Source organism: Pigmentiphaga sp. MLSB6-MA01 (genome assembly GCF_058793475.1).
The window spans coordinates 1-54,179 of record NZ_JBXAFV010000007.1 but is presented as its reverse complement, the minus strand read 5'-3'; the positions used below and the strand labels follow the sequence as shown (position 1 = coordinate 54,179).

Annotated in this window: 54 protein-coding genes (1 of these 54 running past the window's edge); 21 read left to right on the top strand and 33 right to left on the bottom strand. The window is 67.5% G+C overall.

Going from position 1 to position 54,179, the window contains the following annotated elements; translation table 11 throughout:
• On the bottom strand, positions 1-1,390 hold the 5' portion of the coding sequence (locus tag AC1Q6E_RS13335) for a thiamine pyrophosphate-binding protein (protein ID WP_492572911.1). It extends 347 nt beyond the left edge of the window; only the first 1,390 of its 1,737 coding nucleotides appear in the window; the start codon lies at positions 1,388-1,390; the stop codon falls past the left edge of the window.
• A gap of 180 nt (positions 1,391-1,570) precedes the next feature.
• Here AC1Q6E_RS13335 and AC1Q6E_RS13330 point away from each other — a divergent pair, with 180 nt between their 5' ends.
• From AC1Q6E_RS13330 to AC1Q6E_RS13295, 8 genes are all read left to right on the top strand, one after another.
• Positions 1,571-2,266 (top strand): Crp/Fnr family transcriptional regulator, encoded by a 696-nt coding sequence (locus AC1Q6E_RS13330; protein WP_152792992.1) that lies wholly within the window; start codon positions 1,571-1,573, stop codon positions 2,264-2,266.
• A 126-nt stretch (positions 2,267-2,392) separates the two neighbouring features.
• Entirely contained in the window at positions 2,393-3,934 is a 1,542-nt protein-coding gene (locus AC1Q6E_RS13325) for an acetolactate synthase large subunit (protein ID WP_152792993.1), read from the top strand.
• Between the two features lie 97 nt (positions 3,935-4,031).
• Entirely contained in the window at positions 4,032-4,550 is a 519-nt protein-coding gene (locus AC1Q6E_RS13320) for an SRPBCC family protein (RefSeq protein ID WP_152792994.1), read from the top strand.
• Positions 4,534-4,863, top strand: a complete 330-nt coding sequence (locus tag AC1Q6E_RS13315; RefSeq protein WP_152792995.1) for an ArsR/SmtB family transcription factor — start codon at positions 4,534-4,536, stop codon at positions 4,861-4,863. Before AC1Q6E_RS13320 ends, AC1Q6E_RS13315 begins: the two co-directional genes overlap by 17 nt.
• 197 nt (positions 4,864-5,060) lie before the next feature.
• The gene (locus AC1Q6E_RS13310; RefSeq protein WP_152792996.1) at positions 5,061-5,522 is read left to right on the top strand and encodes a (2Fe-2S)-binding protein; all 462 of its coding nucleotides are present in this window, start codon (positions 5,061-5,063) and stop codon (positions 5,520-5,522) included.
• Between the two features lie 14 nt (positions 5,523-5,536).
• The gene (locus AC1Q6E_RS13305; protein ID WP_492572910.1) at positions 5,537-7,783 is read left to right on the top strand and encodes a xanthine dehydrogenase family protein molybdopterin-binding subunit; all 2,247 of its coding nucleotides are present in this window, start codon (positions 5,537-5,539) and stop codon (positions 7,781-7,783) included.
• 43 nt (positions 7,784-7,826) lie between these two features.
• A complete protein-coding gene (locus AC1Q6E_RS13300; protein ID WP_296555165.1) occupies positions 7,827-8,792 on the top strand; it encodes an AraC family transcriptional regulator in 966 nt (321 codons plus the stop codon).
• Between the two features lie 70 nt (positions 8,793-8,862).
• Complete coding sequence (locus tag AC1Q6E_RS13295; protein ID WP_152792998.1) at positions 8,863-10,575, top strand: isovaleryl-CoA dehydrogenase; 1,713 nt, start codon at positions 8,863-8,865, stop codon at positions 10,573-10,575.
• Here AC1Q6E_RS13295 and AC1Q6E_RS13290 read toward each other — a convergent pair.
• The 6 genes from AC1Q6E_RS13290 to gltS all read right to left on the bottom strand — a co-directional run bounded on the left by AC1Q6E_RS13290 (position 10,572) and on the right by gltS (position 16,963).
• The gene (locus tag AC1Q6E_RS13290; RefSeq protein WP_152792999.1) at positions 10,572-11,267 is read right to left on the bottom strand and encodes a GntR family transcriptional regulator; all 696 of its coding nucleotides are present in this window, start codon (positions 11,265-11,267) and stop codon (positions 10,572-10,574) included. The two genes, AC1Q6E_RS13295 and AC1Q6E_RS13290, sit on opposite strands and share 4 nt — an antisense overlap.
• Positions 11,264-11,836, bottom strand: a complete 573-nt coding sequence (locus tag AC1Q6E_RS13285; protein WP_152793000.1) for an NAD(P)H-dependent oxidoreductase — start codon at positions 11,834-11,836, stop codon at positions 11,264-11,266. The genes AC1Q6E_RS13290 and AC1Q6E_RS13285 overlap by 4 nt, the downstream gene beginning before the upstream one ends.
• Before the next feature lie 72 nt (positions 11,837-11,908).
• On the bottom strand, positions 11,909-12,916 hold the full coding sequence (locus AC1Q6E_RS13280) for a Bug family tripartite tricarboxylate transporter substrate binding protein (protein ID WP_492572909.1): 1,008 nt from the start codon (positions 12,914-12,916) through the stop codon (positions 11,909-11,911).
• 25 nt (positions 12,917-12,941) lie between these two features.
• Complete coding sequence (locus tag AC1Q6E_RS13275; protein WP_492572908.1) at positions 12,942-14,072, bottom strand: cupin domain-containing protein; 1,131 nt, start codon at positions 14,070-14,072, stop codon at positions 12,942-12,944.
• 184 nt (positions 14,073-14,256) lie between these two features.
• Positions 14,257-15,735 (bottom strand): TAXI family TRAP transporter solute-binding subunit, encoded by a 1,479-nt coding sequence (locus AC1Q6E_RS13270; RefSeq protein WP_492572907.1) that lies wholly within the window; start codon positions 15,733-15,735, stop codon positions 14,257-14,259.
• Between the two features lie 13 nt (positions 15,736-15,748).
• Positions 15,749-16,963, bottom strand: a complete 1,215-nt coding sequence (gene gltS / locus AC1Q6E_RS13265) for a sodium/glutamate symporter (protein WP_492572906.1) — start codon at positions 16,961-16,963, stop codon at positions 15,749-15,751.
• Positions 16,964-17,081: 118 nt separating this feature from the next.
• Here gltS and rpiA point away from each other — a divergent pair, with 118 nt between their 5' ends.
• From rpiA to AC1Q6E_RS13250, 3 genes are all read left to right on the top strand, one after another.
• On the top strand, positions 17,082-17,768 hold the full coding sequence (gene rpiA / locus AC1Q6E_RS13260) for a ribose-5-phosphate isomerase RpiA (RefSeq protein ID WP_152793005.1): 687 nt from the start codon (positions 17,082-17,084) through the stop codon (positions 17,766-17,768).
• A 128-nt stretch (positions 17,769-17,896) separates the two neighbouring features.
• Positions 17,897-18,598 carry a phosphate signaling complex protein PhoU gene (gene phoU / locus AC1Q6E_RS13255; RefSeq protein ID WP_152793006.1) on the top strand — a complete coding sequence of 234 codons (702 nt, stop codon included), beginning with the start codon at positions 17,897-17,899 and terminating at the stop codon, positions 18,596-18,598.
• A 152-nt stretch (positions 18,599-18,750) separates the two neighbouring features.
• The gene (locus AC1Q6E_RS13250) at positions 18,751-20,640 is read left to right on the top strand and encodes a hypothetical protein (RefSeq protein WP_492572905.1); all 1,890 of its coding nucleotides are present in this window, start codon (positions 18,751-18,753) and stop codon (positions 20,638-20,640) included.
• A 21-nt stretch (positions 20,641-20,661) separates the two neighbouring features.
• On the opposite strand, the gene AC1Q6E_RS13245 is transcribed toward AC1Q6E_RS13250, so the two are convergent.
• Both AC1Q6E_RS13245 and AC1Q6E_RS13240 read right to left on the bottom strand, forming a co-directional pair.
• Entirely contained in the window at positions 20,662-20,931 is a 270-nt protein-coding gene (locus AC1Q6E_RS13245) for an oxidative damage protection protein (protein ID WP_152793008.1), read from the bottom strand.
• A 59-nt stretch (positions 20,932-20,990) separates the two neighbouring features.
• Positions 20,991-21,707 (bottom strand): GntR family transcriptional regulator, encoded by a 717-nt coding sequence (locus tag AC1Q6E_RS13240; RefSeq protein WP_296555172.1) that lies wholly within the window; start codon positions 21,705-21,707, stop codon positions 20,991-20,993.
• A gap of 158 nt (positions 21,708-21,865) precedes the next feature.
• Here AC1Q6E_RS13240 and AC1Q6E_RS13235 point away from each other — a divergent pair, with 158 nt between their 5' ends.
• Both AC1Q6E_RS13235 and AC1Q6E_RS13230 read left to right on the top strand, forming a co-directional pair.
• The gene (locus tag AC1Q6E_RS13235) at positions 21,866-23,023 is read left to right on the top strand and encodes a hypothetical protein (RefSeq protein WP_296555175.1); all 1,158 of its coding nucleotides are present in this window, start codon (positions 21,866-21,868) and stop codon (positions 23,021-23,023) included.
• A gap of 35 nt (positions 23,024-23,058) precedes the next feature.
• Positions 23,059-24,042, top strand: coding sequence for a Bug family tripartite tricarboxylate transporter substrate binding protein (locus AC1Q6E_RS13230; RefSeq protein ID WP_152793011.1), 984 nt, complete (start codon positions 23,059-23,061; stop codon positions 24,040-24,042).
• Between the two features lie 79 nt (positions 24,043-24,121).
• Here the strand turns inward: AC1Q6E_RS13230 and AC1Q6E_RS13225 are convergent, their stop codons facing one another.
• Together AC1Q6E_RS13225 and AC1Q6E_RS13220 are read right to left on the bottom strand one after the other, a co-directional pair.
• A complete protein-coding gene (locus AC1Q6E_RS13225) occupies positions 24,122-24,703 on the bottom strand; it encodes a hypothetical protein (RefSeq protein ID WP_492572904.1) in 582 nt (193 codons plus the stop codon).
• Positions 24,703-26,409 carry a hypothetical protein gene (locus tag AC1Q6E_RS13220; RefSeq protein ID WP_152793012.1) on the bottom strand — a complete coding sequence of 569 codons (1,707 nt, stop codon included), beginning with the start codon at positions 26,407-26,409 and terminating at the stop codon, positions 24,703-24,705. The genes AC1Q6E_RS13225 and AC1Q6E_RS13220 overlap by 1 nt, the downstream gene beginning before the upstream one ends.
• A gap of 179 nt (positions 26,410-26,588) precedes the next feature.
• Between AC1Q6E_RS13220 and AC1Q6E_RS13215 the strand changes: the two genes are divergently transcribed.
• Entirely contained in the window at positions 26,589-26,903 is a 315-nt protein-coding gene (locus AC1Q6E_RS13215; protein ID WP_152793013.1) for an Mpo1-like protein, read from the top strand.
• A gap of 7 nt (positions 26,904-26,910) precedes the next feature.
• Here AC1Q6E_RS13215 and AC1Q6E_RS13210 read toward each other — a convergent pair whose 3' ends face one another.
• From AC1Q6E_RS13210 to AC1Q6E_RS13190, 5 genes are read right to left on the bottom strand one after another with little or no spacing between them, the layout of a single operon-like run.
• Positions 26,911-28,266: an amidase gene (locus AC1Q6E_RS13210; protein WP_492572903.1), complete on the bottom strand. Its 1,356-nt coding sequence runs from the start codon at positions 28,264-28,266 to the stop codon at positions 26,911-26,913.
• On the bottom strand, positions 28,259-29,197 hold the full coding sequence (locus AC1Q6E_RS13205) for an alpha/beta fold hydrolase (RefSeq protein ID WP_152793015.1): 939 nt from the start codon (positions 29,195-29,197) through the stop codon (positions 28,259-28,261). The genes AC1Q6E_RS13210 and AC1Q6E_RS13205 overlap by 8 nt, the downstream gene beginning before the upstream one ends.
• Before the next feature lie 21 nt (positions 29,198-29,218).
• A complete protein-coding gene (locus AC1Q6E_RS13200) occupies positions 29,219-30,523 on the bottom strand; it encodes a TRAP transporter large permease (protein WP_152793016.1) in 1,305 nt (434 codons plus the stop codon).
• A gap of 13 nt (positions 30,524-30,536) precedes the next feature.
• Positions 30,537-31,025 (bottom strand): TRAP transporter small permease, encoded by a 489-nt coding sequence (locus AC1Q6E_RS13195; protein ID WP_296555185.1) that lies wholly within the window; start codon positions 31,023-31,025, stop codon positions 30,537-30,539.
• A gap of 19 nt (positions 31,026-31,044) precedes the next feature.
• Positions 31,045-32,079, bottom strand: coding sequence for a TRAP transporter substrate-binding protein (locus AC1Q6E_RS13190; RefSeq protein ID WP_296555187.1), 1,035 nt, complete (start codon positions 32,077-32,079; stop codon positions 31,045-31,047).
• 176 nt (positions 32,080-32,255) lie between these two features.
• Between AC1Q6E_RS13190 and AC1Q6E_RS13185 the strand changes: the two genes are divergently transcribed.
• Positions 32,256-33,065 (top strand): IclR family transcriptional regulator, encoded by an 810-nt coding sequence (locus AC1Q6E_RS13185; RefSeq protein ID WP_296555188.1) that lies wholly within the window; start codon positions 32,256-32,258, stop codon positions 33,063-33,065.
• Positions 33,062-33,871 (top strand): aspartate dehydrogenase, encoded by an 810-nt coding sequence (locus AC1Q6E_RS13180; RefSeq protein ID WP_152793017.1) that lies wholly within the window; start codon positions 33,062-33,064, stop codon positions 33,869-33,871. The genes AC1Q6E_RS13185 and AC1Q6E_RS13180 overlap by 4 nt, the downstream gene beginning before the upstream one ends.
• Positions 33,872-33,892: 21 nt before the next feature.
• Here AC1Q6E_RS13180 and AC1Q6E_RS13175 read toward each other — a convergent pair whose 3' ends face one another.
• From AC1Q6E_RS13175 to AC1Q6E_RS13150, 6 genes are all read right to left on the bottom strand, one after another.
• Complete coding sequence (locus AC1Q6E_RS13175) at positions 33,893-34,879, bottom strand: molybdopterin-dependent oxidoreductase (RefSeq protein WP_492572902.1); 987 nt, start codon at positions 34,877-34,879, stop codon at positions 33,893-33,895.
• Positions 34,880-34,990: 111 nt separating this feature from the next.
• A complete protein-coding gene (locus AC1Q6E_RS13170) occupies positions 34,991-35,383 on the bottom strand; it encodes a RidA family protein (RefSeq protein ID WP_152793019.1) in 393 nt (130 codons plus the stop codon).
• Positions 35,384-35,415: 32 nt separating this feature from the next.
• Positions 35,416-35,955, bottom strand: coding sequence for a 3-isopropylmalate dehydratase small subunit (locus AC1Q6E_RS13165; RefSeq protein ID WP_152793020.1), 540 nt, complete (start codon positions 35,953-35,955; stop codon positions 35,416-35,418).
• A gap of 13 nt (positions 35,956-35,968) precedes the next feature.
• The gene (locus AC1Q6E_RS13160; protein WP_492572901.1) at positions 35,969-37,216 is read right to left on the bottom strand and encodes a 3-isopropylmalate dehydratase large subunit; all 1,248 of its coding nucleotides are present in this window, start codon (positions 37,214-37,216) and stop codon (positions 35,969-35,971) included.
• Positions 37,217-37,247: 31 nt separating this feature from the next.
• A complete protein-coding gene (locus AC1Q6E_RS13155; RefSeq protein ID WP_296555193.1) occupies positions 37,248-37,862 on the bottom strand; it encodes an RraA family protein in 615 nt (204 codons plus the stop codon).
• A gap of 14 nt (positions 37,863-37,876) precedes the next feature.
• Entirely contained in the window at positions 37,877-38,857 is a 981-nt protein-coding gene (locus AC1Q6E_RS13150; RefSeq protein ID WP_492572900.1) for a Bug family tripartite tricarboxylate transporter substrate binding protein, read from the bottom strand.
• 196 nt (positions 38,858-39,053) lie between these two features.
• Between AC1Q6E_RS13150 and AC1Q6E_RS13145 the strand changes: the two genes are divergently transcribed.
• Positions 39,054-39,761 carry a GntR family transcriptional regulator gene (locus tag AC1Q6E_RS13145; protein ID WP_152793024.1) on the top strand — a complete coding sequence of 236 codons (708 nt, stop codon included), beginning with the start codon at positions 39,054-39,056 and terminating at the stop codon, positions 39,759-39,761.
• A gap of 8 nt (positions 39,762-39,769) precedes the next feature.
• Here the strand turns inward: AC1Q6E_RS13145 and AC1Q6E_RS13140 are convergent, their stop codons facing one another.
• A complete protein-coding gene (locus AC1Q6E_RS13140; RefSeq protein ID WP_152793025.1) occupies positions 39,770-39,982 on the bottom strand; it encodes a DUF3820 family protein in 213 nt (70 codons plus the stop codon).
• Between the two features lie 158 nt (positions 39,983-40,140).
• Between AC1Q6E_RS13140 and AC1Q6E_RS13135 the strand changes: the two genes are divergently transcribed.
• Positions 40,141-41,841, top strand: coding sequence for an amidohydrolase (locus tag AC1Q6E_RS13135; protein WP_492572899.1), 1,701 nt, complete (start codon positions 40,141-40,143; stop codon positions 41,839-41,841).
• 10 nt (positions 41,842-41,851) lie between these two features.
• Here AC1Q6E_RS13135 and AC1Q6E_RS13130 read toward each other — a convergent pair whose 3' ends face one another.
• A complete protein-coding gene (locus AC1Q6E_RS13130) occupies positions 41,852-43,021 on the bottom strand; it encodes a zinc-dependent alcohol dehydrogenase (RefSeq protein ID WP_152793026.1) in 1,170 nt (389 codons plus the stop codon).
• 90 nt (positions 43,022-43,111) lie between these two features.
• On the opposite strand from AC1Q6E_RS13130, the gene AC1Q6E_RS13125 reads away from it, so the two are divergent.
• Complete coding sequence (locus tag AC1Q6E_RS13125) at positions 43,112-44,119, top strand: GlxA family transcriptional regulator (RefSeq protein ID WP_152793027.1); 1,008 nt, start codon at positions 43,112-43,114, stop codon at positions 44,117-44,119.
• Here the strand turns inward: AC1Q6E_RS13125 and AC1Q6E_RS13120 are convergent.
• Genes AC1Q6E_RS13120 through AC1Q6E_RS13110 form a run of 3 tightly spaced genes read right to left on the bottom strand, consistent with a single transcriptional unit; the run spans position 44,116 to position 46,491 of the window.
• Positions 44,116-45,291 carry a 4-hydroxybenzoate 3-monooxygenase gene (locus AC1Q6E_RS13120; protein ID WP_296555202.1) on the bottom strand — a complete coding sequence of 392 codons (1,176 nt, stop codon included), beginning with the start codon at positions 45,289-45,291 and terminating at the stop codon, positions 44,116-44,118. The genes AC1Q6E_RS13125 and AC1Q6E_RS13120 overlap by 4 nt on opposite strands.
• Positions 45,288-46,127 (bottom strand): class III extradiol dioxygenase family protein, encoded by an 840-nt coding sequence (locus AC1Q6E_RS13115; RefSeq protein ID WP_492572898.1) that lies wholly within the window; start codon positions 46,125-46,127, stop codon positions 45,288-45,290. Before AC1Q6E_RS13115 ends, AC1Q6E_RS13120 begins: the two co-directional genes overlap by 4 nt.
• Before the next feature lies 1 nt (position 46,128).
• On the bottom strand, positions 46,129-46,491 hold the full coding sequence (locus AC1Q6E_RS13110) for a protocatechuate 3,4-dioxygenase (protein ID WP_152793030.1): 363 nt from the start codon (positions 46,489-46,491) through the stop codon (positions 46,129-46,131).
• 143 nt (positions 46,492-46,634) lie between these two features.
• Here AC1Q6E_RS13110 and AC1Q6E_RS13105 point away from each other — a divergent pair, with 143 nt between their 5' ends.
• Positions 46,635-47,174, top strand: coding sequence for a MarR family winged helix-turn-helix transcriptional regulator (locus AC1Q6E_RS13105; RefSeq protein ID WP_152793031.1), 540 nt, complete (start codon positions 46,635-46,637; stop codon positions 47,172-47,174).
• Between the two features lie 19 nt (positions 47,175-47,193).
• On the opposite strand, the gene AC1Q6E_RS13100 is transcribed toward AC1Q6E_RS13105, so the two are convergent.
• From AC1Q6E_RS13100 to AC1Q6E_RS13080, 5 genes are all read right to left on the bottom strand, one after another.
• On the bottom strand, positions 47,194-48,198 hold the full coding sequence (locus tag AC1Q6E_RS13100) for a tripartite tricarboxylate transporter substrate binding protein (protein WP_152793032.1): 1,005 nt from the start codon (positions 48,196-48,198) through the stop codon (positions 47,194-47,196).
• A 55-nt stretch (positions 48,199-48,253) separates the two neighbouring features.
• Positions 48,254-49,309 carry an aromatic ring-hydroxylating dioxygenase subunit alpha gene (locus AC1Q6E_RS13095; protein WP_296555206.1) on the bottom strand — a complete coding sequence of 352 codons (1,056 nt, stop codon included), beginning with the start codon at positions 49,307-49,309 and terminating at the stop codon, positions 48,254-48,256.
• Positions 49,310-49,451: 142 nt separating this feature from the next.
• The gene (locus AC1Q6E_RS13090; RefSeq protein WP_152793034.1) at positions 49,452-50,447 is read right to left on the bottom strand and encodes a tripartite tricarboxylate transporter substrate binding protein; all 996 of its coding nucleotides are present in this window, start codon (positions 50,445-50,447) and stop codon (positions 49,452-49,454) included.
• Between the two features lie 5 nt (positions 50,448-50,452).
• A complete protein-coding gene (locus AC1Q6E_RS13085) occupies positions 50,453-51,331 on the bottom strand; it encodes an amidohydrolase family protein (protein WP_152793035.1) in 879 nt (292 codons plus the stop codon).
• Positions 51,328-52,629: a class-II fumarase/aspartase family protein gene (locus AC1Q6E_RS13080; protein WP_492572897.1), complete on the bottom strand. Its 1,302-nt coding sequence runs from the start codon at positions 52,627-52,629 to the stop codon at positions 51,328-51,330. Before AC1Q6E_RS13080 ends, AC1Q6E_RS13085 begins: the two co-directional genes overlap by 4 nt.
• Positions 52,630-52,741: 112 nt before the next feature.
• Here AC1Q6E_RS13080 and AC1Q6E_RS13075 point away from each other — a divergent pair, with 112 nt between their 5' ends.
• Entirely contained in the window at positions 52,742-53,617 is an 876-nt protein-coding gene (locus AC1Q6E_RS13075) for a TrmB family transcriptional regulator (protein WP_296560247.1), read from the top strand.
• 49 nt (positions 53,618-53,666) lie between these two features.
• Here AC1Q6E_RS13075 and AC1Q6E_RS13070 read toward each other — a convergent pair.
• The coding region (locus AC1Q6E_RS13070; RefSeq protein ID WP_492572896.1) for a zinc-binding dehydrogenase at positions 53,667-54,179 on the bottom strand (513 nt) is incomplete at its 5' end.

The following is a 54,179-nucleotide window of genomic DNA, read 5'->3' as shown; positions in this document are numbered from 1 at the left end:
CCGCCGTCGCGAACTCCTGTCCGGTCATCAGGAAGTCGCCGTCGCCGGCCAGGACCACCACCGTCTTGTCCGGATAGAGCCGCTTGGCGCCCACGCCGGCGGGAAACCCGTAGCCCATCGAGCCCGAGGTCGGCGCGAGCTGGGTGCCGAATGCCTCGAACGGCCAGAATCTCTGGCCCCAGGTACAGAAGTTGCCGGCGCCGTTGCAGATGATCGTATCCCGGGGAAGTTCCTTCTGAAGCGCGCGCATGACGTCGGGCATCTTGAGTTCGCCAGGAACCTGGATCGGCGAGAGGTCGCGCCATCGAATGGCATCGGCCGCGGCATCGCGCACCCACTCGCCGGTCGCGCGCCCGGGCGTGGCCTGCAGGGCGGCCACGCTGGCGCAGAATCCCCGCGGCGTCGCGTTGATGGCCAGGTGTGCCCGGTACACGCGGCCGAGTTCGTCGGGGTCGGTGTGCACATGCACGAGTTTCTGCCTGGGATTTGGCACGTCCAGCAACGAATAGCCCTGGGACGGAGCCTCGGACAGCCGGCCGCCGATCAGCAGGATAAGGTCCGATTGCCTGATCCGGTCCAGCAATCGCGGGTTGGCGCCGAAGCCGAGTTCGCCCGCGTAGCAGGGATGCGACTGGGGAAACAGCATCTGCCGCCGGAACGAACAGACCACCGGCAATTGGAACGCCTGGGCGAAGCCCTGGATGCGTTCGACGTCCTCGGCGGACCAGCGGCTGCCGCCGAGGATGGCCAGGGGACGCTGCGCGTTGGCGAGCAGCGTTTGCAGTTGCTCGATGTGCTCCGGTGCCGGGTAGGTCTCGGTGACCTGGTAGGCAAGCGCGTCCGGCACGTCGACGACGTCGGTCAGCATGTCTTCCGGCAAGGCCACGACCACCGGGCCAGGGCGGCCGGAAGTGGCGACATGGAAGGCGCGCGACAACAATTCGGGAATCCGCCGCGCATCGTCTATCTCGACCACCCACTTGGCCATGCTGCCGAAGACGGCGGGGTAGTCCAGCTCCTGGAAGCTCTCGCGGCCCCTCATGTCGCGCGCGACCTGCCCGACGAACAGTATCATCGGAGTCGAGTCCTGGCTTGCGACGTGGATGCCGGCCGCGGCATTCGTGGCGCCCGGGCCGCGCGTCACGAAGCAGATGCCGGGGGTTCCCGTCAGCTTGGCCTGGGCTTCGGCCATCATCGCGGCGCCGCTTTCCTGGCGGCATACGGTGACTTCAATGGGAACGTCGAGCAATGCATCGAGGACGGCGAGATAGCTTTCTCCGGGGACGCAGAAAATATGCTTGACGCCATGTATCGCGAGCTGGCTGGCCAGGACGGCACTGGCGGTTCGTTCGGTGGAGGGGCCGGAGCCTGAAGGGGAGGATGGCGTCACGTTCATTGCGGGTCCTTGATAGCATTGCCTCTGGGCAAGAGCAGGCCGGCGGCAAGTTTAGGCAAGCCGACGTCCCCCGGACAACGGTGAAAGCAAAGCGATTGTCGTGTTTGTTGCTATGTATCCGGAAGGAGCGGGCCTTTTCTTCCGTCTTAGGTCGGTACCAGGAACTCCGAGGTTATGGAAAATACGTTGGTCAGGCTGGTGATCTCCCAGTCGGAGCTTTTCTCGACATGGCCCGCGGAGACGGTCTCCCGCCTCGTCGCGGCGGCGGACTTGTGCACGGTCGAGGCGGATACCTGCCTGATCCGGACAGGGGACACCGCCGACTTCCTCTACATCCTGGCAACGGGGTCGCTGCGTCTCGTCCGCGGGACGCCATCGGGCAGGAGCTTCACGGCGGGGTTGCATCTGCCCGGGGACTACCATGGCCTGGGGCCCGTCCTGACCCAGGTTCCGTATTTCTACACGGCGATGTGCAAGCAGAAGAGCATCCTGGTCAGGATTCCGGCCCCTTTGCTGCGAGAAATCCTGTCCGAGGATGGCAAGCTGTCGTTCACGCTGTTTGCCGGGCTTGGCCAGCGGCACCGGCGCGCGCTCGATCACTTCGAAAGCGCGGCGACCCACCCGACGAATGCCCGGATCGCGCAATTGCTGCGGGCCATCCATGCCAGATCCCGGCGTGGCCCGGAATCCGCCGATGTCAGCCTGTCGCAGGTCGAAATCGCCACGATGCTGGGAACGCGAAGGCAAGTGGTCAATCGAGTGCTGCGCGCGATGGCGGAAGAAGGCATCGTCGAGATCCGGTATGGAAAGATCTCCATCGTGGACTGGGCAAAGCTGGAAAAAATGGCCGGGGAGCCGGTGCCGCAGTAGGGGAGGGGGCCGCCGTGCGGCCGGAAACGGACGCAGGTGCAACAAAGGAGACTTTTGTTCCGTATCGTCCATCGCTTCCTCGCGCGCTCGATGCCAACATGGGCGCCTTGAATAGGAGACTTGCGGATGAACGGTGCGAAGAGCCTGGTGGAAACCTTGTTGGCCGCCGGCGTGGATACCTGCTTCGCGAACCCGGGCACGAGCGAGATGCATTTCGTTGCCGCGCTGGACCAGAGTCCCGGGATGAAATGCGTGCTCGGCCTGCAGGAGAACATCGTCACGGGCATGGCGGATGGCTATTTCCGCCTGGCCCGCAAGCCTGCCTGTACGCTGTTGCATTGCGGTCCCGGCCTGGCCAACGGCATGGGCAACCTGCACAACGCCCGCCGCGCGCGCAGCGGCATCGTCAACATCGTGGGCGACCAGGCGACCTACCATCGCCCCTACGACGCGCCGCTGACCGCCGATACGGCGGGAATGGCGCGGACCGTTTCCGCCTGGGTGCGCACCAGCGCCCGGACCGCCGATCTCGGGCGTGACGCGGTGGATGCGGTGCGCGCGGCGCGCACCTTTCCCGGACAGATCGCGACCCTGATCCTGCCTGCCGACGTGTCCTGGCAAGAGGGCGGCGTGGTCGGCGTTCCGGTGGATCCGCCGTCGCCCCATGCGATAGACGGGGTTGCCATCGAGGGCGCGGCGCGCATGCTGCGGGACAACCGGGACGTGCTCATCCTGCTGGCGGGGCATGGCGTGCTTGCCGACGCGCAACAGCTCGCCTGGCGAGTCGCCTGCGCGACGGGCGCGACCGTGATGGCCAGCTATGTGAATGCGCATCTGGCGCGGGGCCGTGGCCGAATGCAACTCGAACGGGTGCCTTACGGCATGAACCAGGCCATCGAGGCGCTGGATCGGTTCAGGCATATCATCCTGGTGAACGCCGAGCCGCCGGTAGGGTTCTTCGGCTATCCCGGCCAGCCGTCGATCCAGCACCATCCCGACGCCCGGTTCCATGTCTTGTCCCGGCCGGACCAGGATCCCGTCGAGGCGCTCCGAGGGTTGGTGAAGGCGCTCGACGCTCCGGCGGCGGCCGTGCCGGACCCGGGGCCCCGTCCGGGCCCGGGGAGCGGCGCCCCCACGCCCGAAGGCCTGGCCCGGACACTCGCGGCCGTGATGCCCGAGCATGCCATCGTCTCCGACGAGAGCATTTCCTACGGCCGGGGCTTCTACCCATTCACCCACGCCGCGCCCGCGCACGACTGGCTGCATCTGGCGGGCGGTGCCATCGGCGATGGAATGCCCGTGGCCACCGGCGCCGCGCTGGGGGCGGGCAGGCAGCGCCGGGTGATCAATCTGCAGGCGGACGGTTCGGCCATGTATTCGCTTCAGTCGCTATGGACGCAGGCGCGCGAGCAATTGCCGGTCACCACGGTCATCCTCAACAACAGCAAGTACAACATTCTCATCGGCGAATACGCGAGCGTGGGAGCCGTTCCGGGCGACACCGCCATGAGCATGCTGGATCTGGGCAACCCGTTCCTGGGTTGGGTCCAGCTTGCCAACGGAATGGGGGTCGAGGCTGCGAGGGCGACTACGCTGGAGCAGTGCGCGGATCTCATGACAAGCAGCTTCGGCCGGAATGCCCCGTTTCTGATCGAGCTGATGGTGTGACCCGGGCAGGGACTCCGTAATAGTGTGCAACGCAGGCATTGCACGGTTCGGCGGGACACTGTATCTTGCAACCAAATGGTTGCAGAAGGAGCCTGCCATGAACCCGCTCGACCGTATCGAGAAGCAGGTCGTGTTGCGTGCGCCGGTCGAGCGCGTCTGGCGCGCCTTGACCGACATCGAGGAGTTCGCGCAATGGTTCGGCGTCAGGCTGGACCAGCCCTTTGCCCCCGGCCGCTCCATCACGGGCAGTTTCGAGGGAGGGTTCGACCAGGACGAGATCGCGCGCTACCAGGCGTCGCTGGGCCTGCGGCCGGCGGCGATACGGCCGCCGCTTCCGCATGCGGTGTTCTGCACCGTGGAACGCATGGAGCCGCCCAGCGTCTTCAGTTTCCGCTGGGTGCCGTTCGGCATCGACGCGGCATGCGATCCCGAGCGGGAGCCCACCACCCTGGTCGAATTCCGCCTGCAGACCGTTTCCGAGGGCACGAGGCTGACCATTGCCGAGTCGGGGTTCGAGCACGTGCCGGCGCACCGGCGCGAACGCGCCTTCATGATGAACGACGGCGGCTGGCAGGCCCAGGCCGAAAACCTCCGGCGCCATGTCGACGGGGCGTGAGCAGGACCTGGCGCGGGTCTTTGCCGCGCTGGGCGACGCAACCCGCTTGGCCCTGGTCGGCCATCTGCTGGCCGCGGGCGCCCTGTCGGCCACTGCGTTGGCCGAGGGCCGGGATATTTCGCGGCAGGCGGTCGCCAAGCACCTCCAGGTACTGGAAGCGGCCGACCTGCTCCTGCGCCAGCGCCATGGCCGGGAAGTGCTGTACACCCTGGATCCCCGGCGCGTGGACGAGGCGCGGGCGTTCCTGGACGCGATCTCGGCCGGCTGGGACCGCGCCATCGGCCGCTTGAGGAAGCTCGTCGAGGCGCCGTGAGCCGGCTTCGGCTGGATTGCCGACCGCCTGCGGTGTCATGGCGGCCCAGCCCCATGTGACGCCACCTGGTTCCCCGTGTCTTGCAGGATCAGGCAAAACACAGGCAGGAATCGGTATTGTCCCCAGGCCGCTGCGGTACGTAACCTCTGTCACGGGCCGGACATGGGTCCGGCATCTTTTCCGCAGGGGACGTGGCAATGGCGATTCAGCTCGAGATCAACGGCAAACAGACTGCGCTCGACGCGCCCGGCGAGATGCCGCTGCTGTGGGCGCTGCGCGATCTGGCAAACCTGACCGGCACGAAGTACGGCTGCGGGATGGCGCTGTGCGGCGCCTGTACGGTACATGTCGACGGCGCGCCGGTGCGTGCCTGCGTGACCCCGGTTTCCACGGTCGAAGGCAAGCCGGTCACGACCATCGAAGGCGTCGGCCGGGACGCCGCGGGCCGGGCGGTGCAGGCCGCGTGGGAGGAACTGGACGTCGTGCAGTGCGGATACTGCCAGTCCGGCCAGATCATGTCGGCCGCCGCGCTGCTGCGCGCGAACCCGCGCCCCACGGATGACGACATCGACGAGGCGATGAGCGGCAACGCCTGCCGCTGCGCGACCTATGTCCGCATCCGGGCCGCGATCCATCGCGCCGCCCAGGCGCTGGCTTGAAAAGGGAGGGCATCATGATCTTCACCCTCGACAATCCGGCCGACCGCGCGCAAGCCTCCCTGGCCAATGTCAGCCGCCGCAGGTTCGTGCAAGGCGCGGGCGTGCTGGTACTGGGCTGGCAACTGCCCGGCGTCCTGGCCGCGGCGCCGCAGGCGGACGAGGCGGATGCCTTCGCGCCCAATGCTTTTCTTTCCGTCGATGCCCAGGGCCGCGTCACGGTGTATGCCAAGCACGTGGAAATGGGGCAGGGCGCCTATACGGGCCTGGCGACCCTGGTGGCCGATGAGCTCGACGCCGACTGGGCGCAGGTGCGCGTCGAAGGCGCGCCCGCCGATACCGCGCGCTACAAGAACCTGGCCATGGGCATACAGGGCACCGGCGGCAGTACGGCCATGGCCAACTCCTTCAAGCAGATGCGCGAGGCGGGCGCCGCCGCGCGCGCCATGCTGGTCGGGGCGGCGGCGCGGGCCTGGAAGGTCGATCCGGCCACGATTACCGTACGCGCGGGCGTGGTCCGCCATGCCGCGTCGGGCCGCCAGGCCGGCTTCGGCGAATTGGCCGGGGCCGCGGCGGCGCAGCCCGTGCCCGCCAAGGTCAGGCTCAAGTCGCCCAAGGAGTTCGCCCTGATCGGCAAGCCGTCGCTGCGGCGCGCGGACTCGGCCGACAAGGTGCACGGCCGTGCCCGGTTCACCCAGGACGTCCAACTGCCCGGCATGCTGGTCGCCATCGCGGCTCATGCCCCGCGCTTCGGCGCCACCGTGGCTGGTTACGACGCCAGCGCGGCACTGGCCGTTCCCGGCGTGGTGGCGGCCATTCCCTTCGAGGGGGCGGCGCACCGCTCGGCCGGCGTTGCCGTGCTGGCGCGCAATACCTGGGCCGCGCGCACCGGCCGCGATGCCCTGAAGGTGCAATGGGACGAAAGCCGCGCCTATGCCGAGGGCAGCGACGAAATCCTGGCCCGGTATCGTCAGGCAGCCGCGCGGCCCGGGCTGCCCGCCGCCGTCCGCGGCAACGTCGAGGCCGCGTTTTCGAAGGCCGCCCAGGTGATCGAAGCGGACTACGAGTTTCCGTTCCTGGCCCATGCCAGCATGGAGCCGCTGAACTGCGTCGTGCAACTGGGCGACGGCCGGTGCGAGATCTGGAACGGCGAGCAGTTCCAGACCATGGACCAGAAGGCCGTGGCCGACTATCTGGGTATTGCTCCCGAGCGCGTCACGATCAACCAGCTGTATGCCGGCGGCAGCTTCGGCCGGCGCGCCAGCCCGCACGCAGACTACGTGGTCGAGGCCGTCGCCATCGCGCAGGGCGCGCGCAAGGCGGGGTTCGACGTGCCGGTCAAGATGGTGTGGACGCGCGAGGACGATATGCGCGGCGGCTATTACCGGCCGGCGTACCTGCATCGTGCCCGGCTCGCGCTGGACGGGCGGGGCAGGCTGCAGGCCTGGCAGGTGCGCATTGTCGGGCAGTCGCTGATCAAGGGCTCCGTGTTCGAGGAGTTCATGATCAAGAACGGCATCGACGCCACGTCGGTCGAAGGCCTGTCCGATCTGCCCTACGGCATTCCCAACCTGAGCGTGGAATTGCACACGCCCGACGATGTGCGGGTGCCCGTGCAATGGTACCGGTCGGTCGGACATACGCATACCGCGTTCACGGCCGAGACGCTGGTCGACGAGGCGGCGCGGGCCGCGCGCCGGGATCCGGTCGCGCTGCGGCGCGAGCTGCTCAAGGGCCATCCGCGCCATCTGGCCGCGCTGGATACGGCGGCGCGGGCGGCGCAATGGGACCGTCCGCTGGCGGCGGGCAAGAGCGGCGCGCGCCGGGGCCGGGGCGTGGCGGTCCACGAGTCCTTCAACAGCGTGGTCGCCCAGGTGGTCGAGGTGACCGTGGACGCCGACGGCGAACTGAAGGTGGACCGCGTGGTCTGCGCCGTGGCCTGCGGGCTGGCGATCAATCCGGATGTGGTCAAGGCGCAGATGGAAGGGGGCATCGGTTTTGCACTGTCGACGGCGCTGCATGGCGCCATTACCCTCGACAAGGGGGCCGTCGTCCAGAGCAACTTCCACGACTATCCGCTGCTGCGCATCAACGAGATGCCGCGTGTCGACGTGCACATCGTGCCGTCCCAGGATGCGCCCACCGGGGTGGGCGAGCCCGGCGTGCCGCCGCTGGCGCCGGCCCTGGCCAACGCGATCTTCGCCGCGACCGGCGAGCGCGTGCGGACCCTGCCGATCCGCACGCCTTTGCGCAAGGCGGTCTGAGCATGGCAATATCGTCGCTCCGCATCCGTTCTCCGCGATGACCATGTCCCAGCCGGCTGTTCCCGCCGATGCCGTCCCACGGGACGAGGCCGCCGGCCGGCTGGCGGCCGCGCGGCGCGCCCTGGCCGGTTGCATCGCACGCCATGCGCCTGCCGACGGCGCGCATCCCAGCGCCTACCCGGGGTTGTCGTTCGTGCGGTTCTCGGGGCCGTCGGGGTCCAACTGCGGGCTTTACCGGCCTTCGCTCACCATCGCCGCGCAGGGCGCCAAGCGCGTCGAACTGGGCGAGTCCGTCTACGAGTACGACGAGCGCCATTTCCTGCTGTCCTCGTTCGACCTGCCGGTGCAGGCCCGCATCACCTGCGCGTCGCCGGTCGAGCCCTATCTGTGCGTGGCGCTGGACATCGACCCGCAGCGCCTGGGCGAACTGGTGGGCGAGCACGGCCTGCCGCCGGCGCCCGAGACGCCCGTCATGCGGGGCCTGGCCGTGGGCACGACCCCGCTCGACCTGATCGAGCCCATGCTGCGGCTGGTGCGTCTGCTGGATACGCCCGAGCACCTGCCGGTCCTTGGGCAACTGGCCGAGCGCGAGATCCTGTACCGGGTGCTGACCGGCGAACTCGGGCGGCGGCTGCGCCAGGCGGCCCTGTCGGCCGGGGCTTCCAGCCAGATCGCCCGCGCCATCGCGTGGATCAAGGAGCACTACACCGCGCCGCTGCGCATCGAGGCGCTCGCCCAGGTGGTCAACATGAGTCCGTCCTCGCTGCATCATCATTTCAAGGCCGTGACCGCCATGAGCCCGCTGCAGTTCCAGAAGCAACTGCGGCTGCGCGAGGCGCGGATGCTGATGTTGTCCGGACTGCTGGATGCCGGCAGCGCGGCGCGCCGCGTCGGTTATGAAAGCGCGTCGCAGTTCAGCCGCGAGTACAGCCGTTTGTTCGGCTCGCCGCCCTCGCGCGACGTGGCACGGCTGCGCGACGGGGACCCGGCGCAAACCGCGGCGGTCTGATCCCGCCTGGCGGCCGGCGCTACACTTGCAGGCATGGCCACGATGCCGCCGCGCAGGCGGGGGAGCGATCATGACGGACAGCGACCGGGACGACGCGTTCAATGTGGTGGAGCCGTGCGCCGGCTACTGCCTGTACGACACCGATCCGGCGCTGCGGGAAGCGGTCCGGCGCGAAGGGGCCGGCCATGCCGAGGCATCCCTGCGCGAGCAGGGGCGCTGGCTGGGCAGCCGCGAAGCCATGGACGCGGGCCGTGATGCCAATGAGCACCCGCCGCGGTTCGTGCCGCTCGATCCGGTCGGGCGCCGCATCGACGAGGTCCGCTTCCATCCCGCCTGGCACCTGCTGATGGAAGGCATCGTCGCGCGCGGGCTGCACGCCGCGCCGTGGGCATCGCCCCGGCCCGGCGCCATGGTCGAGCGCGCGGCGGGCTACCTCATGCAGGGCCAGGTCGAGGCCGGCACGCTCTGCCCGACCACCATGACCTTCGGCGCGATTCCCGTGCTCGCGAGCGAGCCGGCCGGCGAGATCGATTTCGCCCGCGACTGGCTACCGCGTCTCTACGGGCGTGTCTACGATCCATCCGACGCACCGGCTGCCGCCAAGCGCGGCCTGCTGATCGGCATGGGCATGACCGAGAAGCAGGGCGGATCGGACGTGCGGGCCAACACGACCCGGGCGGCGCCGTGCGGCACCCCCGGTCGAGGGCGGGGCTATCTGCTCGACGGCCACAAGTGGTTCTATTCGGTTCCCCAGTCGGATGCCCACCTGGTGCTGGCGCAGGCCGATGAAGGGCTGTCGTGTTTCTTCGTGCCACGCTACGGACCGGACGGCCGCCGCAACGGCGTCCGCATCCAGCGGTTGAAGGACAAGCTGGGCAATCGCAGCAACGCCAGCGCCGAGGTCGAATTCCACGGTGCCTGGGGCGCGATGCTGGGCGAGCCGGGGCGGGGTGTCGCCACCATCGTGGAGATGGCCACCTATACGCGCCTGGACTGCGTGCTGGGCAGCGCCGCGCTGCTGCGGCAGGCGGCCGTCCAGGCACTGCATTTCTGCTCGCGGCGCCAGGCGTTCGGCCGGCCGTTGCGTGAACAGCCGCTGATGCGCCACGTCCTGGCCGATCTCGCCCTGGAAAGCGAAGCCGCGACCGCCCTGGGCCTGCGGCTGGCGCGCGCGTTCGAATCCGAGGCGCCGCTGGAGCGGGCCATACGGCGCATCGTCACGCCGGCGGCCAAATACTGGGTCTGCAAGCGGGCCGTGTCGGCCGTCGCCGAGTGCATGGAGGCCTGCGGCGGCAACGGCTATGTCGAGGACGGTCCCATGCCCAGGCTCTATCGCGAGGTGCCCGTCAACGCGATCTGGGAAGGGTCGGGCAACATCATGTGCCTGGACGTGCTGCGCGCCATCCGGCGTGATCCCCAGGCGTTCGAGGCGCTGGCCGAGCATTTGCGCGAATGCGGCGGCGGCAGCGCGGAGTTCCGTTCGGCCTGGCAGACCTGGATGGACTTGTGCGCGGGCGGCGGCGAGGCCGAATTCAAGGCGCGCCGCATCGCCGGCCTGCTGGCGGGGTTGATGCAGGCGGCGCTGCTGATGGCGCAGCCGGGCGGCCTCGTAGGGGAGGCCTTCGTGGCGGCCCGGCTGGCGCAGGCCGGCTGGCTGTATGGGGACAGCGACACCGGCCATGGCGACGCCGTATGCGCCGAACTGCTGGCGCGGGCGTGGCCGCCAGGAAGTGGGACGGGCTCCTTGCCTGGAGCGTCACAAGGCGATGGGGCGGACGGCTAGTCCGCGTTGAAGCGTTTCCACGTTTCGAAGGCATTCATGATGTGTACCATCATGGCTTCGTTGGCGGCACGGCCATCCCGCTTGAGAATGGCTTGTACGATGACGCCATGTTCCGATTGCGCCCGCCGGTACTGATCGTCGCTGGTCGTCGTGGCGACGCGCCGGGTTAGATAGAAATTCCCGGTAAGAAAGATCAGGTGACGCAGCCGGTTGTTGTGCGCGGCATCGAGGATCGAGTCGTGGAACTCCCGGTTCGTGCGTATCCTGAGTCCCGGTTCCTGAGGAGCCATGATGCTGCGTTGCTCATGCAGTGTGGCGATGCGCCGATGTTCTTCTTCGGTTCCCCGCTCCGCCGCGAACCTGCACGCAAGGCCCTCCAGTCCTGCCCTGGCTTCATAGTTCTCGCGGATTTCGTCCGCCGTGAACTCGCGGACGGCCCAGCCGCGCTTTCTGCCTGTCAAGAGGCCGTCCGCGGCCAGGCGTTGGATCGCTTCGCGCAGCGGTGTCCTGCTGATGCCATAGCGTTGCGACAGGGAGTCTTCGATCAACGGTTCATTCGGCCGCAGCTCGCCGCTGACGATGGCCAGGCGCAATTTTTCATAGACTGATACGGACTGGATCTGAGGACGATCCTCGGCAGGGGGGGAGCCGAAATCGATCGGGTCCACGCCTTGCCTCGATACGTTGGTCATGACCGTTCCCGCATTGTCCGCACGGCCAGCCTGCCAACTTCGGCCAGCATGCGGCGCGCGGCATCATGGGAGGCGGGTCCAGGGGCGAGCCTGCCATGATCGTCGATCTTCTCGCCTACCATGGAAATGCTGACGGCATCGTTGGCGATATGCATGCGCAAGGCGCACAGCATGAGCTTCAGGGCCTGGGCTGCCCTCAGTCCTCCGGAAATGCCGCCGTAGCTGACGATGCCCGCAGCCTTGTCCCCCCATTCCTTCGACAGGTAGGTCAATGCGTTGACCAAGGACGGAGGGGGAGCGTGGTTGTATTCCGGGGTGACGAACACGAGCGCATCCGCGTCGTCGATGATTCTCGACCAGGCCTTCGTGTGCGGGTGGACGTATCGTTGCAGGCGCGGGTGTTCAGGCTCGTCGAACAAGGGCAGGCCCAGGTCGGCGATGTCCACCACTTCGTGGGAAAAGTCGCCTTGAGCCTCGGCTATTGCCTGGAGCCAGGCACCGACGAGTGGTCCGACGCGACCAGGACGTGTGCTTGCAATGAGAGTCTTCAGTTTCGGCTTGTGATTCATCGTGGCCTGGAGTGTAGAACATGTATCGTGGACACCTCGAGAGTGGCGATCTGCCGGGTGCTGGCGCGCCGGTCATTCATTCTTGATCCCCGCGGACTGGATGACCCGCTTCCAGCGTTCCCGGTCCTGGCCCAGGAAGGTTGCCAGTTGCTCGGGCGATCCGGTATCGCGCACGATGCCCATTTCCAGGAAGGTTTCGATGGCGGTCGGTGTCGATGCCGCCGCGCGCACGGCGGCGTTGAGTTTCGCGATCGCGTTCGCCGGCAGGCCGGCCGGACCGGCAATCGCCCACCAGGGGCCGAATCTCAAGCCCTCCTCGGGAAAACCGGTTTCCGCCAGCGTCGATACGGACGGCAACGCATGCATCCGCTGAGCTCCCGTCACCGCAAGAGGTTGGATTGCGCCGGAGGCTATGAGCGGGCGTGCGGCGCTGACGCCGACAAACATCGTATCGATGGTTCCCGCGGCCAAGTCGACGAGTGCGTTTGACGCCCCCTTGTAGGGAACGTGGGTCAGCCTGACCCCGGCGTGTTGGGCGAAGAGTTCCATGAACAGATGCGGAGGGGAACCGACGCCGGCGGATCCATACGTCAGTTTTCCATCGGCAGTCTTGGCTTTCGCGATGAGTCCACTGACGGTGGCGGGGCCTCCGCGCGTGCCGGTGACCAATGCCACGGGGGCGTATCCGATCATGCCGACGGGGGCGAAATCACGGACAGCGTCGTAGCCGGGTTTTTGGTACAGGAAAGCGTTGGTCACGAACGGGATATCGACGACGACCAAGGTGTAGCCGTCGGCCGGAGCCGCGGCCACGCCCTGGTAGGCGATGTTGCCGGCGGCTCCGGCCTTGTTTTCCACGACGATGGGTTGCCCCAGGTTTTGGGACATTCCGCGCGCGATGATCCTGGCCAGGATGTCCGTCGGGCCCCCGGGGGCATACGGAACGATCAGCCTTATGGGGCGGTCAGGGTAGCTGTTCCCCTGGGCGAATGAGGAGGTGGCGAGAGTCGCCGGCAGGACGCCGACGGCGAACGCCGCCATCGTTCTGCAAAAAGTGCCCCGTGCAGTCTGGTAGTTCATGGCATGGTCTCTATCGACGTTGTAACTAGGACTGGAAACCGTTTCCGGTGGTCAGGGCTTCTTCGCGGTAGAGGCCCAGCGATTCGTAGGCCGGACGGTCGTTGATGGAGAAAAGCACGGCTGCATGGGTCTTGGAGTCGTTGACGTGTTCGTGCCAGACACGGGAAGGCAGGACGAAATAGTCTCCTTCTTCCCAGTCGAAGCGCTCGCCGTCGATGATCGAGTGGCCCGACCCCCGATAGACATGGTAGACGGCGCTGTTGGTATGGCGGTGGGCCCGCGTATGGACACCCGGCCGCAGTCTTTGTATGTCCGCACCCATGGTCGGTGTGATCGGTCCGCCATTGATCGGATTCGAATACTTGAACAGCACGTCGTCGTAGGGTGATATGTCGTTTTGTGCTTCGAGGTGATCCAAAGCCCGCTCGGCTTCTTCCCAGCGGTAGACGAGTTTGGGCGAATACCGTGACAGATCCAGGCCATCGAGATCGGTCTGGAAGCCGGCCTCGTGTTCGTTCTTGACGACCGGCTGGTAGCCGTGGTTCTGGTAAACCTCGAAGTACACGGCGTCGAGCATTTTTACCAATGGTCTGTCGACACCGTCCATCCAGATGATCGGTTCATCGGATTCGTTGGAGTGGTCGTGCCAGGCCCAGTTCGGAGTCAGGACGAGATCGCCGGCCGACAAGGTGATTTTCCCGCCATTGACGGTGGTCGTCGCCCCTCGCCCGTGGGTGATGAACCGCAGTGCCGAATGAATGTGACGATGTGTGATGACCTGCTCGCCGGGCAGCATCATCTGTACGGCGGCCGTTAGCGTGTTCGTGGCGTCCCAATGGTCTTTCGCCCCAGGATTCCACAGCATCAGGGCGCGACGCACCGGGCTGTCCTCGAGCGACATGGCTGAGCCCGCGCGATCCAGGTAGGCCTGGATCTTCTTCCAGGTCCAGACGTGAGGCCTTATGTCGCTCAATGCCTCGGAGCGGCCTTGCACGGTCCACAGGCCTTTCATCGCGTCACGTTCGAGGTCGGCGCAGAGCCGCTCGACGTCGGTGGCGGTTTCATTCGCCAGGCTGGGAAGATCCGGCCTCGGGGCGCCCCCCAATTTCAGCAGGGATGGATCTTTCGTTGCGGATCCTTGATTTCCCGATGTCATCTCTATCTCCTCGACATACCTTGTCATCGTCGCATTCAATTTTGTATGCGAACTTGCATGCGAAATTTTAGGAGGCATGAAAGCATGTGTCAATAATGGAATGCCACGGCACGGGGAGTCGTGGATGGGAAGGAAGCGCCCGGTTCTGCCGTTACGCCAGAGGCCGGGCGGGACGGACCGCTTCCTAACGCGGTGCCGTCGCTTCCTGGAAATAGCGTTCCGAGGCTTCGTGCAGGGGGATGGTCACGCCTTCGCGGGCGGTCGCGCGCGTGATCTGCCCGCCGGCCGGGCTGCCGGCCGCCACGAAATCGGCCTGTTCGAACACCGCCTGGAGCACGCCGCGGATCTCGTCCGCGGGCGTTTCGTTGCCCGTGACCAGCAGCGCGGTGACGCCTACCGTCGCGATGGGCGCGCCCTGTCCCGGATAGGTGCCGGGAGCCAGCACGAGGCGCACGAACGCGGGGTCCTCCCGCGTGAGCTGCGTGATCGCCGGCGGCGACAGGGGCAGGATGCGCACGCGATGGTCGGCGGCCAGGCGCTGTAGTTGCCGTGCCGGGGCGTGGATGACGCTGGCGATCGCGTCCACCCGTTTGTCGACCAGGGCCTGCACCGCTTCGTCGAAGCTGGCGCTGGATACCAGTTCCACGCTGCCGGTCGCCAGCCCGTGCGCGGCCATGATCTTCAGCGTCGAGGCGCGGGTGCCGGAGGCGGCCAGGCCGGCGTCGAGCCGCCGTCCGCGCAGGTCCGCGATGGACTGGACCGGGCCGTCGGCCAGCACCGCGATGTGGAAGGCTTCCGGATAGAGACTCGCGATCGCGCGCAGGCCGGGGTTGTGGGCGGTGCCGCCGAAGGCGCCCTGGCCCAGGTAGGCCTGCCTGGCGATGTCGCCTTGCGCCAGCGCGATGTTGGCGGCGCCCCGCTGCAGCAACTGGAGATTTTCGATGCTGCCCTGGGTGGATGAACTGCTGGCGCTGAAGCCCTGAGCAGTCAGGCGCGCGGCGATGGTCCGGGCGACCAGGTCGTACTCGCCGGCCTCCGGTCCGCCCGCCACCACGAAGGCACTGCGCAGCCGGTCCAGGCGGCGCGCGATCTGCCGGTCGGCCGCCGCCAGCTCCTCGGTGATGATGGCGCGGGCGCGCTGGCTGTTGGCGGGCAGGTTGTTGAACAGATTCTGGATGCGCTCGATGGTCGCCCGGGCGGGCGATCCGGTGGCTGCCTGGCTGGCCGTGGCCTGCGGGGGCGGGACGAAATCCACCGCCTGCCATCCTCCGGGGCCTTCTCGGAAGGTGACGGAGCCGCGTATCTGCAGGATGTCGCCGGTATGGTTGCCGTCGCGCGCGATGCCCTCCACGCCGCGTTCGGTCGCGCCCAGCAGCGTGGCCAATGCGGCGGGGTTGAGCGACTGCCAGTCGCTGAAGGCATAGTCGCGGGCCAGGCGGAAGCGGCCGTTGAAATAGACGATGCGGCGGGCCGCGCCGTCGGGCGCGTCGGCCAGCGGGCCGCTGCCCAGGCGCCGGAGGGATTCCACATCCAGCACCGGCTTGGCGAAGACCGCCTGCAGGCGGTTCTCCACGGCGGCCTGGACCTGGGACTGGTCGGGCCCGCGGCTGCAGCCCGACAGCAGCACGGCGGCCAGGACGAAGAGGAACAGTCGTCGGATCATGTTGCGCTCGCTGTCAGAAGCCGAAAAGGGGCAGGCTGAGATAGCCCTGGATGACCAGCGCGTTGGTGATGTCGATCAGGAACGCGCCGACGATGGGCAGTATCAGGAAGGCTTGGGGGGAGGGGCCGTATTTGTTGGTGACCGCCTGCATATTGGCGATGGCGGTGGGCGTGGCGCCCAGGCCGATGCCGCAGGCGCCCGCGGCCAGCACCGCCGCGTCGTAGTTGCCGCCCATGATGCGGAAGGTGACCAGGCTGGTGTAGACCGCGACGAAGGTCGTCTGTATCGCCAGGATGGCCAGGATGGGCAACGCCAGCGACACCAGTTCCCACAGCCGCAGCGAGATCAGCGCCATGGTCAGGAACAGCGACAGCGCGACGCCGCCGAACAATTGCACGGCGCCGTCGTCGACTTCGCGGATGCGCGCCAGGCCCAGCACGTTGCGCAGGACGACGCCGGTGAAGAGGGTCCAGACGAAGGGCGGGAGGGTCAGCAGCTTGCCTTTCATGAGTTCCCCCAGCGTGTCGCCGGCCACGACGCAGGCCGTGATCAGCAGGAGGGTTTCGAGAAAGAGTAGCGTCGTCAGCGGGCGGGAGGTTTCCGGCGCCGCGGCGGCGGAGGCTTCGCCTGCCGACGCCGCGGCGCCGGCGCCCGGCGTCAGTCCGTGGCGCGTGATCAGCCGCTGCGCGACCGGGCCGCCGATGATGCCGCCCAGTACCAGGCCGAACGTCGCGCAGGCCATGGCCAGCTCCATGGCGCCCTGCAGGTTGTCGACGTCGGAGAACTGGGAGGCATAGGCCGCGCCGGTACCGTGGCCGCCCAGCATCGTGATCGATCCGGCCAGCAGTCCGTTGAGCGGATGCAGGTCCATGCTGAGGGCGCCCGCCAGGCCGATGGCGTTCTGCAGCAGGAGCATGATGGCGATGGCGATCAGGAACAGGATCACCCCCCGTCCGCCGCGGACCAGCGTCCTGACGTCGGCGCTCAGGCCGACGGTGGCGAAGAAGGCCAGCATGAAGGGCGTTTGCAGCGCCATGTCGAAGGAGAGTTCGGTGCCGGCGGTGACCTTGGCCACCGTGATGGCGATGGCCGCCAGCATCCCGCCCACCACCGGCTCGGGGATGTTGTACCGCTGCAGCGGCGGGATCCGGCCAATCAGCCAGCGCCCGATCAGCAGCACCACGATGGCGACCAGGAGAGAGGTGGTGGCGTCTATTTCTATCAGCATGCGTGCCCCTTGATTGCGCGCGATATCCGCGCGGTGGCCGGAACGCCGGTGGCGTTCGCGCGTCCAAGTGCTAAAGTGTCTGCTGGCAACCTTCAGCACTGTCTTTGCACCACCTATTATGCTTTCTCAACAGGAACTGAAACAGCAGGCCGCCGATGCGGCGCTTGCCTTCGTCGCCGAGGTGGCGGCGCCCGGCGTGGTCATCGGCGTCGGCACGGGGTCGACGGCCGACCTGTTCATCGACGGGCTGGCCGCCTACAAGGGGCGCATCCATGGCACGGTCGCCAGTTCCGAGCGCAGCGCGGCGCGCCTGGCCGGCCACGGGCTACCGGTATTCGACCTGAACGACGTGGCTTTCATGCCCATCTACGTCGACGGCGCGGATGAGATCGACGACCACCTGCACATGATCAAGGGAGGCGGCGGCGCGTTGACCCGCGAGAAAATCGTCGCCTCGGTGGCCGAGCGCTTCATCTGCATTGCCGACGAATCCAAGCTGGTCGAGCGGCTGGGGGCCTTTCCGCTGCCGGTCGAGGTGATTCCCATGGCCCGCGAGGCGGTGGCCCGCGCGCTACGGCTCCTGGGCGGGCAGCCCAGGCTGCGCGAGGGTTTCGTCACCGACAACGGCAATGTCATCCTGGACGTGCATGGCATGCAGATCGCCGAGGCCCAGGGCCTGGAAAAGGTGGTCAACGACCTGCCCGGCGTGGTGACCTGCGGCCTGTTCGCACTGCGCGGCGCGGACGTGGCCCTGCTGGCCACCCAGTCCGGCGTGCGCCGGCTCGACAAGCCGCGCCACGCCTAGCTACTTGTCCGCGCGGCGAACGTCGAAGACATATTCCTGTCACATGATGTTCATAAACTGTGCGATGCATTGCCCATGCGGCCGGGGCACAAACGGCCAGGCCCATTGTTCTTCCGCTGGGAGCCGGCATGACTGAACATACCCACAAACAATACGACGCCGAACTCGAAGAGGTCCGGTCGCGCTTCCTGCAGATGGGAGGCCTGGTCGAATCCCAGATCACCGGTGCCATCGATGGCTTGGCCAACGGCGATCTCGCGGCCCTGGAGCGCGTGATCGTGCGCGATACCGAGGTCAACCGCTTCGAGGTGGAACTGGACGAGGCATGTAGCCACATCCTGGCCCGCCGCCAGCCCGCCGCCGGCGACCTGCGCATGATGATCACGGTCATCAAGATGATCACCGACATGGAGCGCGCCGGCGACGAGGCCGAGAAGATCGCCCGCATGGCCAAGCTCATCCATGAGGCCGGACGCATCAACATGCCCGCGGTCGAGCTCTGGCACATGGCCAATACCGTGGTCACGATGCTCCGCAAGGCCCTGGACGCCTTCGCCCGCCTGGACGCGCAGGCCGCGGCGCAGGTGGTCCGGCAGGACAAGTCCGTGGACTCGGAGTGGCAGGGCGTGATCCGCCAGTTGATCACTTACATGATCGAGGATCCGCGCAAGATCTCGCGTTCCATCGAACTGCTGTTCATCGCCAAGGCGCTGGAGCGCATCGGCGACCATGCCAAGAACATGTGCGAACTCGTGGTCTACATGGTGAAGGGGCGCGACGTGCGCCACACGGGCGTCGACAACGTCGAGCGGGAAGCCGCGGCGGGGTGATCGCGACGGCTGCCCGAGGACGCCGGCCTTGGCGTTTGCGGGCGCTGGAACCTTGCATCGTTCGGGGGCGACTCATATCCGTGGACCTTTTCCGGGTCCCGGTATCGAGCCGCCCCCATTCTTATTGAACGAGACGCGAGGATTTTCGACCCGTGTTCATATCCAGGACGTCCCTGCCCGACCCCATGCCTGTTTGTCCCGCTTTCACGGGAGAGGCGGGGCTGCCGCGGGACTTGCGCCAGGCGTTTCGCCTTTCCCTGGTTCCGCGCCAGCACGGCCCGGTCACGGTCAGGATCCCTCCGCGCAAGCTTTCCGGTACCGAGGCGGGGCCGCCGGACGCCTTGATACTCGAATGGCTGGGCCGGCTGAGCGATGACCAGGCCTATGACGTCACGCCCAAGGTGGACAAGGAAGGCTGGACGTTCACCTGTGCGCCGCGCGGCCGTGCGGCCCATCCTGGCCTGACGCTGCGGACCAATCGGTTGCATGAATTGGAATGGATGGCGGGCGAGACGTCCGGTGAAGGTTTTCGTGTCGAGTTCGAGATCGCGGCGGCGCAAGGCCAGGCGCCGTCCCCCTCGGCCGATCGACGGCAGGATGAAAGACGCGAACGGGAGAGCCTGGCCCGAGCCATCGGCAAGAGTGCGTCCCCGGGGGAGCGCCTCGTCCCCAGGAATTTTTCCCTGGCCGCGTATGAGTATCTCCGGGCGTTGACAGGCCATCCCATCCGCGACGAGGAAACCTTGGCGGCCCTGCAACGGGCGACCCATGTCCTGGAGAGCGTGCTTGGCGACGAAAAGACCCGGTTCGGCGCGGCCAACGTCGGACAAGACATCGAGCGGACCGACTACGAGGCGCAGGTCCGGGGCTTGGCGCAGCGCGACCTGGCGCGCAAGATGGTCCGGGCCCTGTTGCCGGACTCCTCTGCCTACGGAGCCAGGATCTGCAAAGAGCACGCGCCGGAACCCGTGCGCAAGGCAATGGGCGAATGCTGGCCCCCGGATTTCCTGGAAACGTTCCGCCGGCGCGGCGTGAGCGAACCGGCGGCCGTCGACCAGGCGCTCGCTGTCGCCTATGCGGCATGCAGTTGGGTGGGCGGCGCGTTCTATTGTGCCGAGATGTCCCAGACCGTCGCCAGCGCGTTCGGCGGGCAGCTCAAGGATGACGACGTGATCGCGGTACGCTGGGGGAAGGTGCATGCCTACGACCTGTACCACGGCGACGAGGCGCGTATTCGCGTGGATGGCTGGATAGGCGATGCGGACCTGAGAATCCCGGTGCTGGACACGGACGCCTATGACCTTCCGGGCAACGGCGAGATGAGAACCGTCGATACGTCCTCCGGCAGCCACGTATCCCAAACCGCGGCGAGCATTCCGCTGGTGGCCGCGAAGCTGCGGTCCGACCAGACCATCCTGGCGTACTTCGATGTCTCGGTGGATGCCTTGAAGGAGGTTTTTCGCAAAAAGCGGTCCGACGGATACCGCTGGGAGAGCGAACCCAATGTTCTCACGCGGGCGCCGCTGTTGAACGCGCCGATGCGCCGGGCCGCGCGCGGGGCGACGGCATCCTTGCAGGCCCGGAACACGGTCGAGTTCGAGTTGAAGTCCCTGGGCCGCCTGAGCGAGCGCAGGGGCTGGGAACTCCGGCCTTCGACGCTGTCCGCCATCGTCGGCGCGGCAAGAAGGTTGAGCGCGCCGTCATCGGTGGAACATGCCGGCGCATTCGCGCAACGGGTGATGGCGCTGGACGCCATCGACCCGTCGAAGGCGCATGCCGTGATCGAGGATTGGCTGGAGTCGCCTCGATTCAAGCCTTGGGAAATCCTCGATTTGCCGCAAGTCGATACGTGGCAGTTGCTGGAACGGCTGGGCGATGCGTTCGGGCGGATGGACGCGGACCGGTTACCGTCGGCGTGCGGGCTGCTCCGCGAGCAGATGCCGCCCATGGCCAAGCGCTACCCGGCCCTGGGCCCGGGGCTCGAAGACCTGGGCGCGAAGGCGGCGGCAAGGCTGCCGGCGGCACCCGCACCGCCGGAGTGACGCGTCGGCGTCCAGGGCGCTTCAATTCGGAGGAACGTAGCCTTGGGCCTCGACGTTGCCGTCTTCGAACAGATAGCGCTGCATCTGCTGTTGCAGGTACTTGCGGGCACGGGCGTCGGCCAGGTTCAGGCGGTTTTCGTTGACGAGGCGGGTCTGGGTCTGGACCCAGTCCTGCCAGGCCTGCTTGGAAATGCTTTGCCAGATCTTGGTGCCGAGTTCGCCCGGGTAGGGCGGGAAATCCAGGCCTTCGGCCTCTTGTTTCAGCTTGACGCAATAGATCATGCGAGCCATGTGCACCCCTGTTCCGCGATAGTTTGCAATGGCGCTATTGTAGCGGCCGCGCCATGTCCTTACCTGGCCGTCCGGCGCAGGGCGTCGATCCGGAGCTGGTAGATGCGGCGCTTGTTGTCGCGGCTGCGACGCACGTGCTCGCGCATCAGGCTTTCGGCGCGCGCCCCTTCCCCCAGTTCGATCGCCGCGACGATGTCGTCGTGGTCCTGCTGGGCGCGGTGGATGTAGGCGTACTCGGGCGGTGGCATGGTGTCGTCCAGGCCCAGGCCCAGGACGGCCGCGCCCACCAGGGGGATCTGCGAGACGTGCGCCAGCGCGCTGGCCAGCGGCGGGTTGCCCGCGGCCTGGACCAGCGCCGCGTGGAAAGCCTCGTTCATGGCGGACCACCGGGGCGTTTCCACGCGATAACCGTCGCCGGCCGCATCCTCCAGCAGGCGCCAGCCTTCTTCCACGCAATCGCGCAGGGCTTGCGCCACGTCCGGCCGGGCGCCTTGTTCGGCCACCAGCCGCGCCGCCATGCCCTCCAGGGCGCCGCGCACGTCCAGGGCGTTGGCGAGGTCGGCGAGGTCCACGGCCTTGACCCGGAAGCCACGGGTCGGTAGCCGCTCCAGCAGGCCTTCCTTGACCAGTTCCTCGAACGCGAGGCGGATGGGGGTGCGCGAGACGCCCAGGTCCGCCGCGAGTTGCAACTCGACCAGCCGTTCGCCGGGCGGGTAGGCGCCGGACATGATGCGTCGGCGCAGTTCGCCTGCGACCGTATGTATTTGAGTGGCCATCTGCCGGGACGAGCGTTGTTGTCCTGTGTGCGGTGATAGTAACCGCTATATCCTGAATATCTATTTTTGCATGCAAAAATAGATAAATATTGAATAAAAAATAAAATTAACCAATAATTTGCATGCAATTTAATTATAGCTCTAAGTAAGAGGAATACATGATTCCACCTTCTGCCTTCGTCGGGCTGCCGCCTCCGCTGGCCGATTCCGTCGTGCAGACCAAGCATTTTTTCCAGGCGCTGGACAACTTCGCCAGGGTGTTCGCCATCCGGCCGGGCGAACGCGTGCTGATGCTGACGGATCAATTGCTCGATACCCGGGTCGTCGACGCGGTGGTGGGGCTGGCCAGGGCGCGGGGCGCCCAGGTGCGCGTCTATACCGAGCCGGACTCCCGCGTGACCGTGGTCCCGGACCCCGTGAAAGGCCTGCTGGAGCAGGCGGACTTCGTCGTGTCCACCTGGTTCTGTTCGATCGAGGATCCGTTCTGCATCGCGCTGCGCAAGCAGGGCCAGCGTTGGGTGAAGATCACTTATTTCCGCAATCTCGACCTGCTGCATACGCCGCAGGCGCGCTTTCCGAGCGAGATCGTCGGGGCACTGTGCCGGGCCACGGCCGGCCGTTATCCCAGCAGCGAGGATTTCGACCTGCATTTCACCGATGCGCGCGGGACCGATTTCCGCATCGGCTTCACGCCGCAAACGCGCGACACCATGTTGTCGTCGAACCGCTGGCGCGGCGTGACGACGGCCGAGGAGCCCGGCTGCTACGTGCACTACCTGCCCACCCATGGTCCCAACCTGTGGGACCGGACGGCGGTGCGCAACGACCACGCCGCCAAGACGCCGATGTCGGGCGTGATCTATCCGCAGTGGGCCGTGGGTTTCGCGCGGCCCTTCGAGGAGCGCATCGCCGTGCGTTTCGAGGGCGAGTACGTCAGCGCGGTCGAAGGCAGCTCCGGGGAAGCGGACATCCTGCGCGACATGCTGGTGGGCGGCCGCATGATCGAAGGGGGCGGCTGCGGTTTCAATCCCAAGGCGCCGCGCCACACCATCTATCCCGCCGGCTCGAACGCGCCGGGCGCGCTGCATTTCGGCATCGACCTGGCCAAACCGAATGACTACATCCGCCGCGTGCTGCCCGATTGGGAAGAGCCGCCCGTGCACATGGACCTGGTCTGCCTGGACGCCACCGTCACGGCGGGGGCCAATACCCTGATCGACCAAGGTTTCCTGTGCGCGCTGCGCGACCCCGAGGTGGTCGGGATCGCGGCCCGCTACGGCGATCCGGTCGAGTTGCTCGAGGCCGGGGTGGATTGACCGGGGCAGTTTCAGAAAGACAACAGGAGACAAGCATGCATGTGAACAAGAACGGGAAGCCGGCCCGGATCCTCGGCACCCTGGCCCTGCTGGCCGCGACCGTGTCGGGTGCCGCCGCTTCCGACTGGCCCCAGCGTCCGCTGACCATGGTGGTGCCCTTCGTCGCGGGCGGCGGGGGCGATACGCTGGCCAGGCTCTATGCCCGGGAGATGGAAAAGCAGTTGCGCCAGCCCATCATCATCGACAACCGGGCCGGGGCGGGAGGCAATATCGGCACAGCCGCCGCGGCCCGCGCGACCCCGGATGGACAGACGATGGTGTTCGGCACGAACGGCACGATGGCGACCAACCACTGGCTGTACAAGTCGGTGGGCTACGCCCCGGACGATTTCGAGCCGGTCTCGCGCTTTTCGATCATTTCCATGGTGATGTTCGTCAGCCCCGAGTCGCCGTTCAATTCCGCGCGAGAGCTGATCGGCTATGCGAAGAAGCACCCGGGCGAACTGACTTGCGCCTCGGCGGGCAATGGCACGGCGTCGCACATGGCCTGTGGCCTGCTCCAGCAGATGGCGAAGATCGATCTCACGCACGTGCCCTACAAGGGCGGCGCGCCGGCATCGACCGACGTGCGGTCGGGCCGCGTCTCCTTCATGATCGACGTCGCGCCGTATCTGGTGCCCCTGGCCAAAAGCAGGCAGATCAAGGTGCTGGCCGTGTCGACGCCGCAGCGCATTCCCACGCTGCCGGACGCGCCCACGCTGGCCGAGAGCGGGGTGCCCGGGTATGAGCTGTTCGCCTGGGACGGCCTGTTCGTGCCGAAAGGGACGCCGCCCGAGCGGCTGGACCGCCTGCACCAGGCGGTGAACGCCGTGCTGGGCGATCCGGCGTTCGAGCGTTCCATGGAGGAGCGTGGGTCGATCAATTCGCCGATGAGCCGCCGCGAGTTCGCCGATTTCGTGCACAAGGAATACCGGCGCCAGGGCGAGATCGCGAAGATGCTGGGCGTGCAGGTGGATTGAGCGTTGCGCGGCCGGCCGGGCATGGCGCCCGGCCGGCGCGCGGGATGGGCGGCGCGGAGGCGCCGCCCGGGGGCAGGGCTTAGCGCGCGGTCCCGCCGGAGCGGGTCTCCTGCGCCGGCAGCACGACGAAGCCGCCTTGGTCGGGCGAGGACTGCTTGCGGTTCGAGGTGGCGGCCTGGCCGGCGTCCAGGCGTACCGAGAAGGCACTGTGCCGCCCGTTGGCCGTGACGTACACGTTCAGATAGTGCACGCCCGTGCCCAGCACCGTGACGGGGACCTCGACGATGGCGCGCCGCTGGGCATCCAGCGGAACGACCGTGGGCGAGACCGCGTCCACGCGCAGCGCGCCTTCGACGCCGTACTTCAGCTCCACCTGGGTCACGCCCGGCGATCCGCGCAGCGACAGGCCTACGGAGGCGGGGCCGGCAGCCAGCGGCGCCGACGGCGCGCGGACCGAGACGGCGACGACGTCGCCGGGTTTGCCGGGGCGTGCCACGAAGGCGTTGGCGCTGGTTGCCGAGGCCGTCGCGGCGGGCGCCTGCCGGGCCTCATGGGCGCAGGCGGGAAGAACGGGAAGGGCGGCCGCCAGCAGGACGGCCAGGCGGGCGGCGGCGCGCGGCGCGCGGGCGCGCACGGTGGCAAGGTTCAAAGGCGGGCGCATTACAGGGCTCCTGCGGAAGTACGTTCGAGACTCACCTGGTAGCAGACACGGGTGTTGGCGGGGACCGGCGTGGGGCCGGGGGCGGGAGCGGAGCTGCCATCCTCGTCGTCATCGCCGTCGCCGTTGCTCAGGGCAGTATCCACCAGGAACGCCGTATAGGTACCGGCTTCGAGCGCGCTCTCGACCGCTTCGTCGTCCTCCTGGATCTTGACGCCCTGGCGGGACAGCCAGATGTGGGCCTTGGTCACGAGAGCCGGGGGCGAGACGAGGGCCGCGCTCAGCCTGTAGGTGCCCGGGCCCGGCACTTCGAGCCGCAGGAAGCGGCCTTGGTCCAGCTTGTTGTACTCCCCGCCCAGCAGGTTGGATACACATATCTGCTGCGTGGCGGCGGGGGCTCCCGCCACGGGCGCATCGAAGCGGACGTAGGGCTTGGCGACCTCGGCCGGCACGGTCGGAATGGTATAGGACGCGGGGCCGCCCCAGTCATTCAGTTCGTCCAGCGTGGGCGTGCCGATCGAGGTCAGCAGCGTGTTGACCTTGCCGATCACGGTGCTGTCGGTCAGGCGCGTGGCCAGCGCGGTGCCGAACGGGAAGATGCTGGTGAAGGCCGGCGTCAGCTTCTGCTCGTTGCGCAGGATGGCGATCGTCGTCTCGAAACCGCCGGGCTGCTGCGCGAGTTGGTAGATGAAATACTGCATCGCCGCTTCGTTGTACCAGGCGGCGTCGTTGGGCGGCGCGGGCGGGGCGCTGACGTCGAAGAAGAAGCTGTCCTGCTGCCGTGCGCCCGAAGTATCGACGTAGACGGGGTCGTTGCGCACGATGCCGGCCAGTCCGTTGCCCCAGCCTTCGCCCCAGGCCACGCGCATGTCGAGCTTGTCGCCTGCGCCATGGGCTCCGCCCACGGAATCCGAGCGCGAGATCCGGCCCTCGAAGTAGTGGCCCCATTCGTGGACCAGCACGCCGGTGTCGTACTCGTCGGTGTCGACGTTCGCCTTGCCCAGGATGTAGAGGCCGGGGGCGGGGCCTTCCGGATTGAAGTGGCTGGTGCCGATGTCGCCGTTCTTCGGCTCGCCTTCGGACGGTGTGTTGTTCTCGCTCCAGTAGATGTTCAGGTGGGGGAAGTTCAGGTCCGGCGCGATGGCCAGAAAGCGCTGCATGGCGCCGTAGGCCTGGTCGAGCACCGAGAACGGCGCGGCCGCGCGGGCGCCGGCGTACTTGCCCGCGGTGTTGCTGCCGCTCCAGCCGGATGCCGCGTGCAGGTCGAGGACCATGCCGTCCCGGGGCACGGAAAGCGGCTCGCTTTCCATGGCATAGATGGGCGCGTTGGTGGGGACCGCCGAATAGCCCGGCCCGGTGTTGTCGCGTATCGCCACGCTCCAGGCGCCTTCCTTGCTTTCGCGCAAGAGCCGTGCCTGCACCCGTATCTTGACGTCGCGCCCCGGAGGCAGCACGAGGGAATACCCGCCCTGGGCGTCGGTCACGGTGCTGCCCAGGATCTCGGCGGTGCTGAAGGCTTCCACCACCGCGCCTCGCACGGGCAGCGCACGCGTGGCGGCGTAGTCCAGTCCCCGGGATTGGACGGCCGGCACGAAGTCGTAGGTGACGGTGCCGGAAACTTTTCCGGCCTCGGGTTCTGGCTTGGCTCCGCTGCCGCTACCGCAGGCGGCCAGGATGGCCGACAATAGCATCACGGCGATTGCCGTCATGCCCTGGCGCGTGCCGTCATTTCCGGACCGGGCCGAGGGTGCGCTCGATTGCCCCTTTTCGGCGAATATTCTCATCAGTGCGATTCCCCCAAGGAATTGGTATCTGGTCACAAGATGATACCTGCGGTGACGCAAGAACGGCGCTATTCGATCATGGGTATTCACGGGAGGGGCGGGCCATGCACGAAGCAGGGCGGCGCTATCGCACTTTCGACGAGTTCTATGGCTTCTACCTGCGGGAGCACGCGCATCCCGTTTCCCGGCGCCTGCACGTCGCGGGCACGAGCCTGGCCCTGATCCTGGTGGTGCTGGCGGCCGGGCTGCGCCAGCCCTGGCTGCTGGTGGCCGCGCTGGCTTGTGGGTACGGCCTGGCCTGGACGGGGCACTTCTTCTTCGAAAAGAACCGCCCCGCTACATTCACCTATCCCTGGTGGTCGTTGCGGGGCGATTTCCGGCTGCTGGCCGATACGCTGGCCGGCCGCCGGAAATGGTGAGCGCGCTTCAGGCCGTCAATCCATGCTCGACGGCCAGTCCGAGCGCCAGCAGGGCTTCATCGCGGCCGGTCGCCATGGCCAGGCTCAGGCCGACGGGCAGGCCCGCGCCGTCGGTGCCGCAGGGCAGGGCGAGCGTGGGCATGTCCAGATAGCTGCCTATCATGGTGTTGCGCAGCACGCGCGCATTGCATTGCGCGAACCAGGCCGGGTCGGCATCCAGGGCCGCGATGGGCGGCGCGACCATGGGTACGGTCGGGAACAGCAGCGCCTCGTCGGGCGCCAAGGCCGCGGCCATCGCGGCGATCAGGCGCGGCCGGTTGTCGCGCAAGGCCTGCCGGTTCTGTGCGGGCATGGCCTGGCCCAGCCGCAGCCGCTGCACGATGCGGGCATCGACCCGGGCCAGCGCGGGGCTGTCCAGCAGTTCGCGGTGTACCTGGACCGCTTCGACGCCGACCAGCGTGCCGAACGTGGCGAACAGGTGGTGGGTCAGGTCCAGCATGGGGACGGTCCGGTGCTCGATGGCGAAGCCTTGCCGCGCCAGGCGTTCGGCGGCTGTCTCGAATGCGGCGGCCACGCCCGGTTCGAGTTCGCCCATCACGATGCCGGACGGAATCACCAGCCGCCCGGCGGCGCGGTCCGGGCGCGTCCGCAGGACGGGCGCGCGGCCCAGCAGGGCGTCGTCGATCAGGCAGGCGTCGGCCACGGCGTGGACCAGGGGGCCGATGCTGTCGAGCGACGGCGCCAGGGGAAAGACACCGCGCTGATCGTAGCGGGCCGAACTGGGCTTCCAGCCGACCAGTCCGTTCAAGGCCGCCGGCACCCGGATCGAGCCCGAGGTGTCGGTGCCCATGGCGCAGGGGACGATCTGCCGGGCGACGGCCACCGCTGATCCCGACGAAGAGCCGCCAGGGATGCGTGCGACCCCGGCATCATGCGGATTGGGCGGTGTACCGAAGTGGAGGTTGATGCCCAGGCCCGAGAAGGCGAACTCGCTCAGGTTGGTCTTGCCCACGCTGACCATGCCGGTGGCGGCCAGGGCGCGGACGGAAGGCGCGTCCAGCGTCGCGGGCGAGGCCTGCCGGCGCGTATCCGACGCGCAGGTGGTGACGGTGCCCGCCATGTCGAACAGGTCCTTCCAGGCCAGGGGCACGCCGTCCAGCGGTCCCAGCGCCCGGCCCTCGCGCCAGCGCGCCTGGCTGGCGCGGGCCTCGTCCAGGGCGCGTGCTTCCATGAGCGAGATGAATACCGTATCCATGCCGGGGGCGCGCGCCTGGTCCAGCGCCTGGCGCGCGACGTCCACCGGGTCCAGGCGGCCCTGGGCATAGCCCTCGGCCAGCGCGGCGATTCCCCGTGCATCAGTCATGGTGTTCCTTTGAATCCTGGACGTGGCGGCCCAGCCAGCCTGCGATGACGGCGGCGGCCTCGATCTCGTGTCCCGCGTACCAGTGGTTGCCGCCGAGCACCGCCGACGAGAACGATACCGCGGATGTCGCGTGGCCGCGCAGCAGTTCGATCGCGCCGCGGACTCCGGCGCTGCCGACGATCTCGCCCTCGGAGCCGTATAGCGACAGGATAGGCGCCGTCACGGCCGAGAGATCCTGGAAGGCCCGGGACGAGCGGCGGCCGTGGAAGTCGAAAGTGTCGGCGGGCCGGCCTTCCTCGAAGCGGTCCAGCAGCGTCTGCGCCGAGATGCGTTGCCGCAGCAGGCCCAGGACACAGTCTTCTCCCATCAGCACGCGGCCCTGGCCCGCTTCCACCCATTGCCGGGCCTGGGCCAGGAAGGCCGCGGCCTTTTCCTCGCCATGCAGGGCGAAGAAAGCGCCGCGCAGGTCGGCGGCTGAGGCCAGCACCAGGCCTCGCACGCGGGTATCCCCGGTCGCCGCGGCATAGCGCAGGATTTTCGAGGCGCCCAGCGAGTGTCCCATCAGGACGATGGGGCCGTCGTGGGACCCGGCGGCGAAATCCATCCACGCGGCCAGGTCGGGAATGCAATCGTCGAAATACTCGAACGCGGAGCCGGTCAATTTGTAGGCCGGGGTGGTGCCGACCCGCGACATCGCGATGTTTCCGTGGCCGCTGCACCCGATGGACAGCAGGTGTACGCCGGCCAGGTCGGGGCTTTGCAGGAAGTCGAAAGTGAAACTGGTGTCGAAGTTGCCGCTCAGGCCATGCAGGCTGATCAGCAGGGGCGCCCCGGCCACGGGGGCGGGCGCGAGGAACCCCGTCAGTTCGACATGCTGGGTGGTGCGCACACGCACCAGTCGGCCGCTGCGCGGCTCAATCTTGATGGTCATGGATACGTCTTGGGCGCGCGCTCAGCGCGCCATGTCGGGAAGGAACAGCACCAGGCTGGGGAAGGCGATCAAGAGGCCGATACGCAGCAGGTCCACGATGATGAAGGGCGTCACGCCCTTGTAGATGGTCCAGATGTCGGTTCGCTTGGACAGACCCTTGATCACGAAGACGTTCAGTCCGAAAGGTGGCGTGATGAGGCCGAGCTCCACGCACATGGTCACGATCACGCCGAACCAGATCGGATCGAAGCCCAGCTGCATCACGATGGGGTAGACCAGCGGCACGATCAGGATCACCACCGCCAGCGCGTCGATCAGGCATCCCAGCACCAGCATGATGCCGATGATCACGAGCAGGGTGCCGTAGCGGCCCAGGTCGGCGTCGATGAGCAGCTGCGCTGCCTTCTGCGGGGTCTCGGTCACCGCCAGGAAATAGCCGAACAGTACGGCGCCGGCCATGATCAGGAGGATGGCCGCGCCCATGCGGACGCTTTCCGCCAGCGACGAGAACAGGGTATTCCAGGACAGGCGCTTGCCCAGCGCGACGATGGCGATGGCGCCGGCGGCGCCCACGGCGCCGGCCTCGGTCGGCGTGAACAGCCCGCCGTAGATGCCGCCGATGACGAACATGATGAGCAGCATGATGGGGCCGAGCCGCGTCAGGCTGGACAGGCGTTCCCGCATCGCGGCGGGCTGGCCCACCGGCGCATCCTGCGGACGCACGGCCAGCCAGACCTTGACCACCAGCATGTACATGGCGATGGCGATGATGCCCGGCACGACGCCGGCCATGAACAGCAGCCCCACGCTTTGCTGCGTGAGCAATCCGTAGACGGCGAGCGCGATCGAGGGCGGAATCAGCACGCCCAGCGTGCCGCCGGCCGCGATCACCCCGGTGGCCAGCCGCTCCGAATAGCCATGCTTTTTCATCTCGGGCAGGGCGACCCGGGTCATGGTGGCGGCGGTGGCGGCCGACGAGCCGCAGATGGCGGCGAAGCCGCCGCACGAGGCCACGGTGGCCACGGCCAGTCCGCCGCGGAAGTTGCCCAGCCAGAGCTGGGCGGCGCGGAACAGTTCGCCGCTCATGCCCGAGGTCACGGCCACCGCGCCCATCAGGATGAACAGCGGCACCAGCCCCATGGTGTAGTCGGAGAAGGTGGAGATGACGGAGTGGGACAGCAGCTTGAAGGCGGGCTCGAAGCCGGTCATCAGGCCGAAGCCCAGGATGCCCGCCGTGCCCATGGCCAGGCCGATGGGAACGCGCAGCAGGCAGAGCAGCAGCAGGGAGCCGAAGCCGATGAGGATGGCGAGATTGGGGCCGATCATGGTGTGCGTCCGTTCAGACCGTGGCGTCCGGATGGCCGTCGTCGGCCTCCGGCTCGGAAGGAGCGATGACTTGCTGGAGAAGGATGAAGAAGCAGGCCAGCGTGCCCAGCCACGCTGCCGTGTAGAAGCCCCAGACCGGCAACTCCAGGTCCACGGTCAGCAGCCCCGCCTCGAACACGTCGACGACCTTGGTGCCCAGGGCGTAGGCGAAGCCGCCGATGATGCACAGGCACAGCGCCGCGCCGATGCGGCTCAGGACCCGCCTGGCGCGAGGCCCGAGCGCGCTCCAGAAGATATCGAGCTGGATGTGGTCGTTGTGGCGGAAGGCCGCCGCGATGCCCCAGCACACCACCACGCTCAGCAGCAGGCGCGAGATTTCGTACTCGTCCGGAAGCGGGTAGGCGAAGAGGTAGCGCGTGGCCACCGACAGGGACGTGAGTATCGCCATGAACAACAGCAGTACCGATGGCACGAACTCTAGGAAGGCAAGCAGACGTTTCATGGCGATGCTCGGCGGTTGATCAATAGGCGGCGTTGTATTTTTTCAGCGTGTCCTGCAGTTCGCCGAACACCTTGGCGCCATCGATGCGGTTCTTCTTGACGCTGGCTTCCCAGTCGGCGCGGACCTTGGCGGCCATGGCCTTCCATTCGCCGACCTTGGCGTCCGAGATCGTGTAGACGGTGTGGCCCGGCTTCTTCAGCAGCGCGGCCCGGCCTTCCTGTTCCCAGTTGTACCAGGGCATGGGCAGGCGTTCGGCCCAGTCGGCGTTGCAGTGGCTGTCGATGACCTTCTTCTGGTCGGCCGACAGTTTGCCGTACGACGATTTGTTCATCAGGATGGCCGTGCCCAGCGAATAGAAATTCATGTCCAGGTGATAGGTCAGCGCGCGATCGGCTCCCAGTGCCTGCAACAGGTTCCACGGGAACGAGATCGCGTCCACCACGCCGCGCTCGACCGCTTCGGCCGCGTCGGAGGCGGACAACTGGACGGGCGAGGCGCCGGACAGGCGGTAGAAGTTGGCCGCCATGACGTTGGGCGAGCGGATCTTCAGGCCGGCCAGGTCGGTGGGGCTTTCGATGCGCTTCTTGGAGTGGATGGTGCCGCCGCCGTCATAGAACATGGTGCACACCTTGACGTCGGCCATCTCTTTCTTGGCGTAGGGCTGGTACCACTCGTACAGCGCGCGCGAGCCCTTGGCGGTGTCGGCCACCAGGAACGGCATTTCGGCGGCGGTCACGATGGGGAAGCGGCCCGGTTCGATGCCCACCAGATAGAAGGCGAGGTCGGCGATGCCGTCGCGGGCCAGGTTGTAGTGATCCTTGGCCGGACCCAGTTGTTGCGCGGGGAATACCTGGATCGCGATGCTGCCGCCCGAGTCTTTTTCGATCGATTGCGCCCAGGGCACCAGCACGCCGTAGTGCAGGGGGTTGGTGGTGGGCAGGTTGTGCGACAGCCGCAGGCTGACTTTCTTGTCGGCGGCGTGGGCCGGAGCGGCCAGGACGGCGGCGGCCATGGCGGCGGCCACGAGCGGCTTCAAAGCATGGTTCTTACGCATGGAGTTCCCCCTTGCACTGGGTCGATGAAAAGAAGCCGGTTCTTGCCCGGCAAAAAATATGTTCCGTTTTTCGGAACTAATCTATCGTTATATGGAACATAATGCAGGTTTCGGTGTAATTTCGTCAAGACGTTTCATTACGGGCAAAATTTCGCCTGGGTCACGTTGGGGGTGATGTGGAAGAAGAGTCGTCCAAGAACCGGTTCCTGCTGGAACGACAGATGGAGGTGATCGAACTGGTCGCCCGCCATCCCGCCGGGCTGGCGTTCGGCGAAATCCAGGCCGCGCTGGACATGCCCAAGGGCACGCTGCACCGGATGCTGGCCGGCCTGTGCCGCGCCGGCTGCCTGGATGCCGAGCCGCCGTTCGAGGCGGAGGCCGGCAATGCGCGCCGCACCTATCTCCTGGGCGGACGCATGCGCCGGCTGCTGGGAACGGCGATCTCGCCCGACCAGATGGCCGCGGTCGCCCATACGGTGCTCTACGGCCTGGTCGAGCAGTTCCAGGAAACGGCTTTCCTGAGCATGCTGCGCGGCAACCGCATCGAGAGCATCGTCATGGCCACGCCGCCCAAGGACTGGCACGGCTACGTCAATCCCGGCCACGTCATGCCGCCCCATGCGGCGGCCTCGGCCAAGGCCATCCTGGCCTTTCGCGACGAACGGGAATGGGAGGCGCTGCTGGATGAACCGCTGCCCGCGCTGACGGATCGCACCATCACGTCGCCGCAGCAGTTGCGCGACGAATTGCGGCGGGTCCGCAAGACCGGGATCGCCTACTGCCGCGAGGAGATCGATCGCGGACTGGTGGCGGTCGCCGCGCCCATCCCGCTGTCCCAGGTCGGCGTGATGTTCTCGGTGTCCATCGTCGGCCCGTCGCAGCGCATGCAGGCCTACGACGATGAAAAGATGAAGCGCGCCCTGCTCGATGCCGCCAGCAAGCTCGCGGCGATTTTTTCCAAACAGATGAACGCCGACCTCAAATGACGAGATCCAGCATTGCCGTGATCGGACTGGGCGGGATCGCCCGCAGTCTATTGGACGCCTTGGCCGGCGACATCCGCGTCGACGTGCGGCATGTCATCGTGCGCCGGGGCAAGGAAAACGAGGCGGCGGCGGGGCTGCCGTCGTCCATCGAGCCGGTCAGCGACATCGCGTCGCTGGCCGGCGAGGTCGGTCTGGTGATCGAGGCGGCGGGCCAAGGCGCCGTGGCGCAATACGGCGCCGATGTGTTGCGCAGCGGCCGCGATTTCGCGCTGGTGTCGGCGGGGGCGCTGGCGGACGAGGACCTGCTGCGGACGTTGAGGGAAGAAGCGGCCCGGGCCCGTCGCCGCTTGCACCTGATCAGCGGTGCCATCGGCGGCCTGGACGCGCTGGCGACGGCCCGCGCCGCCGGCGCGGTCGAGGTCCGCTACACCGGCATCAAGCCGCCGCGCGCCTGGCTGGGCACCCCGGCGGAACAGGCCTGCGACCTGCATGGCCTGGCCGAGCCGACGGTGGTGTTCGAAGGCAGCGCCCGCGAGGTCGCTCGACGCTATCCGCAGAATGCCAACGTGGCGGCTACCGTTGCCCTGGCGGGTGCGGGGCTGGATGCCACCCGGGTCACGCTGATCGCGGATCCCGCCGCCACGCGCAACAGCCATCGTATCGAGGCGCGTGGCGTGCTCGGGGAGTTCCGCTTCGATACACAGGCCGAACCTTCCGCCGCCAATCCGAAGACTTCGGCAAGCACCGCCTGCAGCATCGTGGCTTATCTGCGGGGCGGACCCAACGCGCTCGCGCTGCAAGGTTGAGGCCCGGCAGCCAGGGGGGCGTCAGGGGCTGGCCAGCTCGAATACCTGCAGGTCGATGAGATTGGACACCGAGCGGCTGGTCCGGATGTCGCCCGGCAGCACCAGCCGGGCCATGCCGTTGCGATCGAGCGGCTGTCCATCGACCTCGTAGGCCACCAGCGCCTGGTTCGCGCCGAACGCCGGATCGATCTCGGCCATCGACAACAGCGTCTGGTAGCCGTCGCTGGCGGTGGCGACGGCATACATGCCCAGCGTGGGGTTCTTCGCGCCCGCGGCGGTCTTCAGGCCGGCCACGTCGTTGAGCAGGTGCCACAAGTCGACGCCGGTGTAGGTCGCCGTTCCCACCGCGCGGGAAACCGGCGGCAGGGCTTGCAGGGCGGCGAGATCGAAACTGCCTTCCTGCCGCACGGCGCCCGATACGGTGAAGGACGGCGCGAGGCCGCCTCCGGTGCCGGTGCGCGTGGATCCCGACGGCAGGACCTCGATCGAGGTCGCCATCGAAGCGTAGCGTCCGCCCTTGCCGTCGCCGGGCGCGGTCACCCGGAACGGACCGTCGCCTTGCGGCAGCGGTCCCGACTTGCCGTCCCGGGTCTCGGCGTAGGCCACGAGACTGGCGCGGTTGCCGATGTCGGGCTTGAGTTCGCCCATCGAGAAAACGACGCGGTAGCCGTCGGCGGCCTTGACCACCACGTACTTGCGCAGGAGATCGTTCTTGGCCGAGGCATCGGTCTTGATGCCCGCATCGTCCAGCAGGGACCACAGACCGGCGCCGGTATAGGTGCGGGTCTGCTGGCCGCTGCCGCTGGAATAGGAAACGGTCTGGGTCTGGGCCGGACGTTGCTCGAGGTCGGCAACGGTCGGGGACGAGGGACGTTCGACCGCTCCGCCTATCGCGATGCTGGGCGGGATCCCGGGCGTTTCCGGGATTGCGCCGTCGCCGCCGCAGGCGGCCAGCACACAGGACAGGACCGTTGCGAGGCTCCATCCGGGCAGTCTCTGCCGATGCATCATGTTCTTCCTTATCGTTATATTCAATGAAACATAACGATAAGCGAAGGTAGATGGGCAGGCAAGCGAAGAGAAGGGGCGCGCTTTGCGCGCCCGTGGGGAATCAGAAGGTCAGGCCTCGCGGTAGAAGCAGAACTCGATCTCTACCGAGGCGTTCAGCGGCAGGGCCGCGACGCCGACGGCGGTGCGCGCGGGCGGCGTGGTGCCTTCCGGAAAGTAGCCTTCCCAGACGCGATTGATCTCGGCGAACTGGTCGAAGCGGGTGGTGAAGATGCGCGCGATGACGAGCTGGTCCAGGGCCAGGCCATACTCGGGCAGGGCACCCAGCATGTTGCGCATGATCTTGTCCGTTTCCGCGGCGACGCCGCCGCTTTCCAACTGGCCGCTTTCGGCATCGAGGGCGATCATGCCGGCCAACTGGTAGTGGGGGCCTGCCTGGATGCAAGGGGTGTAGCGGAAGCGGGGCTTGGGCAGCGTCTTGGCGTAGTGGGCTTGCAGGGGCATGGCGGAAGGCCTCGATGGAAAAGGCCCGTAGTCTACTCCGCGTAAGGCTGGCCGAGCTCGGGCCGCGCGCGCAGATGGGCCAGGAGCGCGCCGCGCATGCCGCCGTTTCCGACCATGGCGCGTATCTCGGGCGCCAGGGGCGGGTAGTGGAGGATCTCGCCGGTGGCGCAACGCGTGACGGTGCCGTTGGCGTAGTCCACTTCGATCTCGTCACCGTCGGACAGCGCTTCCACGATGCCGTGGCAAGAGGCGAGCACGGGTACGGCGAGCGCGACCACGCCCTGGAAGGCCCGCACCGACATGGACTCGCACAGGATGCCCAGGCCCAGCGCTTTCAGGGCGATGATGCCGGCATTGTGCGCCTTGCCGGCCAGGAAGTTGCGGCCGGCGACGATCAGGTCGCCTGGGCGGATGCGGCTGGCCAGGCCCGGATCGAGTTCGGCGAAAAGATGCGGGATCAGTTCGGCGGGATTCGTCGCGCGGGAGAGCACGATGTCGAACGCCATGACCGCGCCGTCGTGGGGAACGTCATGGCCCAGCACGTGGGCGGTGCCGCGTTGTATCCAGTTCATCGATGGGGACTCCTCAATGCGCCGGGCGCGGATCGGCGATCCTGCCGGCGATGGCCGACGCGGCCACGGTGAGCGGGCTACCCAGGTAGCAATGGGCATCCTTCGCGCCCATGCGGCCCTGGCCGTTGGTGGCGGCGGTCGAGATCGACACTTCTCCGGAGGCCAGCGGCCCGCCGGCGCCGCCGGCGCAGGGGCCGCAGCCGGGCGGAAGCAGGATGGCGCCGGCGTCGAGAAAGCGTTGGGTGAGGCCGTCGCGCGCCATGCGTTTGGCCGTCTCGACGGTGCCCGGGACGACGATGAAGCGCACCCCGCTTGCCACGCGGTGTCCGGCCAGTACGTCGGCGGCGGCCTGGAAATCGTCATACATGCCGGATCCGCAGGATCCCAGATAGGCCTGGTCGATCGCGACGCCCACCGTGTCGCCGACGGGGACGGCCCGGTCGGGGGCGCCCGGCAGGGCCACCTGCGGCGCCAGGTGCGTGACGTCCAGCTCGAGCCTATGTTCGAACCGCGCATCGTCGTCGCTTTCCAGCCAGGTGCCGTCGCGGGCCGAGCCCAACGGCGACATCGGCGGAAACACGATGTTGAGCACGCCGATCTCGGTCAAGGTATTGCACAGCGCGACACGGCCCGACAGCGGCAGGCGGTCGCAGTACGCGCCGCCGAATTCGACCACGCGATAGTCGAATTCGACGCCCAGTTCACCCGAGGTCAGCCGGTGGGCCAGCCAGAAGCCGACGTCGCGTGGATGCACGCCGGGCGATGGCTCGCCCTCCAGCGTGACGCGCAGTGTGTGCGGCACGACGGTCCAGGTCGTGCCCGTGGCCAGCACCGACACGACGTTGGGCCCGGCGCGCATGGCGAAGGCGCCGATGGCGCCGAAGTTGGTGCAGTGCATGTCGTAAGCGAAGAGGAACATGCCGGGCCTGACCAGGCCGCTTTCCATGGGAAAGAGATGGCCGTGCCCGCCCTGGCCGGCGTCGTGGAAGTGGCCGATGCGCCATTCGCGGGCGATGCGCCGATTGGCGCGGCCGCGCAAGATCGAGGCGGGCGTGGTGTAGACCACCTGGTGGTCGGTGACAAAGACCACCCGCTCCGGATGGGTGACGCGGCGATAGCCGATGTCGTGCAACTGTGTGTAGGCGCTTTCGACGTAGCCGTCGTGCAATATGACCAGTTCGGGCTCGGGCAGCACGATGTCGCCCGGCTTGACCGATGTCTTGCCGCTGGCGCGCGCCAGCATCTTTTCAACGAGCGTCATGCCCATGTGGAGCTTCCATGCTTGAAGTCGGTCAGGGCCGGCCGCTGACGGCCTGCGCGTACGAGGCGCCGGCACGCACCTGGGCATCGGCGTCGCGCTCGAAGGCCAGGCGGGCGGCCAGCCTCTCGGCGAGAGTGTCGAAATACTGCTGGCCGATGACGACCACGCCGTCATCATCGGCGCACACGAGATCGCCCGGATGCACGATCTGGCCGCCTATCGCCACGGGTATCTGGACCTCGGCCGTTCCGTCCTTGCGGCTGCTGCGCACCGTGCCGCCATGCGCGAATACCGGGAACCGCAGTGCCCGGATCTCGGCCAGGTCGCGCACGCGGCCGTTGGTGACGCAGCCGGCCAGACCGCGCATCTGCGCAGCCCGCGAGCCGGTGCCGCCCAGCGCGCAGGTGTCCGGGTCCCCGCCGGTGTCGATGACCAGCACGGAACCGGGAGGCGCCAGGTCCAGCGCCCGGTTCGCCGATCCACTGCGGTGGGGCGGCGCGCTCACGGTGTATGCCGGGCCGGCGCAGACCGTGCCTGGCACTTGCGTGGCAATGGCCGGATCCAGGTCGCCGCGGCGGCCCAGGGCTTCATAGGCCGCGGCCGCGGAGGCGCCGGCCAGCAGGGCCACGAGTTGTTCCACATCCATTCCCATGACGTTCCTCAGTCGAGTTGGATTTTCACTTCCTTGGCGACGCGCGCCCACTTGCCTCGCTCCGCGTCGATGAAGCGGGCGAACTGTTCCGGCGTGTTGGGCGTGGGCAGGAGCCCCTGTCCACGCAACTGGCGCACCACGTCCGGCTCGGCAAGAATGGTCGCGATGGCGTTGTGCAGTGTGCCGATGATGGCCGCGGGCGTGCCCGCGGGCGCCATGAAGCCGTTCCAGTCGAACATCTCGTAGCCAGGCAGCGTTTCGGCGACCACGGGCGTGTCGGGGAATTCGGCCACCCGTTGGTCGCTGGTGAGCGCCAGCGCGCGCAGCTTGCCCGCCTTGACCATGGGCCAGGCCGGCGGCTGTCCGCCGAAGGTGAGAGTGACGGCGCCGCTGGCGACGCCGGTCAGGGCTTCGGGCGCGGTCTTGAACGGTATGTGGGTGATCGAGACGCCCGCCAGCGTCTTGAAGTATTCCCCCGACATGTGCGAGGCCGTGCCGTTGCCGGCCGACGAGAAGGTCAGCTTGCCGGGGTCGGCCTTGGCGGCGGCGATGACGTCGGCAATGGACTTGTAGGGCGACTCCGCGGAAACGACGACCAGCAGAGGCGTGCGGGCCGACAGCATGATGGGCGCGAAGTCCTTCACCGGGTCGTAGGGCAGCTTGCTGTACACGTTGGGATTGATGGTGAGCGTGCCGATGTGGCCCACGGCGAGCGTATAGCCGTCCGCAGGGGCGCGGGCGGCGGCACCCAGGCCGATGGTTCCGCCAGCGCCCGCGCGGTTCTCGACCACGAACGGTTGTCCGAGGCGCTCGCCCAGATGCTGGGCGACCAGGCGGGTGATGGTGTCGGGCGACGAGCCCGCGCCATGTGGAACGATGATGCGCACGGGACGAGCCGGATAGGACTGGGCGCCGGCGCCCTGGGGGGCGACGGCGAGGGCGGTTGCCAGGGCAAGCGCTGTGGCCAGGAACCGTGAATGCAGCAGCATGGTGTGTCTCCTTGAGGGTTTTAAGGCTGATCGCCTTTTTGTATGACAAATATTGTTTTTGTTGGCGTAAATATGCCATGAAATGGCATTTATACTCAACAATGTAAGACAATTTTGAAAATTGATGAAAACTCCCGGCAAGGTGGGCATCCGGCCGGGTCGCTACAATGCAATTCCCGCCGCCGCGACCTGATCCATGGACCGAAAAATCGTTGCCTTGCACGAGACCGCCGCGCCGGCCGCAGACCCGGCCCGGCAGCAACTGGCCGACCGTTTGCGCGATGCCATCACCGAAGGGATTTATCTTCCCGGCGACAAGCTGACCGAACGGGAGCTTTGCGAACGTTTTGCCGCCAGCCGTCCCTCGATGCGCGAGGCCATCCGGCAACTCGACGGCGAAGGCTTGCTGGAAGTGGCGCCACATCGCGGGCCTGCCGTGCGGGCGATCGATGAAGCGCAGTTCCACGAGTTGCACGAAGTGCGGGTGGCTCTGCAGAAACTGGCGGCGGCGTGTTTCGCGATGCGCGGCACGCCAGAGCAGATGAATGCCTTCGCCTTGCGTATCGACGAGTTCGAGCAGGCGCTGGCTTCGCGCGATGTGCCGCGCATACGCGCGACCAAGCATCAATTGTTCGAGGCTTTTGTCGCGGGGGCTTGCAACGAACCGCTGGCTGCCTTCATCCGGAAGATCAACGCACGTATGGGCTTCTTGTGGGCGTCATCGATGAATCATCCGAACCGGCCGGCGGAAAGCGTGGATGAGTTCCACCGTCTCCTGGATGCGATACGCGAACGCGACCCCGAAGCCGCGCAGGCTGCCATCGTGCTTCAGAACCAGCGGGCCCGCGCGGTCGGGCTGCATGCGCTCGAACTGTTCCAGAAGCGGCGCCGGGCGTCGCCGTGACCAGGACGCTAGCGCTGGCGTAGCGGCGCCAGCAGCGGCGACAGGCCGTTGTGGTCGATCTCGTGCATCAGCGCCAGCAGGCGCCCCAGTTCGCCGGGCGGGAAGCCCTTGCGGGCGAACCAGGCCAGGTAGGGACCGGGCAGGTCGGCGATCAGCCTGTCCTTGTACTTGCCGTAGGGCATGGCGACCGTTACCAGGCGTTGCAGATCTTCGGGGTTCATGGAGTGGGAGGGCGTGGCAGCTTGGATGTTCTCGTGGACCTCGCCCGCATTGTGCACGAAGCGCGCGCCGCGGCAGGCACTGCCATGGGGGACAAGTGTTTGACATTTAAAGATTCTTGGTATCACACTGGCGCCTTCCGACGACGAGGGGGCGGGCCATGGATACGATGGTTGGCGGGACTTGGGGACGGGGCGTGGTCGTGGCGGCAGCGGTGGGACTGCTGGCCGCGTGCGCGGCGCGCGGGCCGGGCGGCGCGCCGCCATCGGAGGCCGCGGACGCGGTCTACGTCAACGGCAAGGTCGCCACGGTCGATGCCGGTTCTTCCGTGGCCCAGGCCTTCGCGGTGCGCGGGGGCCGGTTCGCCGCGGTGGGGACGACCGAGCGCATCATGGCCTATGCGGGGCCGGCCACGCAGGTGATCGATCTGCGCGGCCGCACGGTCGTTCCCGGCCTGGCGGATTCGCATCTGCATGCCGTGGGCGGCGGCCCCGGCATCGACCTGTCGGCCGCACGCTCGATGGCCGAGCTGTCCGCCACGGTGGCCGAGGCGGCCAGGGGGGCCAAGCCGGGACAGGTGCTGGTTTCCAACAGCGATTGGCACGAGGCGCAGCTCAAGGAACAGCGGCTGCCCACCGCGGATGAGCTGGAAGCGGCTGCGCCTGGCGTGCCGGTGATCCTGGTGCGCGGCGGACACAGCTATTTCCTCAACAACACGGCACTGGCCAAGTACGGCATCACGCCGGCGACCCCGGTGCCGCCGGGCGGCGCGATTCCGCGCAACGCCGCCGGACGGCTGACCGGCGAACTGACCGACACGGCCAAGCGCCTCGCGCCGCTGCCGCCTCCGCCGCCGATGACGCTGGCGCTGCTCGAGGCGCAGCAGAAGAAACTGAACGAGTACGGCCTGACCAGCATACGGATACCGGGCACGAACGTGGCGGCGTATCGCCAGTTCCAGCAGTTGCGCGACAGCGGCAAGGCCACGGTCCGCTACAGCATCCTGTTCCGTCCCAAGGACCTGGCCGATTTCCGGTCCGGCATCGTCGGGGCCGGCATCCGGCAGGGCGAGGGCGACGAGTGGGTCAAGGTCTGGGGCATCAAGATCAGCGTGGACGGCGGTTTCGAGGGCGGCTACATGACGCGCCCCTACGAAGGGGAGATGGGCAAGGGCGGCACGTACTACGGCTTGCAGACCATTCCGCAGGCGACGTTCAACGAATACGTCGCGGGCATCAACCAGGCGGGCTGGCGCGTGGCGGTGCACGCCGTGGGCGATGCCGCCGTGGACGAGGTGCTGCAGGGCTACGAGCGGGCCCACGCCCAGCGCGACATCCGCGCGCAGGGGTGGACCATCGAACATGCGTTCATCACGCGCCCAGACCAGTATCCGCGCATCCGGGCGATGAACCTGCGGATGTCGGTGCAGGACCATCTCTACCTGGCCGCGCCGGTGCTCAAGCGTTACTGGGGCATGGACCGCGCTTCGCAGGTCACGCCGCTCAAGACCTACATGGAGCAGGGCTTCATGCTGGCGGGCGGCACCGATTCGCCGGTGATTCCGGTCAATCCGTTCTGGGCCATGTACCATTTCCTGACGCGGGACACGATCTCCGACGGCGTCTACGGCGCCGACCAGGCCGTGCCGTCGCGCGATGCGGTGCTCCGGCTGATGACCATCAACAACGCGCGCCTGACCGACGAGCAGGACGTCAAGGGATCGATCGAGCCCGGCAAGCTGGCGGATTTCGTCGTGCTGTCGGCCGATTACCTGAGCATTCCGGCGGCCGAGGTGCAGCGGCTGAAGGCGCTGGCGACCTACGTGGGAGGCAGGCAGGTGTACCGGGCCGCATCGTTCTGAAGCCGGCGGGTCACGGCTTCAGGACGACTTTCACGCAGCCGTCCTCCTTGTCCCGGAAAATCTCATACATGGCGGGCCCGTCCTCCAGGGCCTCGTTGTGGGTGATGACGAAGGACGGGTCGATCCGGCCCTCGGCGATGAGGTCGAGCAGGATCCGGCTCCAGCGCTGGACGTGGGTCTGGCCCATGCGCCAGGTCAGCCCCTTGTTCATCGAGGCGCCGAAGGGGATCCGGTCGAGCAGTCCGCCATAGACGCCCGGGATGGACAGCACGCCCGCCGGGCGGCAGACGTAGATCATTTCCCGCAATACGTGGGGGCGGTCGCTTTCCCGCATCACCGCCTGCTTCGCCCGGTCGTACATGGCATCCAGGGAGCGGGCGGCATGCGACTCCAGGCCCACGGCGTCTATGCATTTCTCCGGCCCCTTGCCGCCGGTCAGTTCGCGCAGGCGTTCGACCACGCTTTCCCGCTCGAAGTCGATGGATTCCGCGCCGGCACGGGCTGCCATGGCCAGCCGTTCAGGAACGCGGTCGATCATCACCACCTGGCGGGCACCCTGCAACTGGGCGCTGCGCATGGCCATCAGGCCCACCGGGCCGGCGCCCCAGATGGCGACCGTGTCGGTGGGCTGGATGTCGCACTGGGCCGCGGCCTGCCAGCCGGTGGGCAGGATGTCGCCCAGGAACAGCACCTGTTCGTCCTCCAGGGCGGCGGGTATCTTGATGTGAGTGGTGTCGGCGTGCGGCACGCGCACGTATTCGGCCTGGCCGCCGGCGTAGCCGCCGGTCAGGTGGGTGTAGCCGAACAGGCCCGCCGTGGCGTGGCCGAAGACCTTGCCCGCCAGTTCCTGGTTGCGGTTGCTGCGTTCGCACACAGAATAGTTGCCGCGCTGGCACTGTTCGCAGGCGCCGCAGGCGATGGTGAAGGGGACGACGACACGATCGCCCGGCTTCAGATGGCGTGTATCCGGCCCCACCTCGACCACTTCACCCATGAATTCGTGTCCCATGATGTCGCCGGATTTCATGCCGGGGATGAGGCCGTCGTACAGGTGGAGATCGGCGCCGCAGATGGCGCACGCGGAGACTTTGACGATGGCGTCGCCGGGCAGCTCGATGCGCGGGTCCGGCACGGTGTCGTACCGGATGTCCTTTTTGCCATGCCAGCACAGTGCTTTCATGACGTTCTCCTTCTTCGCGGGCGCCGGTTCGCGCCCACCGGAACGCGCAGCAAGCGCCGTGCCGGCCTCGGCGCGCACTAAAATCCACGCATGAGCAGCCATTTCCGCGTCCGCCGCATCGACATCGTCGTTTATCCCGGGTTCAAGTCGCTGGAGGCGGTCGGACCGCTGTGCGTGTTCGACTACGCCAACGTCCACCTGCGCAAGCGCGACCTGCCGCCGGCCTATCGGGTCGAGATCGCCGCCCCGCAGCCCGGCGACGTGCGTTCGGACACGCTGATGACGCTGCACGCCGGCAAGGGCCTGGACAGCCGCGACCTGCCCGATGCCGCCATCCTGGTGGGCGCGCGCAATATCGAGGAGGCCATGCGGCATTCGCCGGCCATCGTCGACTGGGCCGCGGCCGTGGCGCCCCGCATCGCGCGCCTGGCCGCCCTGTGCTCGGGCAGTTTCTTTCTTGCTGAAGCAGGCCTCCTGGACGGCCGGCGCGCGACCACGCACTGGAGCGTGTCGAGGCTGCTCCAGCAGCGCTATCCGCGCGTCGACGTGCAGGCCGATGCCATTTTCATCCGGCAGGGCAACATCTGGACCTCGGCTGGCGTCACGGCCGGCATAGACCTGGCGCTGGCGATGGTGGAAGAGGACTGCGGCCGCGACCTTGCCCTGGAAGTCGCGCGGGACATGGTGGTCTACCTGAAGCGTCCGGGAGGGCAGTCGCAGTTCAGCATGCACTTGAACAGCCAGACCACCAGCCATCCCGGCATACGCAAGACCCAGGACTGGATCCTGTCCAACCTGCAACGGCCGCTGGCTGTTTCGGACCTGGCCGCCCATGCGGCCATGAGCGTGCGCAACTTCACCCGCGTGTTCGTGCGCGAGACGGGCGCCACGCCGCAGGCCTTCGTCGAGAACGCGAGGGTGGAACTGGTGCGCCGGCTGCTCGAGGACGCGGCCCTGCCGCTCAAGACCGTGGCCGTGCGGGCGGGCTTCGGGTCGGACGCCCAGTTGCGCAAGGTGTTCCAGCGCCACCTGGGCGTGACGCCCCGCGCCTATCGCGAGCGTTTCGCCAGCGCGGGCGGCAGCGGCAGGGAGGACTAGGCTTCGATCGGCAACCCGGTGAAATTCTCCGAGAAGGCCCGCCGGCCCGGCCCGGATCCCGTCATGTAGTCCAGGTCGGCCCGTTGCAGGCGCCGGGCGAACTCGCTCTGCCCCGGGAAACTGTGCACCATGGTGCACAGGCCCGCGGAGAAGCGATGCACCAGCCACATGCGCCGCAGGCAGGTTTCCGAATAGCTGTCCAGGAGCCGGGCGGAGCCCCGCCTGTAATACTCGGCCAGCGCGCGGCCCAGCACGCGTATGTCCGCCACGGCGGAGTTGAGCCCCTTGGCGCCGGTGGGCGGAACGATGTGCGCGGCATCGCCGGCCAGGAACAGGGCGCCGTGGCGCAGCGGTTCGACCTGGAAGCTGCGCATGGCGGTCACCCCCTTTTGGATGATGGGACCGTCGATCAGCGGTGGCATGCCGGGTACGTCCAGGCGTTCATGGAGCGCGCTCCAGATGCGGTCGTCGGACCAGTTGTCCGGATCGTCGTCGGGTTCGCATTGCAGGTAGAGGCGGCTGCGCGTGGGGGAGCGGAAGCTCAGCATGGCGAAGCCGGTGTCGTGGCAGCCCCAGGTCACGTCGGGCGCGGCGGGCGGGACCTCGGCCAGGATGCCCAGCCAGCCGAAGGGGTAGACCCGGTCGTAGGTCTTCATCACCGAAGCGGGAATGGCGTCGCGGCAGATGCCGTGGAAGCCGTCGCAGCCCGCGATGAAGTCGCAGCGCACCGGCGTGCCCCCCGGGCCGGCCAGGATCGTGGGCGAGGGGCCTTCCAGGTCCCGGATGGCGCAGACCGGGGTGTCGAAGCGCAGGTCGCCGCCGGCGGCCAGCCGTGCCTCGATCAGGTCGTGCACCACTTCGTGCTGGGGATAGACCATGACCGTGCGGCCGATTTCCTGGGCGAAGTCTATGCGGTGCGAGGCCTGGGCGTAGCGGAAGTCGAGGCTGTTCTGCGGCATGCCCAGCCGCCGCATGCGCCCGCCCAGCCCGACCTCGGCCAGCAGGTCGACCGTGCCTTGTTCCAGCACGCCCGCCCGCAGCCGCTGCTGCACGTGTTCGCGGCTGCGGCTGTCGAACACGATGGATTCGATGCCTTCCCGGTGCAGCAGGTGGGACAGCAGCAGTCCCGCGGGGCCCGCGCCGACGATGCCGACCTGGGTACGTTCGCTCATGCGGGCTCCTCCAGCGTGATCAGGCCCATGCCCGTGGTCATGGGGGCGTAGTAGTTGCGATGGACGCGCCGCGCCTGGCCGGACAGGGCGCCGCGCATGACCAGCCACATGATCAGCTCGATGCCTTCGGCGCCGTAGCGTTCCATCAAGGTCTGGTGCGTCAGTTCGCACAGACTCTCGGGATCGTGTTCGATCCGGCCCAGGAAATCCTGGTCCCAGTCCTTGTCCATCTTGCCGAAGTGCGGGCCCGTCAACTGATGGGACATGCCGCCGGTGCCCAGGATGACGACGCGCAGGTCGGCTGGATAGGACTCGACGGCCCGCCGTATGGCCTGCCCCAGCCGGTAGCACCGGCGCGCGGTGGGCAGGGGATGCTGCAGCACGTTGACGGCCAGGGGCACGGCCGCCACGTTCCACCCGGGCGTATGGTCGAAGCACAGGTGCATGGGCACCAGGAAGCCGTGCTCGACCCGCATTTCCTGGCAGACCGTCAGGTCGAACTCGTCGTAGACCAGCGATTCGCACAGGTGCTGCGAGAATTCCAGGTGGCCGTCTATGGGCGGCAGCGGACGCACGCCGAAGCCTTCGTCGGCGATGTCGTAGCGGTCGGCCGCGCCCAAGGCGAAGGTCGGGTACTTGTCGAAGAAAAAGTCGGCGCCGTGGTCGTTGTAGACCATGATCGCCACGTCGGGCTTGATTTCCTGGAGCCACTCGCGGACCGGGACGTAGGCGTCGAACAAGGGACGCCAGGCCGGCGTGGCCTGTTTGCCGCGGTCGTAGGCCGCGCCGATGGAAGGGACATGGGACGTGCCTATGCCAGCGATGATGCGTCCCATGTCAGACAGCTCCTTTGTCGTTGCGGGTGGCAAGGAATGCCTCGTAGCTTTCCCCGCGCATCCGGGCGCCCATGACGTAGAGGCCGTTGCCGGTGACCACGCCCAGCTTGAGCAGGAAATAGATGTTGGCGCCGGCATCGAGCAGGCCGGTGAAATCGCGCGCGCGTATCAGCGCCTTCTGTTCGTCGGACAGGCCGAAGCGCGTCATGTAGGCCTCTTCGTCCGCCCGGCAGGCGTCGCGGTTGGCGGCCTCGCTGAGCGAATTGCAAAGCTTGTTGATGCGGTATCCCTTCCATGAAAGCCGCAGGTCGAAGACGTGCGAGTCGGCGATCGGCCGTGTCCGGTCGCGTTGGGGAAGTGCCATGGGCAGTGCTCCTTGGGTAGAGGGAAAACGACCAGTGCCGCGCCGGTGCGCGGCGTTGCGGCTGCTGTGCTTTTTATGGAGAATGACTCTAGCTTTCATGTCCTTGATTGTTCTAATCAACCGCCGTCGGCACAGGAGCAGCCATGTCGTTCGAGCAGCCCGCAAATTGCGAGGAACTCCTGAACTACCGGATCGCCCGGCTGCTGTCGGTCAGCGGCGCGCTGGTGATCCGGCTGTGCGAAGGCCGCTATGGCATCAGCCGCCGGGAATGGCGCCTGATCGCGATGCTGGCCGACTACGGCACGATGGCGCCTTCCGAACTGGCCGAGCGCGCGCACACCGACCGGCCACTCGTGTCCCGTGCCATCAGCGACCTGGTCGCAAAGGGGCTGGTGTCGCGGGTCGGCCGCAGCAGCGACCGGCATCGCGTGGCCATCGAACTGACCGACAAGGGCCGGGCCCTGCATGCCGAGCTGTTTCCCATCACCGCCGACATCAACGGACGCATCCTCAAGGCGCTGCCTCCAGAGGCGATCCAGGCGCTCGACGGCATGCTGGACGTCTTGACCGACACGGCCAAACAGCTCAACCAGGACTATCCGCTGAAGGAAAAGGCCGATCGCCGCAACGGCGGGAGCCGCCAGCTGGCTTCGTCCCGCCCGGACCTGGCGGATATCTGGTAGGCGGGCGCCGGCCCCCGCGTCAGTTGTTCGACGTCGCGCCCGAGGCCTTGATCAGGCGTGCCCACTTCGTGATCTCCGTCTGCTGGAACCGGCCCAGTTGCTCCGGCGAGGACGCTGAAACCGTGAGTCCCTCCTGCACGAACGCGGCCCGCGTCGAAGGCTTGCCCATGGCGCGCGCGATCTCGTGGTTCAGCTTGAGCACGATGTCGGCCGGCGTGCCCTTGGGCGCGAACACCGAGAACCACAGCACGATCTCGTAGCCGGGCACACCGGCCTCGATCATGGTCGGCAACTCGGGCGCGGCGGGCGAGCGTTCGCGGCTGGTGACGGCCAGCGCCCGCAGCTTGCCGGATCGCACGATGGGCATGCCGATGGCGACCGAGTCGAACAGGATGTCGGCATGGCCGCCCATGACGTCGCTGACGGCCTGCGCCGGACCGCGCGCCGGTATGTGGACCATGTCGATGCCCGCCAGCGACTTGAACAGGTCGCCCGACATGTGGCCCGAGGTGCCGATGCCCTGCGAGACGAAGTTCAGCGAGCCGGGCTTGCGCCTGGCGAGCTGTATCAGTTCCTGCACGCTGTGCGCGGGTACCGAGGGATGCACCATGAGGACGTTGGGCACCGTCGCCAGCAGGCTGACGGGCTCGAAGTCGCGCACGGCGTCATAGGGCAGGTTGGCCAGCAGCGTGACGTTGATGGCGTGGGTGGCATGAGTGCCCAACAGGATCGTGTAGCCGTCGGCGGGCGCCTTGGCCACCAGGTCGGCCCCTATGGTGCCGCCCGCGCCGGGCTTGTTCTCCACGATGACCGGCTGCTGCCAGGCTTCCTGCAGGTCGTGCGCCACGCTGCGCGCCAGCTTGTCGGTCAGCCCGCCGGGGGTGAAGGGCACGATGAAGCGGATGGGCCGGCCGGGGTAGGCGTCGGCGGCGCCGGCACAGGCATGCGTCGCCGCCAGGGCGAGCGTCAAGCCGGCCAACAGCGACGAGGCACGGTGGAAACGAGGGTGCGGACGGTGGGACATGGTGGCCTCCTTGGGCGGCACGCAAGCGGGTGGACGAGCGGGGGATAGGCTGGCGTCAGGACGCCATCGAGGTCGCCGGGGCAGCGGCCGCGGAGTCGGCGGCCGCCATCTTTTCGATCATGCGGCGGGCGCGGCTCGGGCCCGCGTCGATGCGCAGCCATGCCAACTGCCGCACGCCGGTGGCATCCTGTTCGCGCTGCATGGCGGACACGATGACGTTGTCCTCTTCGAAGGTGCGGCCCATGTCGCGCATCAGCCGCTCGTCGAGTTCCTTGTCGCCCACGCCGAAGTTGCGCACGTGCAGCCAGAAGAAATGCGTGGCCGTGTCGGTCTCGGGCGTCAGGAATTTGTAGCTGAACGCGCGCAGGCCGCGGTCCATGTTGGCTTCCGTGTGTTCCTGGCCGGCCTGCATCGTCACCACGTCCACGCGCGAGGTGCAGGGCGGGAAGAAGTGGTAGTACTGGCAGCGGTCGGCCAGTCCGCTGAAGTTGGCGTTCTTGCGGTCGATGGGAGGCGGCTCGGCGTCGAGCGTCCAGCGGTAGGTCACGATGTGGCCCTCGCTTTCCTCGATGACGGGAGGAATATCGCTCGACGCCGGATTGCCGATGGTGCCCGGGTGGACGTAGGTCGTATGCGCCGGGTCCTGCAGGTTCTCGACGATGTTCAGGTAGTGCGAGCGATGGTGCTGGGGCGCGCCCCAGATGACCGTCCAGCCCGGCGCGCCATAGCGCTCGATGGCGGGGATGAGCCGGGGATCGGCGCGCTCGGTGTCACCCATCCAGATCCAGGCGGCGCCATAGCGTTCCGTGATGGGAAAACTGCGGACCCGCGCGGCGGGGGGCACGTTCGGTTGGCCCGGGACGTGCACGCAGGCGCCGGTGCCGTCGTAGCGCAAGCCGTGATAGCCGCATTGCAGCGTGTCGTCGACCACGCTGCCCAGCGACAGGGGCACGAGGCGATGCGCGCAGCGGTCCAGCAGGGCGGCGAGCCGGCCGTCGCGCTGCCGGAAGGCGACGACGGGTTCGTCCAGTACTCGCCGGGCGAAGGGCCCGGTGCCGATTTCTGCGGTCCAGCCCAGTACGTACCAGGCATTGCGAACGACGTGCTCCACGGACGACTCTCCTTCTCGAAATGCGGGTCGGGGGATATCCAACCGGGCCGCCACGGCGTGGCGGCTTCGATGCGGGAGACTGTATCGGCGGGGGCGTGAATTGTTCTATACAACGACGGACGGGGTTTGCCCGCCCGTCGGCCTAGTTCAGCCGGATGCCGGCCTGGGAGATCAACTGGCGCCAGGTGCGGATTTCGTTCGCGAGGTAGCTCCGGAATTCCTCGGGTGTCGAGCCCACCGTGTCGACGCCTTCGGCGGTCAGATAGGCCTGGATATCGGGAGAAGCCAGTGCCTTGCGGATGGCCTCGTTCAGCTTGTCGACGATGGGGCGGGGGGTATGGGCGGGCGCGGCGTATCCCCACCAGCCTTCGGCCTCGTAGTCAGGAAACCCTGCCTCGGCCACGGTCGGCACCTGGGGCAGCTTGGCCCAGCGTTTTTTCGACGTGACCGCCAGGGCCTTGAGGCGTCCCGACTTGATCGAGCCGCTCGCGCCGGCGTAGGTGGCGAAGGTGAAGTCGACCTGGCCGCCGATGGCATCGTTCATGGCCGGGCCGGCACCCTTGTAGGGAACGTGCAGGATGTCGATCTTCGCCATGCTCTTGAGCATTTCGCCCATCAAGTGGGCGTTCCCGCCGGTGCCGGACGACGAGTAGGACAAGGTACCCGGTTTTTCCCGCGCCATGCGCACGATGTCGGGGACGGAGTTGGCGGGAAATGCCGGCCCGGCCACCAAAAGGAACGGCGAGGTGGCAACCATGCTGATGAAGCTGAAGCTGTCCAGCGAGTCATAGGGCAGCTTGTCCACCGCGACGGCGTTGATGGCGTGCGCGCCTGGCAACTGCAGCAGCGTATAGCCGTCGGGCGGGGCCTTGGCCACGAAATTCGTGCCGATGACGGTTCCGCCGCCGGGCCGGTTGTCGACGATGACGGGCTGGGACAAGGCGTTCGATAGTTTCGCGGCGACGGCGCGGGCGAGCGCGTCGTTGAACCCGCCCGGGCCGAAAGGCACGACGATGCGTATCGGCTTGTTGGGAAAACCGTTCAGCGGATCCGGTGCGGCCGCGTGCGAGACGCGGGCCACCAGGCCGAGCGAAAAAAGGACTGCCAGGCCGATGGTCAGGCCATGCTTCATGTTCATGCTCCTCAGAATCCGGCCAGCCGGCCGGGGTTGTCTCGAAGAATGGCGATCCGGTCCGGTGCCGGAAATGCGCGGATGAGGGTCTCGAAAAGCGTGCCGTCGTCCGGCATGCGCGCGGGCGCGAAATAGCCGGTATGGGGCCAGTCGCTGCCCCACGTGAGCCGGTCCAGCGCGTTCTCCGCCAGCCGGTGCATCAAGGGGATCGCGGTGTCGAACGACGCGCCCGGCGCGCAGACCCGGTCGAGCCCGGAGAGCTTGACCCAGACATGGCGCTGCCGCGAGAGCCGAAGCAGCGCCCGTTGGGGGGCGCTGTCCAGGCCATCGGCGATGGAGACCCGGCCCAGGTGGTCGATGAGGACCGGTGCGTCCAGGCCGGCTATCCACTCTTCGAGCTCCGGCAACCGGGCGCCGTCGAAGTGGAGCTGGACGAACCAATGCCAGGGCCGGATGCACCGCATCACGTGCTGCACGGTGGAAGGGTCGAGCCGGCCGCCATGCTGGGGATTGAAGGCGAACCGGACGCCGCGCGCGCCGCGCCGGTGCAGGTCGCGGACGGTTTCCGGCGTGCAGGTTTGGTCCAGGCGCACGACGGCCAGCAGGCGACCGGGGGCCTGGGCGACGGCGTCCAGGTAGATATCGTTGCAGGGGCCCTGGGTGTTGGCGTGGACGGCGAAGGCGCGCTCCAGGCCCAAGGCGTCCAGCAGCGTGAAATAGTCTTCCAGCCGCGCGGCAGGCGGGGTGTAGTGCCTGTCGGGGGAATAGGGATGGCGGTTTTCCGGGCCTAGGACATGGAACTGGGTGTCCCAGCACCCCTCGGGCGGCCGCCAGGACGGGACGGCCAGCGTCTTGCGCGGACCCAGGCAGGGCGGGATTTCGCGGCTCATGAGCGTGCCCGGACCTGGCCCACGACGCGGTCGACGATGGCGCCGGCGGAACCCAGATAGCGGCACGGATCCAGCAACCGCCGCAGGTCGTCGCGGGACAGGGCGGCGTGGACCTCGGGCATCTCCGCCAGGGTGTCGAGCAGGACGCGGCCCGGCTTCACCGATTCGGCGCAGGCCTGGTGGACCAGATCGTGCGCGCGCAGTCTTCCCAGCGAGGGGGCCAGCGCCATTTGTACGGCTTCCGCGACGATCATGCCGCCGGTGGCATCCAGATTGCGCCGCATCCGGCCGGTATCGACACGGAGCCCGTCCAGCAGCGCCAGCATTTTTTCCAGGCAGGCATGGCTTTCGATGAAGGCTTCGGGCACGACGCGGCCTTCGATAAAGCCGTGTCCGGACCGTTCCTGTTCCTGCCTGACCGCACCGATCATGGCGTCGGCATTCCGCTGAACCAGGGTAGCGCCGGCCATGATCTGCCAGGACAGGATGGGATTGGCCTTGTGCGGCAGCGTGCTGGACATGCCGGCGGTGCCGGCCGTCGGCTCCGCCAGTTCGCCGATTTCCGTCCAGGCCAGGTGAGCGATGTCCTGTGCGATCTTCGCGAGGCTGGCGGTCAGCAGCGCGAGAAACTGGATGACTTCGGCCACCGCGTCGCGCGCGCTGGACGCGGATGCCAGGGGGACGGGCAGTTCCAGGCGGTCCAGCACCGCGCGTTGCACGGCCAGCGCCTCGGCCCCCATCGACGCCAGGGTGCCCATCGCGCCCGCGAGTTCTCCGTCGATCGGCCGTGCAAGCAGGGCCCGCATGCGGTCGGCATGGCGCAACAGCGGCACCATCCAGTGGCTCAGCTTCAACCCGAAGGTGATGGGCAAGGCGTGGCCGCCGAAGCCGCGCCCCGCCATCGGGGTATCCCGGTACTGCGCGGCCAGTATGGCCAGACGCTCCAGGATGCCGGCAAGCAGGCGTTCCAGGCGTAGCAGGGCGGTATTGATCTGCCGGGCGCGGGCACTCAGGAGGAGGTCCTGTGTGGTGCTTCCCCAGTGGAGATATTCGCCGGCTTCGCCGCAGGCGTGCGCCAGCTGGCGCACGAAGGGGGCGACAGGGAAGCCGACCTGTCCGCTCGCGCGCTCCAGCGATGGGAGGTCCACGGTCGCGGCCCGGGCGTCCCGGGCGATGCGCTCGGCGGCCCAGGAGGGGATCAGCCCGCGTTCGGCCTGCACCTGCGCAAGCGCCTTTTCGTATTCGACGAAGAAGGCCACCGTGGCATGGGTGGAGAACAGTTGTTCGAAAGAGGGCATGGAGGCGGTTCCAGGTGGCTCGAATCTTGTAGTAGTAATAATAGATACTACTATTGAAATGAGCAAGCCGCCGTGCAGTAAACTCGGGAAAACCGCCATCCATGCCGAGTCCATGCCCAAGACCACCGACCGCGAGTCACGCAGTGAGCGCGAAGACCTCCAGCAGACCTTGCAGCGCCTGGGATTCAACGAGAACGAGGCGCGCGCCTACCTCGCGCTGGCGAACTCCTACCCCGCGACGGCCTATGAAATCGCCAAGCGCTCGGGGCTCCAGCGCGCCAATGCGTATGGTGTCCTGCGTTCGCTCGAGGCCAAGGGAGCCATCCAGGCGGTCAACGAGTCGCCGGTGAGGTATGCGCCGCGGGATCCGGAAGACTATTTCGGCAATCTGGCCCACTCCACGCAGGCGCTGTGCGCATCGGCGGCACGCGAAATGGCCGCGCTGGCGCAGCCGGACAATGACACGTTCATGTGGTTCTACGAGGGAGCCGACGCGATCGACCGGAAGACGGTGGATCTGATCCAGGCCGCCGGGCAGCGGATCTGGATCAAGGGGCCCGATGCATTGATCTCGCCGTTGCTACCCGAGCTGCAGGCGGCGTGCGAGCGCGGCGTGCAGGTCATCATCATCGGGTTCGGCACCGGCATCCAGGACCTCAAGCGGCATCCGGACATGCAGGTGTTGCCGCACGAAGGCGATGCGACTGTGTCGCGCGGCGCGACGGATGTGATGCTGACGATGACGACCGATTTCGACGGCGTGCTGATTTCCACGCGCGTGCCCGGCCTGGCGCCGAGCGCGTCCTATGCGCGCAATCGCTCCATTATCTACGTGGTCCAGACGCTGCTTCTGCACGAGATCTATCTCGCGGAAATGCTGACGAGCATGGGCGATGAGATCGAAGGCCGATTCGGCAAGGGATTGGCCAGGCTGCGCAAGAAATACCGGCCGCCGGGCATGGAAAAGCACGTCCTGGAAGGGTCTTGAAAGCATCCCCGGGCGGCCCGCGGGGGGGCGTCCGGGGATGCCGGGGCCGTCAGTACAGCACGACCGATCGTATGGACTCGCCGCTCTTCATGAGGTCGAATCCCTCGTTGATGCGTTCGAGGGGCAGGGTGTGGGTGATGAGTTCGTCGATCTTGATCTTGCCGTCCATGTACCAGTCGACGATGGTGGGCACGTCGGTGCGGCCGCGGGCGCCGCCGAAGGCCGAGCCCTTCCATTCGCGGCCGGTGACGAGCTGGAAGGGGCGGGTGGCGATTTCCTGGCCGGCGGCGGCCACGCCGATGATGAAGGACTGGCCCCAGCCCTTGTGGCAGCATTCGAGGGCCTGGCGCATGGTGGTGGTGTTGCCGATGCACTCGAAGCTGTAGTCGGCGCCGCCGTCGGTGAGCTGGACGATGTGGTCGACGACGTTCTGGACGTCCTTGGGGTTGACGAAGTGGGTCATGCCGAACTGGCGTCCCAGGGCTTCGCGCTCGGGGTTCAGGTCGATGCCGATGATCTTGCCGGCGCCGACCATTCTGGCACCCTGGATGACGTTCAGGCC

What these genes read in the sequence shown, in the direction of transcription:
- AC1Q6E_RS13330 (WP_152792992.1), top strand. Translation starts at nt 1,571, where the DNA reads ATGGAAAATACGTTGGTCAGGCTGGTGATCTCCCAGTCGGAGCTTTTC.
- AC1Q6E_RS13325 (WP_152792993.1), top strand. Translation starts at nt 2,393, where the DNA reads ATGAACGGTGCGAAGAGCCTGGTGGAAACCTTGTTGGCCGCCGGCGTG.
- AC1Q6E_RS13320 (WP_152792994.1), top strand. Translation starts at nt 4,032, where the DNA reads ATGAACCCGCTCGACCGTATCGAGAAGCAGGTCGTGTTGCGTGCGCCG.
- AC1Q6E_RS13315 (WP_152792995.1), top strand. Translation starts at nt 4,534, where the DNA reads ATGTCGACGGGGCGTGAGCAGGACCTGGCGCGGGTCTTTGCCGCGCTG.
- AC1Q6E_RS13310 (WP_152792996.1), top strand. Translation starts at nt 5,061, where the DNA reads ATGGCGATTCAGCTCGAGATCAACGGCAAACAGACTGCGCTCGACGCG.
- AC1Q6E_RS13305 (WP_492572910.1), top strand. Translation starts at nt 5,537, where the DNA reads ATGATCTTCACCCTCGACAATCCGGCCGACCGCGCGCAAGCCTCCCTG.
- AC1Q6E_RS13300 (WP_296555165.1), top strand. Translation starts at nt 7,827, where the DNA reads ATGTCCCAGCCGGCTGTTCCCGCCGATGCCGTCCCACGGGACGAGGCC.
- AC1Q6E_RS13295 (WP_152792998.1), top strand. Translation starts at nt 8,863, where the DNA reads ATGACGGACAGCGACCGGGACGACGCGTTCAATGTGGTGGAGCCGTGC.
- AC1Q6E_RS13290 (WP_152792999.1), bottom strand. Translation starts at nt 11,267, where the DNA reads ATGACCAACGTATCGAGGCAAGGCGTGGACCCGATCGATTTCGGCTCC.
- AC1Q6E_RS13285 (WP_152793000.1), bottom strand. Translation starts at nt 11,836, where the DNA reads ATGAATCACAAGCCGAAACTGAAGACTCTCATTGCAAGCACACGTCCT.
- AC1Q6E_RS13280 (WP_492572909.1), bottom strand. Translation starts at nt 12,916, where the DNA reads ATGAACTACCAGACTGCACGGGGCACTTTTTGCAGAACGATGGCGGCG.
- AC1Q6E_RS13275 (WP_492572908.1), bottom strand. Translation starts at nt 14,072, where the DNA reads ATGACATCGGGAAATCAAGGATCCGCAACGAAAGATCCATCCCTGCTG.
- AC1Q6E_RS13270 (WP_492572907.1), bottom strand. Translation starts at nt 15,735, where the DNA reads ATGATCCGACGACTGTTCCTCTTCGTCCTGGCCGCCGTGCTGCTGTCG.
- gltS (WP_492572906.1), bottom strand. Translation starts at nt 16,963, where the DNA reads ATGCTGATAGAAATAGACGCCACCACCTCTCTCCTGGTCGCCATCGTG.
- rpiA (WP_152793005.1), top strand. Translation starts at nt 17,082, where the DNA reads ATGCTTTCTCAACAGGAACTGAAACAGCAGGCCGCCGATGCGGCGCTT.
- phoU (WP_152793006.1), top strand. Translation starts at nt 17,897, where the DNA reads ATGACTGAACATACCCACAAACAATACGACGCCGAACTCGAAGAGGTC.
- AC1Q6E_RS13245 (WP_152793008.1), bottom strand. Translation starts at nt 20,931, where the DNA reads ATGGCTCGCATGATCTATTGCGTCAAGCTGAAACAAGAGGCCGAAGGC.
- AC1Q6E_RS13240 (WP_296555172.1), bottom strand. Translation starts at nt 21,707, where the DNA reads ATGGCCACTCAAATACATACGGTCGCAGGCGAACTGCGCCGACGCATC.
- AC1Q6E_RS13235 (WP_296555175.1), top strand. Translation starts at nt 21,866, where the DNA reads ATGATTCCACCTTCTGCCTTCGTCGGGCTGCCGCCTCCGCTGGCCGAT.
- AC1Q6E_RS13230 (WP_152793011.1), top strand. Translation starts at nt 23,059, where the DNA reads ATGCATGTGAACAAGAACGGGAAGCCGGCCCGGATCCTCGGCACCCTG.
- AC1Q6E_RS13225 (WP_492572904.1), bottom strand. Translation starts at nt 24,703, where the DNA reads ATGCGCCCGCCTTTGAACCTTGCCACCGTGCGCGCCCGCGCGCCGCGC.
- AC1Q6E_RS13220 (WP_152793012.1), bottom strand. Translation starts at nt 26,409, where the DNA reads ATGACGGCAATCGCCGTGATGCTATTGTCGGCCATCCTGGCCGCCTGC.
- AC1Q6E_RS13215 (WP_152793013.1), top strand. Translation starts at nt 26,589, where the DNA reads ATGCACGAAGCAGGGCGGCGCTATCGCACTTTCGACGAGTTCTATGGC.
- AC1Q6E_RS13210 (WP_492572903.1), bottom strand. Translation starts at nt 28,266, where the DNA reads ATGACTGATGCACGGGGAATCGCCGCGCTGGCCGAGGGCTATGCCCAG.
- AC1Q6E_RS13205 (WP_152793015.1), bottom strand. Translation starts at nt 29,197, where the DNA reads ATGACCATCAAGATTGAGCCGCGCAGCGGCCGACTGGTGCGTGTGCGC.
- AC1Q6E_RS13200 (WP_152793016.1), bottom strand. Translation starts at nt 30,523, where the DNA reads ATGATCGGCCCCAATCTCGCCATCCTCATCGGCTTCGGCTCCCTGCTG.
- AC1Q6E_RS13195 (WP_296555185.1), bottom strand. Translation starts at nt 31,025, where the DNA reads ATGAAACGTCTGCTTGCCTTCCTAGAGTTCGTGCCATCGGTACTGCTG.
- AC1Q6E_RS13190 (WP_296555187.1), bottom strand. Translation starts at nt 32,079, where the DNA reads ATGCGTAAGAACCATGCTTTGAAGCCGCTCGTGGCCGCCGCCATGGCC.
- AC1Q6E_RS13180 (WP_152793017.1), top strand. Translation starts at nt 33,062, where the DNA reads ATGACGAGATCCAGCATTGCCGTGATCGGACTGGGCGGGATCGCCCGC.
- AC1Q6E_RS13175 (WP_492572902.1), bottom strand. Translation starts at nt 34,879, where the DNA reads ATGCATCGGCAGAGACTGCCCGGATGGAGCCTCGCAACGGTCCTGTCC.
- AC1Q6E_RS13170 (WP_152793019.1), bottom strand. Translation starts at nt 35,383, where the DNA reads ATGCCCCTGCAAGCCCACTACGCCAAGACGCTGCCCAAGCCCCGCTTC.
- AC1Q6E_RS13165 (WP_152793020.1), bottom strand. Translation starts at nt 35,955, where the DNA reads ATGAACTGGATACAACGCGGCACCGCCCACGTGCTGGGCCATGACGTT.
- AC1Q6E_RS13160 (WP_492572901.1), bottom strand. Translation starts at nt 37,216, where the DNA reads ATGACGCTCGTTGAAAAGATGCTGGCGCGCGCCAGCGGCAAGACATCG.
- AC1Q6E_RS13155 (WP_296555193.1), bottom strand. Translation starts at nt 37,862, where the DNA reads ATGGATGTGGAACAACTCGTGGCCCTGCTGGCCGGCGCCTCCGCGGCC.
- AC1Q6E_RS13150 (WP_492572900.1), bottom strand. Translation starts at nt 38,857, where the DNA reads ATGCTGCTGCATTCACGGTTCCTGGCCACAGCGCTTGCCCTGGCAACC.
- AC1Q6E_RS13145 (WP_152793024.1), top strand. Translation starts at nt 39,054, where the DNA reads ATGGACCGAAAAATCGTTGCCTTGCACGAGACCGCCGCGCCGGCCGCA.
- AC1Q6E_RS13140 (WP_152793025.1), bottom strand. Translation starts at nt 39,982, where the DNA reads ATGAACCCCGAAGATCTGCAACGCCTGGTAACGGTCGCCATGCCCTAC.
- AC1Q6E_RS13135 (WP_492572899.1), top strand. Translation starts at nt 40,141, where the DNA reads ATGGATACGATGGTTGGCGGGACTTGGGGACGGGGCGTGGTCGTGGCG.
- AC1Q6E_RS13130 (WP_152793026.1), bottom strand. Translation starts at nt 43,021, where the DNA reads ATGAAAGCACTGTGCTGGCATGGCAAAAAGGACATCCGGTACGACACC.
- AC1Q6E_RS13125 (WP_152793027.1), top strand. Translation starts at nt 43,112, where the DNA reads ATGAGCAGCCATTTCCGCGTCCGCCGCATCGACATCGTCGTTTATCCC.
- AC1Q6E_RS13120 (WP_296555202.1), bottom strand. Translation starts at nt 45,291, where the DNA reads ATGAGCGAACGTACCCAGGTCGGCATCGTCGGCGCGGGCCCCGCGGGA.
- AC1Q6E_RS13115 (WP_492572898.1), bottom strand. Translation starts at nt 46,127, where the DNA reads ATGGGACGCATCATCGCTGGCATAGGCACGTCCCATGTCCCTTCCATC.
- AC1Q6E_RS13110 (WP_152793030.1), bottom strand. Translation starts at nt 46,491, where the DNA reads ATGGCACTTCCCCAACGCGACCGGACACGGCCGATCGCCGACTCGCAC.
- AC1Q6E_RS13105 (WP_152793031.1), top strand. Translation starts at nt 46,635, where the DNA reads ATGTCGTTCGAGCAGCCCGCAAATTGCGAGGAACTCCTGAACTACCGG.
- AC1Q6E_RS13100 (WP_152793032.1), bottom strand. Translation starts at nt 48,198, where the DNA reads ATGTCCCACCGTCCGCACCCTCGTTTCCACCGTGCCTCGTCGCTGTTG.
- AC1Q6E_RS13090 (WP_152793034.1), bottom strand. Translation starts at nt 50,447, where the DNA reads ATGAACATGAAGCATGGCCTGACCATCGGCCTGGCAGTCCTTTTTTCG.
- AC1Q6E_RS13085 (WP_152793035.1), bottom strand. Translation starts at nt 51,331, where the DNA reads ATGAGCCGCGAAATCCCGCCCTGCCTGGGTCCGCGCAAGACGCTGGCC.
- AC1Q6E_RS13080 (WP_492572897.1), bottom strand. Translation starts at nt 52,629, where the DNA reads ATGCCCTCTTTCGAACAACTGTTCTCCACCCATGCCACGGTGGCCTTC.
- AC1Q6E_RS13075 (WP_296560247.1), top strand. Translation starts at nt 52,742, where the DNA reads ATGCCCAAGACCACCGACCGCGAGTCACGCAGTGAGCGCGAAGACCTC.